This window comes from Ignavibacteriales bacterium (assembly GCA_026390795.1).
GTDB lineage: Bacteria > Bacteroidota > Ignavibacteria > Ignavibacteriales > Melioribacteraceae > Fen-1258.
In genome coordinates this window covers 403,699-461,369 of the sequence record JAPLFG010000001.1, presented here as the reverse complement: position 1 = coordinate 461,369, position 57,671 = coordinate 403,699, and the positions used below count along the sequence as shown (strand labels likewise).

Annotated in this window: 53 protein-coding genes and 3 tRNA genes (2 of these 56 only partly in view); 47 read left to right on the top strand and 9 right to left on the bottom strand. The window is 36.0% G+C overall.

Going from position 1 to position 57,671, the window contains the following annotated elements:
- The 12 genes in view from NTX65_01995 to NTX65_01940 are tightly spaced (at most 27 nt apart) and all read left to right on the top strand, a layout consistent with a single transcriptional unit that may run on beyond the window.
- Nucleotides 1-83, top strand: partial view of a TAT-variant-translocated molybdopterin oxidoreductase gene (locus tag NTX65_01995; protein ID MCX6168082.1) — the end only. It extends 2,983 nt beyond the left edge of the window; 83 of the gene's 3,066 nt are visible here — the last part of the coding sequence; the start codon falls outside the window, past its left edge; it ends in the stop codon at nt 81-83.
- Entirely contained in the window at nt 80-1,450 is a 1,371-nt protein-coding gene (gene nrfD, locus NTX65_01990) for a polysulfide reductase NrfD (GenBank protein MCX6168081.1), read from the top strand. The genes NTX65_01995 and nrfD overlap by 4 nt, the downstream gene beginning before the upstream one ends.
- Nucleotides 1,447-2,589 carry a DUF3341 domain-containing protein gene (locus tag NTX65_01985; protein MCX6168080.1) on the top strand — a complete coding sequence of 381 codons (1,143 nt, stop codon included), beginning with the start codon at nt 1,447-1,449 and terminating at the stop codon, nt 2,587-2,589. The genes nrfD and NTX65_01985 overlap by 4 nt, the downstream gene beginning before the upstream one ends.
- The gene (locus tag NTX65_01980) at nt 2,586-3,764 is read left to right on the top strand and encodes a quinol:cytochrome C oxidoreductase (protein ID MCX6168079.1); all 1,179 of its coding nucleotides are present in this window, start codon (nt 2,586-2,588) and stop codon (nt 3,762-3,764) included. The genes NTX65_01985 and NTX65_01980 overlap by 4 nt, the downstream gene beginning before the upstream one ends.
- A 12-nt stretch (nt 3,765-3,776) precedes the next feature.
- Nucleotides 3,777-4,706: a cytochrome c gene (locus NTX65_01975; GenBank protein ID MCX6168078.1), complete on the top strand. Its 930-nt coding sequence runs from the start codon at nt 3,777-3,779 to the stop codon at nt 4,704-4,706.
- A gap of 8 nt (nt 4,707-4,714) precedes the next feature.
- Nucleotides 4,715-5,512 (top strand): SCO family protein, encoded by a 798-nt coding sequence (locus tag NTX65_01970; protein ID MCX6168077.1) that lies wholly within the window; start codon nt 4,715-4,717, stop codon nt 5,510-5,512.
- Complete coding sequence (locus NTX65_01965) at nt 5,505-7,163, top strand: cbb3-type cytochrome c oxidase subunit I (GenBank protein MCX6168076.1); 1,659 nt, start codon at nt 5,505-5,507, stop codon at nt 7,161-7,163. Before NTX65_01970 ends, NTX65_01965 begins: the two co-directional genes overlap by 8 nt.
- On the top strand, nt 7,156-7,785 hold the full coding sequence (locus tag NTX65_01960) for a cytochrome c oxidase subunit 3 family protein (GenBank protein ID MCX6168075.1): 630 nt from the start codon (nt 7,156-7,158) through the stop codon (nt 7,783-7,785). Before NTX65_01965 ends, NTX65_01960 begins: the two co-directional genes overlap by 8 nt.
- Before the next feature lie 27 nt (nt 7,786-7,812).
- On the top strand, nt 7,813-8,100 hold the full coding sequence (locus NTX65_01955; GenBank protein ID MCX6168074.1) for a cytochrome C oxidase subunit IV family protein: 288 nt from the start codon (nt 7,813-7,815) through the stop codon (nt 8,098-8,100).
- A gap of 9 nt (nt 8,101-8,109) precedes the next feature.
- On the top strand, nt 8,110-8,745 hold the full coding sequence (coxB, locus tag NTX65_01950; GenBank protein MCX6168073.1) for a cytochrome c oxidase subunit II: 636 nt from the start codon (nt 8,110-8,112) through the stop codon (nt 8,743-8,745).
- 20 nt (nt 8,746-8,765) lie between these two features.
- Nucleotides 8,766-9,638, top strand: a complete 873-nt coding sequence (locus NTX65_01945) for a protoheme IX farnesyltransferase (GenBank protein ID MCX6168072.1) — start codon at nt 8,766-8,768, stop codon at nt 9,636-9,638.
- An 11-nt stretch (nt 9,639-9,649) separates the two neighbouring features.
- Nucleotides 9,650-11,005 (top strand): cytochrome c, encoded by a 1,356-nt coding sequence (locus NTX65_01940; protein ID MCX6168071.1) that lies wholly within the window; start codon nt 9,650-9,652, stop codon nt 11,003-11,005.
- A gap of 58 nt (nt 11,006-11,063) precedes the next feature.
- On the opposite strand, the gene NTX65_01935 is transcribed toward NTX65_01940, so the two are convergent.
- Together NTX65_01935 and NTX65_01930 are read right to left on the bottom strand one after the other, a co-directional pair.
- Complete coding sequence (locus NTX65_01935; protein ID MCX6168070.1) at nt 11,064-12,404, bottom strand: hypothetical protein; 1,341 nt, start codon at nt 12,402-12,404, stop codon at nt 11,064-11,066.
- Between the two features lie 17 nt (nt 12,405-12,421).
- The gene (locus tag NTX65_01930; protein ID MCX6168069.1) at nt 12,422-12,880 is read right to left on the bottom strand and encodes a cytochrome c; all 459 of its coding nucleotides are present in this window, start codon (nt 12,878-12,880) and stop codon (nt 12,422-12,424) included.
- 367 nt (nt 12,881-13,247) lie between these two features.
- Between NTX65_01930 and NTX65_01925 the strand changes: the two genes are divergently transcribed.
- The 7 genes from NTX65_01925 (at nt 13,248) to NTX65_01895 (ending at nt 24,590) form a co-directional block, all read left to right on the top strand.
- Nucleotides 13,248-17,210 (top strand): PAS domain S-box protein, encoded by a 3,963-nt coding sequence (locus tag NTX65_01925; GenBank protein ID MCX6168068.1) that lies wholly within the window; start codon nt 13,248-13,250, stop codon nt 17,208-17,210.
- A 98-nt stretch (nt 17,211-17,308) separates the two neighbouring features.
- On the top strand, nt 17,309-18,160 hold the full coding sequence (prmC, locus tag NTX65_01920; protein ID MCX6168067.1) for a peptide chain release factor N(5)-glutamine methyltransferase: 852 nt from the start codon (nt 17,309-17,311) through the stop codon (nt 18,158-18,160).
- Nucleotides 18,157-18,648, top strand: a complete 492-nt coding sequence (gene dtd, locus NTX65_01915; protein ID MCX6168066.1) for a D-aminoacyl-tRNA deacylase — start codon at nt 18,157-18,159, stop codon at nt 18,646-18,648. The genes prmC and dtd overlap by 4 nt, the downstream gene beginning before the upstream one ends.
- Before the next feature lies 1 nt (nt 18,649).
- Complete coding sequence (locus NTX65_01910) at nt 18,650-19,552, top strand: metalloenzyme (protein ID MCX6168065.1); 903 nt, start codon at nt 18,650-18,652, stop codon at nt 19,550-19,552.
- Entirely contained in the window at nt 19,549-21,963 is a 2,415-nt protein-coding gene (locus NTX65_01905; GenBank protein ID MCX6168064.1) for a DNA internalization-related competence protein ComEC/Rec2, read from the top strand. The genes NTX65_01910 and NTX65_01905 overlap by 4 nt, the downstream gene beginning before the upstream one ends.
- 17 nt (nt 21,964-21,980) lie before the next feature.
- A complete protein-coding gene (gene murB / locus NTX65_01900; GenBank protein ID MCX6168063.1) occupies nt 21,981-22,997 on the top strand; it encodes a UDP-N-acetylmuramate dehydrogenase in 1,017 nt (338 codons plus the stop codon).
- Nucleotides 22,998-23,018: 21 nt separating this feature from the next.
- Nucleotides 23,019-24,590: an MFS transporter gene (locus NTX65_01895; protein MCX6168062.1), complete on the top strand. Its 1,572-nt coding sequence runs from the start codon at nt 23,019-23,021 to the stop codon at nt 24,588-24,590.
- A 106-nt stretch (nt 24,591-24,696) separates the two neighbouring features.
- Here NTX65_01895 and NTX65_01890 read toward each other — a convergent pair whose 3' ends face one another.
- Both NTX65_01890 and NTX65_01885 read right to left on the bottom strand, forming a co-directional pair.
- Nucleotides 24,697-26,202: a sigma 54-interacting transcriptional regulator gene (locus NTX65_01890; GenBank protein MCX6168061.1), complete on the bottom strand. Its 1,506-nt coding sequence runs from the start codon at nt 26,200-26,202 to the stop codon at nt 24,697-24,699.
- A gap of 12 nt (nt 26,203-26,214) precedes the next feature.
- Nucleotides 26,215-27,315 carry a VWA domain-containing protein gene (locus NTX65_01885; GenBank protein MCX6168060.1) on the bottom strand — a complete coding sequence of 367 codons (1,101 nt, stop codon included), beginning with the start codon at nt 27,313-27,315 and terminating at the stop codon, nt 26,215-26,217.
- Nucleotides 27,316-27,538: 223 nt separating this feature from the next.
- Here NTX65_01885 and NTX65_01880 point away from each other — a divergent pair, with 223 nt between their 5' ends.
- The 10 genes from NTX65_01880 to ftsE all read left to right on the top strand — a co-directional run bounded on the left by NTX65_01880 (nt 27,539) and on the right by ftsE (nt 36,849).
- Complete coding sequence (locus NTX65_01880) at nt 27,539-28,315, top strand: hypothetical protein (GenBank protein MCX6168059.1); 777 nt, start codon at nt 27,539-27,541, stop codon at nt 28,313-28,315.
- Nucleotides 28,316-29,383: a mannose-1-phosphate guanylyltransferase gene (locus NTX65_01875; protein MCX6168058.1), complete on the top strand. Its 1,068-nt coding sequence runs from the start codon at nt 28,316-28,318 to the stop codon at nt 29,381-29,383. It begins immediately after the preceding gene.
- 23 nt (nt 29,384-29,406) lie between these two features.
- Nucleotides 29,407-30,039: a ribose 5-phosphate isomerase B gene (gene rpiB, locus NTX65_01870; GenBank protein ID MCX6168057.1), complete on the top strand. Its 633-nt coding sequence runs from the start codon at nt 29,407-29,409 to the stop codon at nt 30,037-30,039.
- 54 nt (nt 30,040-30,093) lie between these two features.
- Entirely contained in the window at nt 30,094-30,852 is a 759-nt protein-coding gene (locus NTX65_01865) for a dihydroorotate dehydrogenase electron transfer subunit (protein ID MCX6168056.1), read from the top strand.
- Nucleotides 30,849-31,772, top strand: a complete 924-nt coding sequence (locus tag NTX65_01860; protein ID MCX6168055.1) for a dihydroorotate dehydrogenase — start codon at nt 30,849-30,851, stop codon at nt 31,770-31,772. Before NTX65_01865 ends, NTX65_01860 begins: the two co-directional genes overlap by 4 nt.
- Before the next feature lie 2 nt (nt 31,773-31,774).
- Nucleotides 31,775-33,037, top strand: coding sequence for a bifunctional folylpolyglutamate synthase/dihydrofolate synthase (locus NTX65_01855; protein MCX6168054.1), 1,263 nt, complete (start codon nt 31,775-31,777; stop codon nt 33,035-33,037).
- A gap of 155 nt (nt 33,038-33,192) precedes the next feature.
- Complete coding sequence (rho, locus tag NTX65_01850) at nt 33,193-34,440, top strand: transcription termination factor Rho (GenBank protein ID MCX6168053.1); 1,248 nt, start codon at nt 33,193-33,195, stop codon at nt 34,438-34,440.
- A gap of 21 nt (nt 34,441-34,461) precedes the next feature.
- A complete protein-coding gene (gene pdxA, locus NTX65_01845) occupies nt 34,462-35,445 on the top strand; it encodes a 4-hydroxythreonine-4-phosphate dehydrogenase PdxA (protein MCX6168052.1) in 984 nt (327 codons plus the stop codon).
- Entirely contained in the window at nt 35,393-36,175 is a 783-nt protein-coding gene (locus tag NTX65_01840) for a methyltransferase domain-containing protein (protein ID MCX6168051.1), read from the top strand. Before pdxA ends, NTX65_01840 begins: the two co-directional genes overlap by 53 nt.
- A complete protein-coding gene (ftsE, locus tag NTX65_01835) occupies nt 36,169-36,849 on the top strand; it encodes a cell division ATP-binding protein FtsE (protein ID MCX6168050.1) in 681 nt (226 codons plus the stop codon). Before NTX65_01840 ends, ftsE begins: the two co-directional genes overlap by 7 nt.
- Here ftsE and NTX65_01830 read toward each other — a convergent pair.
- The 4 genes from NTX65_01830 to NTX65_01815 form a co-directional block, all read right to left on the bottom strand.
- A complete protein-coding gene (locus NTX65_01830) occupies nt 36,846-37,493 on the bottom strand; it encodes an adenylate kinase (GenBank protein ID MCX6168049.1) in 648 nt (215 codons plus the stop codon). The two genes, ftsE and NTX65_01830, sit on opposite strands and share 4 nt — an antisense overlap.
- A gap of 85 nt (nt 37,494-37,578) precedes the next feature.
- The gene (locus NTX65_01825; GenBank protein ID MCX6168048.1) at nt 37,579-38,049 is read right to left on the bottom strand and encodes a nucleoside deaminase; all 471 of its coding nucleotides are present in this window, start codon (nt 38,047-38,049) and stop codon (nt 37,579-37,581) included.
- A 152-nt stretch (nt 38,050-38,201) separates the two neighbouring features.
- Nucleotides 38,202-38,275: transfer RNA gene (locus tag NTX65_01820), tRNA-Arg, on the bottom strand.
- A 103-nt stretch (nt 38,276-38,378) separates the two neighbouring features.
- Nucleotides 38,379-38,452 (bottom strand) — tRNA-Arg (locus NTX65_01815).
- 448 nt (nt 38,453-38,900) lie between these two features.
- Here NTX65_01815 and glmS point away from each other — a divergent pair.
- From glmS to argF, 6 genes are all read left to right on the top strand, one after another.
- Nucleotides 38,901-40,733 carry a glutamine--fructose-6-phosphate transaminase (isomerizing) gene (glmS, locus tag NTX65_01810; protein ID MCX6168047.1) on the top strand — a complete coding sequence of 611 codons (1,833 nt, stop codon included), beginning with the start codon at nt 38,901-38,903 and terminating at the stop codon, nt 40,731-40,733.
- Between the two features lie 19 nt (nt 40,734-40,752).
- Nucleotides 40,753-42,072: a cyclic 2,3-diphosphoglycerate synthase gene (locus tag NTX65_01805; GenBank protein MCX6168046.1), complete on the top strand. Its 1,320-nt coding sequence runs from the start codon at nt 40,753-40,755 to the stop codon at nt 42,070-42,072.
- Entirely contained in the window at nt 42,069-43,016 is a 948-nt protein-coding gene (gene arcC / locus NTX65_01800) for a carbamate kinase (GenBank protein ID MCX6168045.1), read from the top strand. Before NTX65_01805 ends, arcC begins: the two co-directional genes overlap by 4 nt.
- Nucleotides 43,017-43,083: 67 nt before the next feature.
- Nucleotides 43,084-44,907, top strand: a complete 1,824-nt coding sequence (locus NTX65_01795; GenBank protein MCX6168044.1) for a carbamoyltransferase — start codon at nt 43,084-43,086, stop codon at nt 44,905-44,907.
- Nucleotides 44,894-45,322: an SxtJ family membrane protein gene (locus tag NTX65_01790; protein MCX6168043.1), complete on the top strand. Its 429-nt coding sequence runs from the start codon at nt 44,894-44,896 to the stop codon at nt 45,320-45,322. Before NTX65_01795 ends, NTX65_01790 begins: the two co-directional genes overlap by 14 nt.
- Nucleotides 45,323-45,347: 25 nt before the next feature.
- The gene (argF, locus tag NTX65_01785; GenBank protein MCX6168042.1) at nt 45,348-46,349 is read left to right on the top strand and encodes an ornithine carbamoyltransferase; all 1,002 of its coding nucleotides are present in this window, start codon (nt 45,348-45,350) and stop codon (nt 46,347-46,349) included.
- Between the two features lie 47 nt (nt 46,350-46,396).
- Here argF and NTX65_01780 read toward each other — a convergent pair whose 3' ends face one another.
- Nucleotides 46,397-48,247, bottom strand: a complete 1,851-nt coding sequence (locus NTX65_01780; protein ID MCX6168041.1) for an APC family permease — start codon at nt 48,245-48,247, stop codon at nt 46,397-46,399.
- Between the two features lie 125 nt (nt 48,248-48,372).
- On the opposite strand from NTX65_01780, the gene NTX65_01775 reads away from it, so the two are divergent.
- The 12 genes from NTX65_01775 to guaB all read left to right on the top strand — a co-directional run.
- Nucleotides 48,373-48,448, top strand: a tRNA-Phe gene (locus NTX65_01775).
- A gap of 15 nt (nt 48,449-48,463) precedes the next feature.
- Complete coding sequence (locus NTX65_01770) at nt 48,464-49,252, top strand: SprT family zinc-dependent metalloprotease (protein MCX6168040.1); 789 nt, start codon at nt 48,464-48,466, stop codon at nt 49,250-49,252.
- A gap of 168 nt (nt 49,253-49,420) precedes the next feature.
- Entirely contained in the window at nt 49,421-50,314 is an 894-nt protein-coding gene (locus NTX65_01765) for a phosphoribosylaminoimidazolesuccinocarboxamide synthase (protein ID MCX6168039.1), read from the top strand.
- Between the two features lie 2 nt (nt 50,315-50,316).
- Nucleotides 50,317-50,607 (top strand): DUF971 domain-containing protein, encoded by a 291-nt coding sequence (locus tag NTX65_01760; GenBank protein MCX6168038.1) that lies wholly within the window; start codon nt 50,317-50,319, stop codon nt 50,605-50,607.
- 21 nt (nt 50,608-50,628) lie between these two features.
- Nucleotides 50,629-51,225, top strand: a complete 597-nt coding sequence (gene pgsA, locus NTX65_01755) for a CDP-diacylglycerol--glycerol-3-phosphate 3-phosphatidyltransferase (protein ID MCX6168037.1) — start codon at nt 50,629-50,631, stop codon at nt 51,223-51,225.
- Nucleotides 51,215-51,679: a phosphatidylglycerophosphatase A gene (locus tag NTX65_01750; GenBank protein MCX6168036.1), complete on the top strand. Its 465-nt coding sequence runs from the start codon at nt 51,215-51,217 to the stop codon at nt 51,677-51,679. The genes pgsA and NTX65_01750 overlap by 11 nt, the downstream gene beginning before the upstream one ends.
- Nucleotides 51,680-51,683: 4 nt before the next feature.
- On the top strand, nt 51,684-52,937 hold the full coding sequence (locus NTX65_01745; protein MCX6168035.1) for a competence/damage-inducible protein A: 1,254 nt from the start codon (nt 51,684-51,686) through the stop codon (nt 52,935-52,937).
- Entirely contained in the window at nt 52,927-53,484 is a 558-nt protein-coding gene (thpR, locus tag NTX65_01740) for an RNA 2',3'-cyclic phosphodiesterase (GenBank protein ID MCX6168034.1), read from the top strand. Before NTX65_01745 ends, thpR begins: the two co-directional genes overlap by 11 nt.
- Before the next feature lie 10 nt (nt 53,485-53,494).
- Nucleotides 53,495-54,553, top strand: a complete 1,059-nt coding sequence (recA, locus tag NTX65_01735) for a recombinase RecA (protein MCX6168033.1) — start codon at nt 53,495-53,497, stop codon at nt 54,551-54,553.
- A gap of 3 nt (nt 54,554-54,556) precedes the next feature.
- On the top strand, nt 54,557-55,183 hold the full coding sequence (locus NTX65_01730) for a regulatory protein RecX (GenBank protein ID MCX6168032.1): 627 nt from the start codon (nt 54,557-54,559) through the stop codon (nt 55,181-55,183).
- Nucleotides 55,184-55,244: 61 nt separating this feature from the next.
- Entirely contained in the window at nt 55,245-56,414 is a 1,170-nt protein-coding gene (locus tag NTX65_01725) for an acyl-CoA dehydrogenase family protein (GenBank protein ID MCX6168031.1), read from the top strand.
- Nucleotides 56,415-56,463: 49 nt separating this feature from the next.
- On the top strand, nt 56,464-57,671 hold the 5' portion of the coding sequence (gene guaB, locus NTX65_01720) for an IMP dehydrogenase (protein MCX6168030.1). Its footprint extends 271 nt past the window's final position; only the first 1,208 of its 1,479 coding nucleotides appear in the window; it begins with the start codon at nt 56,464-56,466; the stop codon falls past the right edge of the window.

The following is a 57,671-nucleotide window of genomic DNA, read 5'->3' as shown; positions in this document are numbered from 1 at the left end:
ATGTTTTAGAAGAGCTAAATGTTAAACCGAACGTAACATATATTGCCAAACTTCGAAATACTCATTCAGAGGAGATACTGTGAGTACTTTAGATTATACTAGAGAAGTATCAGTTATAGAAGGGAAACAATCGTTACGCGAATTAGATGAATTAATTGCAAAACCTCTTGATACTAAACCTGATAGAAAATATTACATCGCTTTATCAATAACATTATCATTAGCATCTTTACTTGTTATCGGTCTTGGTCTAACTTTTTATTATGGTATCGGAATGTGGGGAAACAATATCCCCGTTGGTTGGGCTTTCGATATTACTAACTTTGTTTTTTGGGTCGGTATTGGTCACGCCGGTACATTGATTTCGGCAATTTTATTTTTATTCAGACAAAAATGGAGAACCGGAATTGCGCGAGCTGCAGAAGCAATGACAATATTTGCTGTAATGACTGCAGGATTATTTCCATTGATCCATGTAGGGCGTCCATGGTTAGCCGGATATCTTTTCCCTTATCCAAGTCAACATTCGGTGTGGGTAAATTTCACATCACCATTACTATGGGATGTATTTGCTGTTTCAACCTACTTAACAGTTTCATTAATCTTTTGGTATGTTGGATTGATTCCCGATCTTGCAACTTTACGTGAGAAAACAACTGGTAAAATTAAAAAAGTATTCTATTCAACATTCAGTTTGGGCTGGCGATTTTCGAACCGGCATTGGCAGCATTACGAAATGGTTTATTTAGTACTTGCCGGTTTTGCCACACCACTCGTACTTTCTGTGCATACAATTGTCAGTTTCGATTTTGCAGTTTCAATTCTTCCCGGATGGCATTCAACAATATTTCCTCCTTACTTTGTCGCGGGCGCCGTATTCTCTGGATTTGCCATGGTTCAGAATGTTTTAATAATTGTAAGAAAAATTTTCAATTATGAACATATCATCACGCTCGATACTCTCGATAAGATGAATAAGATTATGCTACTTACTGGATCTATGGTTGGATATGCTTATGCAATGGAATTTTTTATTGCTTGGTACGGCGGCGTAGAAGCTGAAAGATTTACATTTTTGAATAGGGCACTCGGTCCTTACGCATGGGCATATTGGACGATGATAACATGCAATGTAATTACCCCGCAGCTTTTCTGGTTCAAAAAAATTAGAAGAACAATTCCGGTGATGTTTGTAATTGCAATATTCGTCAATGTCGGAATGTGGTTTGAGAGATTTGTAATTATAGTTACATCGCTTTCAAGAGATTTTCTACCCTCAAGCTGGCACCATTATACACCAACTTATGTTGACGGAATGATCCTAGCCGGAAGTTTTGGATTTTTCTTGACGTGTGTTCTTTTATTCATAAAGACTTTACCGGTAATATCAATGGTAGAAGTAAAATCTGTTTCAAATGGCGCTCAACCTTCTCATAAGGAACATCAATGATGAGCGAAAAAATCTTATATAGTTTTGCGGCAATTTTTGATTCACCTGACCAAATTTCACATGCAGCCGAGAAAGTAGTTGAGCAAGGCTACACAAAGTATGATGTCCATACTCCTTATCCGCTGCATGGAATGGATAAAGTAATGAAGCTGCCGCCATCTAAGCTTAGCTATGTTGCTTTAGTATTTGGTTTAGCCGGAATGATAGGGGCATTTTTGAGCTTGTGGTGGGTTTCGGCAATTGATTATCCTATTGTAATAGGCGGTAAGCCACTATTTTCATTTCCCGCTTATATCCCGGTTGTATTTGAAGTAACTGTATTAACGGCTTCTATTGCAACGGTACTAATTATGCTTCTTATCTTTTTCAAACTTCCGAATAATGCTCATCCGCTACACGGTACAGATTACATGAAAAAAGTTTCTGCCGACAAATACGGAATTAGTATTCAGGCAGATGATCCAAAGTTTGATGAGGCCAAAGTTAGAAATTTATTTGAATCGGTTCATGCAAAAGAAATTTATTCTGTTTACTGGGATAACGAAGAACTAACTCATAAGCACAAAATAATTGAGCCGAAATTTTTAACTTTTCTATTTGTTGTTGCTTTAATTTCATCTGGAGCAACTTACTTCACTCTCAATAAACTTATGTTTATGCTTCCATTTAATTGGATGATGGAACAACCAAAGCAAAGTGCGCAGCAGAAAAGTTTAGTTTTTTCTGATGGATTTGGAATGCGTCAGCCGGTTGCCGGAACTGTTGCCCGCGGTTACATGCCTTACGAATTTAAAGGTCAGCCCGATGTTGCCGGAGAAAAATTGGTAAACCCAATTCCTATCTCTAAAGAATCATTAAAACTTGGTCAAATAAAATTTGATATCTATTGCAGTCCTTGTCATGGTTATCATGCCGAAGGCGACAGCAGATTAAGAGGACAATTTCCAAATCCGCCGAGTTTACATTCGGAAAAGGTTAGAAATTGGAGTGATGGAAGAATCTTTGCAGTCTTAACGGAAGGTCAAAATACTATGCCGTCTTATGCAACTCAACTTTCTGTTGAAGAAAGATGGGCGGTAATAAATTATTTGCGTGTATTACAAAGAGCGCTTAACGCTAAGGAGTCGGATCTACAATGAGTTCTTCTACTGTTGAATATCAAAAGAAAGAACTGCCGGGTAAAGTTAAATCGGTCGGTCTGATTTTATTGATCGTAGGAATGATTATAGTAATTCTTGGTTATATCGTCAATCCAACCAGAGCCGCATATAACAATATCATTGGATTTACTTTTCTCGCGAGTATTGGAGTCGGCTCACTCTTTTTTGTTGCTATAGAATATGTCGCTGGCGCTGTGTGGAGCACACCTTTCAGAAGGATAGGCGAATTTCTGTCATCGTTAATAGTAATTCTTCCGATTCTTTTTGTTCCGCTTTTGTTAAACATGAACAATGTTTTCCATTGGACTCATCCCGCACCAACCGATAAAATATTAGTAGATAAGGCGCCATATCTTAATGTTAGTTTTTTCATCATTCGTGTTGTTGTGTTTTGGTTGATTTGGTTGGCATTCTATTATTTCATCACCAAAAATTCTCGAACGCAAGATTTGACAAAAGACCAAAGTTTAACAAAAAAGAATATAAAACTTTCCGCCATCTTTATGCCGGTATTTGCATTAACAATTTCGTTCGCCGCTATTGATTGGCTCATGAGCCTAGCACCTCATTGGTTCTCTACAATATTTGGTGTTTACTATTTCTCCGGAACCGTACTAGCCGCACTTGCGGTTGCAACAATATTTATAATTCCCTTGAGCGAACGAGGTTATTTAGTTAAAGGAATTAATACAGATAGTTACTATAGCCTTGGAGCGCTTCTTTTTGCTTTCACAAATTTCTGGGCATACATTGCATTCAGCCAGTTCTTACTAATTTGGTATGCAAATCTTCCTGAAGAAACAATCTGGTTTTTGGCACGCTGGGAAGGGAACTGGAAATTTGTAACAATTGGAATGTTGGTGTTTCGTTTTTTGATTCCTTATGTAGGTCTTCTCTCTCAGCCAGCTAAGATGAATCCAAAAAGATTAATAATTATTGCAGGCGTTATTTTATTCGCTCACTATTTTGATTTGTACTGGCTGACTGCCCCTAACTTCAGCAATGGAGAGGTAACATTCGGATGGATTGAACTGGGATTTCCAATTATGATAGCAGGTTTGGTAATTCTTGTCTTTATTTATAAATCTAGAAAGGAAAACCTTGTTCCTGTAGGCGATCCAAAACTTAAACGTGGAATTGATTTTAGATTATAATCATATAGAAAAATGAACTCATACAAAAAACCGGAAGATGAAATAAATTTTAAAGAATTATTGAAAAACCCCATCCGTTTATTCGGCTGGATCTTTCCATTATTCTTAGTTCTAATTCTTGTACTTGGAATTTATTTCGTCAAACACTTGAATGAAATTTCATTCAATGTTCAGACTGTTGGTATTACAGATTCAACTTTAATTAAGAAAGATATTGAGTTGAAAAGGGGAGGAGTAACTACTCCAGTTAATTTAGAACTTGTAAAATCTCCTACGCCGGAATTTATTGCGAGGGGGAAAGAATTATTTAATACAAATTGCAAATCATGTCACGGCGAAAACGGGTTGGGCGATGGACCCGCAGGAGCGGCATTAGTTAAAAAGCCAAGAAATTTTCATTCAACGGAAGGCTGGACTAACGGAAGAAACATTGATCAAATGTATAAAACTTTACAAGAGGGAATTGTTAAAAATGGAATGGCAGCTTATGAATATATTCCATCGTCTGATCGATTTGCTATTATTTCATATATAAGAACATTCGCGCAATTTCCGGAAATTACTTATGATCAATTAATTCCACTCGATGCTGCGTATAACTTGTCAGCTGGAACGACAGTCCCAAATAATATTCATGTCAGCTTGGCAGAAAGTAAATTGATTGAAGAAAATTCATTAGCGAATCAAAAATATTTGAGCTTTCAAGCAAAAATAAATTCGACACCGGAGAATGCCCAGGTTCAAACGATCAAAAAATATTCGATTAATCTATCAAAAATTTATACATCATTTATCAGATCTAACGGAGAGCAAAACCTTGACAAATTTGTAAATGATGTTTTGGCGAATCCGATCAATGCTGGTTTTCGCCCGGCAGTTGTTGAATTATCGAAGGATGAATGGAAAAACTTGTATGATTATTTGAAATCGACAACAATGTGAATAGATAAATGAAATTATTTAGAAACAACATATCATGGATTGCGGCAGTAATCATTTCCTTTTTATCATACAATCTATACGCAGAGGGAAAAATCAAAATTGGAATTGATGAACAGCTAGGAAATCATATACCTCTTGATTTGACATTTCAAACTTCGGACGGGAAGACTGTTGCCTTAAGAGATATTATAAACAAACCTACAATTCTTGCTCTGGTGTATTATGAATGTCCCGGTCTATGCAGTCCAATGCAGTCCGAATTAGCATGGACAATTGATAAGATTCAATTAGAACCGGGCAAAGATTTTCAAGTAATTAGTTTGAGTTTTGATCCCCATGAGACTCCCGAAATTGCCGCGAAATGGAAGCGAAGTTACCTTCAGACTATTAAAAGGAATTTCAATCCAAACGATTGGATCTTTTTAACCGGCGACAGTACAAGCATTAAAAAAGTAACCGATGTATGCGGATTTTATTATAAGCCAACAAATAAAGATTTTACTCACGCTACAACATTAATTTCAATTTCACCCGATGGAAAAATATGCCGTTACCTTTTTGGTATTGATTTTAATCCATTTGATATGAAAATGGCTTTACTTGAAGCCGGGAGCGGAAAAGAAAATCCTACTATATCAAAAGTTTTAAGACTTTGTTTCAGCTACGACCCAAGCGGTGAAAAGTATACATTAAATGTTACAAGAATTTCCGGCGCAGTAACAATTGTAGGTGTCGGTATTTTTCTTGCTGTAATGTTGTTAAAGAAGAAAAAAGTTAAGAATGAAGGAGCTAAAATAAATGGCTAACGGAACTATTTCTCCAACGGATCTGCCTGTTCCTAAAGCGGAAAAATCTTTTTACGAACAGAGTACGAATAAATATACTGGTATTCTCTCCTGGTTGCTTACAAAAGATCATAAGAGAATCGGACTTATGTATATGTATGCAATCATCTCATTCTTCCTGGTTGGAGCTATCATTGGCATACTTATGCGCCTGGAGCTACTTTCTCCCGGCGGAAAATTATTTTCTGCGCAGACGTACAACTCGTTGTTCACTCTGCACGGGGTGATAATGATTTTCTTGTTTATCATTCCCGGAATTCCAGCGATATTTGGAAATTTCTTTTTACCAATTCATATCGGAGCGCGGGATGTTGCTTTCCCAAGATTGAATTTACTTTCATGGTATGTATATATGGTTGGGGCAATACTAGCATTAACCTCATTGTTTTTACCCGGCGGTCCCATAGATACCGGCTGGACTTTTTATATTCCTTATAGTGTAAGAAGCGGGTCGAATGTTTCTCTTGCAATATTTGCCGCGTTCATTCTCGGTTTCTCATCAATATTAACCGGGATAAATTTTGTAACAACTACACATCGTTTACGTGCACCGGGAATGTCTTTTTTCAAAATGCCTTTGTTTGTATGGTCAGTATACGCAACTGCCTGGATCCAAATAATTGCAACACCAGTTATAGCAATTACAATTCTCCTCGTAATTATCGAGAGAGCTTTCGGTGTTGGAATTTTCGACCCGGCACTCGGAGGTGATCCGGTCTTGTATCAGCATATGTTCTGGATCTATTCACATCCGGCAGTTTATATAATGATCCTGCCCGCAATGGGTGTTGTTTCCGAAATCATCCCGACTTTTGCACGAAGGACAATTTTCGGATACAAGCAGATTGCGTATTCATCTTTGGCAATAGCTTTTATCGGCTACCTAGTTTGGGGGCATCATATGTTTTCAAGCGGACAAAGCGATACAAGCAATTGGATCTTTTCATTGTTAACTTTTCTTGTTGCGCTTCCCAGCGGTGTAAAAATATTTAACTGGGTTGCAACTATGTATAAAGGTTCTATCGATCCTCAGCCGCCGTTCTTGTGGGTGATGTCATTCATATTTTTATTTTCTATTGGAGGTTTAACCGGTCTGGTGCTCGGATCATTGGCAACAGATATACATCTAACCGACACATATTTTGTGGTTGCACATTTTCATTATGTTATGTTCGGTGGAACCGGGACAATATTTATAGCGGCATTTCATTACTGGTTTCCAAAAATGTTCGGAAGAATGTACAATATGAAGTTCGCAAAAATATCGGCTGTAACTTATTTCATAGGTTTCAATATGCTTTACTTCCCGAAATTTATAATGGGTTATATGGGAATGCCTAGAAGATATTATACTTATCTCCCACAGTTTACACCGTATCAGGAAGTTTCAACGGTTGGCTCTTGGATTTTAGTTAGTACTTTATTTTTCATTGTCGGGTATTTTATTCACGCATACTTAAAAGGACCTAAAGCCACTTCAAATCCTTGGGGCGGGGTAACATTGGAATGGCATATCTCTTCTCCTCCACCGATGGAAAATTTTAAAGAGATACCGGTAATAACTCACGAGCCGTACGATTTCAGTCAATTGAAGGAGATGACGAATGAGTGATCATCACGATGCAGTTGCAGAAGTGAATCTCGCACACCGGGATGATGTAGGTGCCAGAATGGGAATGTGGCTTTTCCTTCTAACCGAAGTCTTATTGTTCGGCGGTTTATTTTTGATCTATTCTGTTTACCGTTATCAATATCATGATCAATTTAGAACTGCAGCTATGGAATTAAATACCGGCATCGGAACACTGAACACAATAATTCTTTTAACGAGCAGTTTAACGGTTGCTATTTCCATTGCCGCCCTTCAAAAAGGGAATAAATTATTATCGGTCACCATGCTTTCACTAACATTGATTATGGCGTTTATGTTTTTGGTGAATAAATATTTTGAATGGGAAACTAAATTTTCTCACGGAATTATTCCCGGCTCTAAAGAGTTGACTTCAAAACCAAACGGGCAAATTCTTTTCTATGGTTTGTATTTTGTTATGACGGGTCTTCACGCGCTGCACGTAATAATCGGGATGATAATCTTATCATTTATGCTAGTCTTCATTATAAGAAAAAAAGTTACTCCTGATAACTATGTTAAGCTGGAAAACTCCGGACTATACTGGCACCTTGTTGACTTGATTTGGATTTTCTTATTTCCACTATTCTATTTAATTCAATAGTAGTCGGTACATTAAGAAGGAAGATTCATGGAAGCAAATAATAAACAGCATCATATCAGTTACGGAACATACATTTTAGTATGGATGGCTCTTCTGGCATTTACTTCAATAACTGTTACTGTTGCGGGAGTTAATTTAGGCAGATATACACTTTTCATTGCTCTTTGTATTGCCGCTATCAAATCGGCTTTGGTCATAAATATTTTTATGCACATAAAATTTGATGAACCAATATTTAAGGTTTTCATTGCACTGAGCGGATTTACATTGTTCATTGCATTCCTATTAACATTTTTTGATATTCTTTATCGTTGAGGATTTGAAATGTCTCCAGCTCCAACAGCTCATGTTGAATCAGTAGATTTTGTAATGCTCTATATTGTAGCAGTTTCGGTTGTTCTTCTAATCGGAATTACTGCAACAATGATTTACTTTGTATTCAAATACAACCGGAAGAAAGGTCATCAGCCCGTTGATATACATGGTAATTTATTGCTTGAGATCGTCTGGATTGTAATTCCGACTCTTCTTGTACTTTCGATGTTTTATTTCGGTTATACCAGTTATAGAGAATTTAGAGAAAGACCCGAAAATCCTTTTGTGGTTAACGTTACCGCACGCATGTGGCAGTTTACATTTCAATATCCCAATGGTATTAAAACGGATACACTTTATGTTCCTCAGCATACTGCAATTGATTTGGAAATGAAATCTTTAGATGTTAATCACTGTCTTTATATTCCAGCATTTCGAATAAAAGAAGATATTATATTCGGTCAGACCCACCATCTTTACTTTACACCGCGAGAAATTGGTAATTACGATATCGCCTGTGCTGAGTATTGTGGATTAGATCATGCGAAAATGTATACTAAGGTGAAAGTAATCAACGACAATGATTTTACAAAGTGGTACGGCGGTCCCTGGCAGCCTGTAAAAACTGAAACACCAACCGAGTAGAGATTATTTTGATCGAATTAATGAAAAAACATATTGCAATAATTTTGGAACTTGGGAAGGTGCGAATTACTTTCTTTGTCGCATTCTCAACTTCGGTTGGATATTTATTTCATTCCGGAAAATTTGAACCGGCATTGATTCTGTGTGTCTTGGGTGTCTTCCTGCTTGCTTGCGGTTCTTCTTCAATTAATCATTACCAGGAAAGATTTACAGACGCGATGATGGAAAGAACAAAGGGAAGGCCCATTCCATCTGGGAGAATTTCTGAACGTTATGCAATAATTGTATCAATTACATTAGTAGTTGCTGGATTGGGAATAATTTATTTCTCCTCAAATATTACTGCATTATTACTCGGAGTAGTTGCGTTAATTTGGTATAATGTTATTTACACTCCGATGAAGAAAAAATACGCAATGGCAGTAGTACCGGGATCGGTAATCGGTGCGCTTCCTCCAATGATTGGATGGGTTGCATCCGGCGGTTATGTATTTGATAAAGAGATTTTAGCTTTGGCATTTTTCTTTTTTATCTGGCAAATTCCTCATTTTTGGCTTTTGTTATTGATTCACAGTAAAGATTATGAGAGAGCAGGATTCCCAACTCTAACAAAAACGTTTACAGATTTTCAGCTTGGCAGAATTACATTTGTTTGGATTGCCGCTCTAGCAACAAGCTGTTTGTTAATTCCATTCTTATCTTTTTCTTCAAGTATTTATGCTGCGGCTATGATGTTTATTCTTGGAGCCTGGCTTTTGTGGCAAACGAAATCAATCCTTTCTAATTATCTCGAAAGAATAATATTCAGGAAAGCATTTCTGAAAATTAATTTTTATGTATTGGCAGTTGTAATAATTATATCATTAGATAAACTATTATTTAAAAGTTTTTAATTGGTTAAATTATGGATGTATTAAATAATTCGGTTCTACCTCAATCAGAGCACCATCTGGTATTGCTTAAATATCTTTTGTCGCTGACTTTTAGTCTTTTCTTCCTGTACATTAGTATTGTTTTCGGTTCGCTCGTCTATTCATTATTCTTTAGAAGAAAAGCAGAAAAATATGACGATCAAAGAGCTAATCGGTTTTCGAAAGAACTGATCGACATTATCACCTTTAATAAAGTTGTTACAATTGCATTCGGTGTTGTACCTATTTTAAGTGCCGTATTTGGTTATGCACAGCTATTGCATAACAGCGGTTTGAACGTCTCGGAATTCTTATTGCTTGCTCTTTTATTTTTAATGGTGGCCCTATTTTTAGTTTACACTTATAAATATACTTTCCATCTAAAAGAAATATTCCAATTTGCCGAAGATAAGAATCTTAATGATGCCGGTGGAGTAGAATTAAAGGGAGAAATTTCCTCTTATTCTGCTAAGACACGAAAATTACATCGTCAAAGCGGTTTCTATGCAGTTATATTTTTAGCATTCACTATTTACCTAGTCTTGAGCGCAGTGCAACTTGCATCCGATACTTCTAATTGGGCAAGTGGCAATAATCTGCTTAGCTTAATTTTCTCATTTTCTGCTTTGATTGATTTTTCACAATTCCTCGCCGGTGCCTTTGCAATTACATCAGCACTTGTTTTATATCTATCGTTTAGACATAAAAAAGAAATTGAACTTGATGATAATTACACATCATTTGTTAAAAAATTTAGTCTACAGTCAGGTTTAGTTGCAACACTTATTCTGCCTTGTATAATTGTACTAAATGTTATGACAAGGCAGATTAATTCACTCTCATTCGATTTTTTCGGAATTGTAGTTGTAATACTGATTCTACTTCTACTTACTGCTATTATTTTTTATCAGATGATAAAAGATTCCTCAATTAATTATAGTACACCCGCGATTATTTTTCTGGTACTTGTGTTTTTATTTCTTGTGATCAAAGACCAGTTAGCATTTGATACTGCAACTAAAATGCAAACTGCAAATCTTGTAAAAGAATATGATTCTTACGAAAAGAAGACTCAAGAAGAAATGGGTGTAAGTGCACCTATAAGCGGTGCCGATATATATAACGGAAGATGCATCGCGTGTCATAGTTTCGATCATAAAGTTGTGGGACCCCCATACAATACTACAATGCCTAAGTATGAGGGGAAGAGAGATCTTCTAGTAAAGTTTATTTTGAATCCGGTAAAAGTGAATCCGGATTATCCGGCAATGCCAAACCAAGGACTTAAACCAAAAGAAGCTGAAGCTATTGCTGATTACCTCTTAAAGACTTATAAAAAAGGGCAATAGTATAGCTTATTTTTTTTGATGATATGAAAAAGCCCAATAATGGGGCTTTAATTTATTATTAAAAAGCTACCCAGCACGATAAGTACAAATTATTGTTATCCGATGCAGCACGGCCTTGCCCATCATAATTATCACTACTTCCGTTAAACTTAGTATAAGCTAAATATTGAACTGCTAATTTGGTATTGTACCAGGGTAGGTAATCAAATTCAAATATTAAACCGTTACTGTTGGGAATTCCATTTATACTGCCATTAACACTCTCCGGTGCATATAAGAGTGCGTCACCATCACCTGTTATTGAAAAGTAACCTAAAGAGAATCCTATTTGACTATGCAAATAGTAGTTGCCTACTAATCTAAAAGAATCTAAAGTTCCCGATAGATTTGTTGTATTGCCTGCTGTAAAATCTGCATTGGAAGTTCGTGATTCATGAATCAATGACCCATGAACTGTGAACATATTATTATCAATAACTTTTTCAATATTCAAGTCAAAACCAACATCTGTATATTGATCTGTTAATCCTGAAACGCCAATGGGATAAAGGTTAGCAGATAAGCCGTATGTTCCAAGTTCTAAATAAAAAGTATCCCATTGTTTTTGCAGAGCTAGACGCCAATAAGGAGCAACTGATTTTAGTACGCTTGTTGAACTTGAATCAGGCGGGTTTTGTGCTCCTTGCTGAGCGGATCTGTATAAGGAAATTTCAGTATAAATTAAATTATTCCATAAACTATAAACACCGAGACCGGCTACACTCTGGGCTAACCCGCCTTCAATCAGTGTTGAAGCCATTGGACTAGGAGAGACGGATGATGAAGTAAAAGGAAATCTCCAGCTTGGTGTGCTGTTCCAAAGATCCTGCATAGATGGGTTATTGTTCAACGTAACACCATAGGTAAAACTTTCATTTGCAAATTCTGTTTGATCTGCAAATCTTATCTCAGAATTATCCAAACCAATAGCGCCGTCTTGATCACTGTAAGTTACCTGTATAAAGCTTCCAATTTTTGGAGTAATAGCTCCACCATAAAATAAGCTAAACTGTTGAGGAAGAGAAAAATTACTGTTCTGTGTAGACGGTTGTTCTTTACTCTTGTAAGTATATGATGCAATCATCATTGCAGAAATTGGCGGGATTTTAGTTATTCTTAATGCAACGGTTTCACTATCAGACATAGCTTGAACTGTTTCGGAAGCAACTAAAGTGTATCCGTTTAGTTTGAATAATCTACCAAAAGCATTGAGCTCTGGAAAGATTGTATGGCAAGTGTTGCATGATAAGTTTGTCTGCCTTGCAAAACTCGGGATAGCGGATGTATTATTATACTCCACTAAGATAAAGAGTAAGAAAAATATTGCGCTGTGTGAAAACCATCCATATAAATATCTCATACTATTCTCCCGGTTGATTATTTTTTCCTGAGTTGACGGATATAATTAACTAGTCCCCAGCGTTGTTTTTCGGTTAGAGCATCTTTCCACGAAACCATTGGAGGATTGCCAGTTGTTATTTTCCAGAAGATGGCGCCGTCTGACTGTAGCTGTACTTTTTCTGATGATAGGTTTTTGGGTTTTGGATTCAAGGCGGCAGCGGCCGGACCGTTACCTTCTCCTTTATCACCATGACAGCTTGCACAATTAGTTGTATAAGTAATTTTGCCATCCTTTGTTACTTTAAGATCTGCTTCTAAAGGATTCTTCATTTTATCTGCAAATGGGGGAGCCTTCCATTCGACTTTACTGTTTTGATTAATTACAGTGATCGGATTACTTGAATTTGTCTTAAAAGATGAAGCAAGAATAAATCTAGTGAAGATAAAAGTAAGTATAAATAAAACAGTGACGAGTAATGGCAATTTGTATTTCATTTTTAATCTCTCCTTAAACATTTAGTCTGAAATAATTGATTATTTCATCTGTTTAACACTATATAATCCTAAATAATTCCATATAGAATAAAAATCAATTTCCCTTATTTACAAATCACATTATTACTAATTTGTAATAGCTATATTGAGTTGTTAAGGAAGAGGAAAGACCATTCTGTGTGTCACTGATAACTGTGGATTTTAGAAGAAATTGAGTCGATTTATTCAGTTCGAAATCCACTAAACAATTTTAATCCGTTTGCGATAATTACTCAACGAGTTTTACTTGAAATCACATCACATGACACTAAATTAAATTAATTTCACTACGACAATATAATGGCGTTTCTATACTTTGGCAGGATTAGTGAAAAATAAAAAAACAATACTTTTGGTTGAGGATGAAGAGCTTTTAGCGATGACTGAGACTCGCTGGCTCAAAAAAGCTGGTTACGATGTAATTAATGTTTTTAACGGCGAACAAGCCATTGCGATTGTCTATAAATATAAAGATCCAATCGACTTAATTCTCATGGATATAAATCTGGGGAGCGGAATTGACGGAATCCAAGCTGCAAAAGAGATCTTACATAAACACGATATACCAATAATATTTCTTTCTTCTCATACTGAAATTGAAATTATAGAAAAGACGGAGCAAATTGCCTCCTATGGATATATTATAAAAGATTCAAAGGAATTTGCACTTCTTGCATTAATTAAAATGGCATTGAAACTACATAATGTTAACAAGGAATTGAAGTCAAAAGAAAATTCTTATGCTTCACCCAGAGCAAGTTCAAATGCAACAAAATTGGAAGATAATCTTAGCAATTCCGAATTGCATCAATCTTTTAGCCTGGAACAATTAAAAGATCGCCTTCAAAAATTTCAGATGGGTATAAATCATTCCGAAGACGCAATATTTATTACAGATAAAAATGGTAGAATTGAATTTATCAATAAAGCATTCGAAAAAATTTATGGCTACAACAGAGAAGAAATAATTGGTAAAACACCCCGTATAATGAAATCAAATTTATTATCCCAGTTTACCTATGAACAATTTTGGTCCACATTATTATCTAAAAATTCAGTTAGAGGAGAGATCCAAAATAAAACAAAAGATGGGCGTTTAATTACAATTGATGGTTCGAATAATCCAATCTTGGATGATTCTGGTGAGATTATCGGTTTTTTGGGAATTCATAGAGATGTCACTGAACGGAAATATGCTGACAATTCTTTACAAGAAAGAGAAGAACTCTTCCGTTTAATGGTTGAAACCAGCCCTGATATGACAATGGTTCAGGATAAGGATGGATTTATTACGTTTCTCAGTCGCCAAGCAATATCAGTAATTGGTCATGACCCGGAAAAAATTAAGGGTCAAACATTTCCGAGTTATATACATCCGGAAGACAGCGAAATAGTATTTAAAAAAATGCTGGATGCATTGACAGGTAAAGAAATAAATGATTTTGAATACAGATTTATTGGACAGGATGGTGAAGTGAATTGGCTTTCTCATACCGCTAGACCTCTGATCATTGATGGAGAACTAATAAGTGTTTTTAGTACAGTAAGAAATATTACTGAACGCAAGAATACAGAGATTAAACTTCGAGAAAGTGAAGAGAAGATGCGTATTCTTGTTGAGGGTACTCCTTATTTTTTCTTTTATACTCAAGATACTTCAGGTAATGTCACATATATTTCTCCTTCTATAAAGAATATTACAGGTTATAGTGTTGAAGATTGGATCGGTCAAAAACATTGGTTTGCAATTGATTCAGAACTTAACAATTTAGCCAAAGCTAAAACCCAAATACATCTTTCGGGTAAGGATGAATATGGTGCCACATTTGTAGAAATCCGGCACGCCAATGGCGGAGAAATTTTGCTTGAGGTATATGAACATCCAGTAGTTAAAAATAATAAAGTGATCGGACTTCAAGGAGTTGCACATGATATCACGATGCGGAAGCGGGCAGAGGAAGAATTAAAACAAAGTGAAGAACGATTTCGTGCTATTTTCGAAAACAATTCTGCTGCTATTGCTATTATAAATCCAGATACTACAATTTCAATGGTGAATGATGCTTACTGTCAACTAAGCGGTTATACTAAAGAGGAAGTATGCGGCATAAACTGGACTCAACAAATACCGCCTGATGATCTGGAACGCTTAAAAGAATATAACAGAAGAAGACTTCTTAATCCAAACGATGCTCCCAATAGATATGAATTCAAGTTTTATAATAAGAATGGTGAAATAAAACATGGCCTAATGTCTATCTCACTTACAACCGGAAGTCAAAAAATAATTGCATCTTTTACAGACATAACAGAACATAAAAACGCGGAAGAATCCTTACAAGAATCAGAGTTACAATATAAAACCCTTTTTGAAAATGCCAATGACGCAATCATAATATTCGAGCCGGAAAATGAAATTATCTTGGAAGCTAATCATCGGGCATTAGCGACTTATGGATTCTCAAGATCAGAATTCATCGGAATGAGTCTTAAATCCATTTCGAAAGATGTTGAAGTTGGAGAAAAACAATTGCAGCAGTTACTTAAGCAAGGAACATATGACGAATTTGAAACCGAGCAATTCAGAAAAGATGGAACTGTAATTCATCTGCTTATAAATTCTTCTATTATTGATTACAAAGGAAAGACAGCAGTCCTTTCAATAAACCGGGATATTAGCGAGCGTAAACGAATTTATGAAGATAGTATTTACAATCACTCGCTCTTAGATACTACAATTGAATCGACGGCAGATGGAATTCTTGTAATTGGCAGAGATGGTAAAATTTCAAAAGCTAATCAAAAGTTTGCAGATCTCATGAATATTCCGGCTTCACTTATTGACTCCGGTGAAGATAGTCAGATGTTAAATTTCGTTCTAGAGCAACTTAAAGATCCAGAAGCATTTATAAAAAAAGTAAAAGAATTATATGCAAACCCGGAATTGCAGAGTTATGACGTCTTAGAATTCAAAGATGGACGCTTTTATGAACGGCTTTCAATACCTCAGAGAATGGGAGACGAAATTATAGGTAGAGTGTGGAATTTCCGCGACATTACCACACGTAAAAAAGTTGAATTGGTACAAAAAGCACTTTATGAAATTTCCGAAGCAACATTTATTGCAACTGACATGGACGCTCTTTACAAAAGAATTCATGAGGTTATTTCGACGCTAATTACTGCAAAGAACTTTTACATTGCAATTTATGACGAAAAATCAGACTTGATTTCTTTTCCTTATTTTGTTGATGAATTTGATCCGCCGCAGCCGACTAAAAAAACCGGGAAAGGACTAACCGAATATGTTTTAAGAAACGGAAGGGGAATGCTGGTTGATTCAAATTTGGATTTGCAGCTCAGAAAAATGGGAGAAGTGGAACTGATTGGAGAACCTCAAGCAATCTGGCTTGGAGTTCCGCTCAAAGTAAATGGAAAAACTATTGGTGTAATTGTTTGCCAAGATTACGAAAATGAAAATGCTTATGACGAAACTGCAATGCAGCTTTTAACTTATATAGCAGAACAAGTTGCACAAGTTATTGAACGAAAAAGAAGTTCCGACGAAATTCAAAAAATCTCAGATGAACTTCTCCAGCTTAACCAAACCAAAGATAAATTCTTTAGTATAATTTCACATGATCTCAAAAATCCGTTTCAATCTATCAACAGCGCTCTTAAACTATTGCTTAGTGAAGAGGAAACTCTCACTGATGATGAAAGAAATAATTTTCTACACGGAATTCTAAATACATCAACAAAAGCTTATTCATTGTTAGAAAATTTGCTGGTCTGGTCAAGACATCAAATGGGAAAAATTGATTATAAATCCGAAAAAATTGAACTATATGAAGTAATAGTTGGCAGTTTTGTACTGTTGAGAAATAGTGCTTTTTTAAAAAATATTACTCTTATAAATAAAATTGAGCGTGGTATTTACGTAATTGCCGATAGAAATATGCTGGATACCGTAATAAGAAATATTATTACTAATGCAATCAAATTTACGCGGGAAGACGGTACCATTGTAATAGAATCAAAAATTGAAAATGACTTAATCGAAATAATGGTGATTGATAACGGTATTGGGATTCCTGCTGAAAATTTAAAGAAACTTTTTAGAATTGATCAATCAATTTCCACGCAGGGGACAAAAAACGAAACCGGAACAGGATTAGGTTTAATTTTATGTAAGGAATTTGTCGAAAAAAATAACGGTACAATTCATGTCGAAAGTGAACCCGGAATCGGAACAAAAATAAGCTTTACATTACCAATCGTTTTATCTTAACTTCTTATCGAATTATAGAAAGAAACCTGTAAACAACTGAATAGTTTTTTATCTTTCCGCTGTTACTTATCTCATTTTAAAATAAATACCGGAGTTTAATGCTCACTGTTCTGGAGTCCTTGAAATTATCTTCCGAATATCTTGATAAGAAAGGAATTGAATCGGCACGATTGAATGCCGATCTTTTACTTGCTGAAATACTAAAATGCAAGCGTTTAGATTTATACTTAAAGTTCGATCAACCGTTGAAAGAAAATGAGATTGATAAATACCGCGAATGGATTGGCAGAAGAGGAAAATATGAACCGCTCCAGTATATTATCGGCAAAGTTGAATTTTATGGTCTGGAATTTAAAGTAACTCGGGACGTTCTAATCCCGCGCGCCGAAACTGAGATCCTTGTTGAAGAAATTATAAAGTTTTGTAAAGATAAAACCGGTTTGCATATTTTAGATATTGGTACGGGAAGCGGAAACATTCCGGTTGCACTGGCAAGAAATTTAGAGGATGTAGAGATTACTGCGGTTGACGTTTCTGCTAAAGCACTCGAAGTTGCAAAAGAAAATGCTATTCTGAACAATGCCGAATCTCGGATTAAATTTATTCATTCAGACGTTGCTCACTTACCAAGAGAGGCTGGTTTATTCGATCTTGTCATATCGAATCCACCGTACATAAGTGCGGAAGAATATCCTACGCTGCAAAAGGAGATCAAAGATTATGAACCAACTATCGCATTGACTGATTCTAATGACGGTCTCGATTTTTATAGAATGATTACCGAGAAATCTAAATCATTTCTGAAAATTGGGGGTAAAATATTTTTTGAAATTGGAAAAGATCAGTTTGAAGATGTTGAGAAAATCCTTTCTGGAAATGATTTCTGTAATATTGAGATCATAAAAGATTATCAGCAAATTGAACGGGTAATATCGGGAGAGTTGAAATGATTGCGTTGGTCCAACGAGTTTCTGAAGCTTTCGTAACGATTAATAATCCGGAATATTTCTCTGAAATAAAAAAAGGAATGGTAATTCTTCTCGGCGTCAAAGAAGGGGATACTTATGAGGATCTTTCATTCGTGGCTGATAAATGTTCTAATCTTAGAATATTTTCCCGAAGGGATCCCTTTAATTCGGGAGAAGATGAAAATGAGAAAATGAATCTCTCTTTGAAAGATGTTGATGGAGAAGTTCTTGTGATATCTCAATTTACATTATATGGCGATGCTAGAAAAGGAAACCGTCCTTCTTTTATAGAAGCCGCTCGTCCGGAAATTGCTGAAGAAATGTATAATAAATTTATTCAGCGGATGAAAAGTAATCTTGGCGATGAAAAAGTTAAACACGGAATATTCGGTGCGATGATGCTTGTGAAAATATTTAATGACGGTCCGGTCACTATCATTGTTGAATCAAAAAGTGAAAAGAGGGAGTAGGTTGCATTCAACGATAATGGTATTCATAGACGGAGTCGGAATCGGGAAAGAAGATTATCAGAATAATCCTTTTTTCAAATACGGATTCAAAACATTCTCCGAAATATTTGGTACAATACCACATCTGGGCAATCAGAAGTTAAAAGGCGAAAATGCTTTTTTCTTTCCGGTAGATCCTCTTATGGGTATTCCCGAAATACCATTAAGCGGAACAGGTCAAACAGCGATATTTTGTGGAGTGAATGCATCGAAAATTATAGGGAAGCACTTTGGTCCATATCCGTATTCTACATTGGTGCCGATTATAAAAGAAAAAAATATTTTTCTGGAATTCATGAAAAGAAAAAAGAAAGTTGCATTTGCCAATGCATATCCCAAAGTATTTTTCGATTATGTTAATTCCGGCAGAAGACGATTAAGCGTAACAACATTAAGTTGTATATTGAACGGTATGAAGTTGAATAAAATATCCGATCTTCATAAAGGTAATGCACTCAGTGCAGAAATAGATAACCGGCGATTGGTTGAAAGGATGAATTATAAGTTACCGATCATCAAGGCGGAAACTGCAGCAAACAGACTTTTACGAATCGGTTCAAAAAATCATTTTACTCTTTTTGAAATCTTTCATACCGATCACTTAGGACACGGCAGAAATATTGAGTGGTTGGAATACACAACCGGTGTACTGGACCGTTTTCTTTATCACTTGATTACTAATCTGACAAAAGAGATGACTTTAGTTGTCTGTTCTGACCACGGAAATTTTGAGGATCTCTCAATAAAAATGCATACACTTAATCCAGCAATCGGAATTTCAGCTGGGAAAAATGCAGAATTCCTTTCCAAAAAGATTAAGAAATTGTATGATATAAAACCGGCAATTATGGAGATGTATGATTGAATAATTATCCGCTCATAAGGTTTGTAATAATCTTTATAGTTGGAATTATAGCTCAATCAATTTTGCACTTACCCATTTCTATAATAATAATTCTTTTTACTCTTCTGCTCGGCTTCACAATTAGTCTGCTCATTATCAAGAAAGAAAAACTGGAATTCGTCAAGAGCATTTTGCTTTATTCTTCAATTCTGTTATTCGGCACGGTCTATCTCGGCTTATTCAATCAAACTGAAGTTCGTTATCCATTCCCGGAGCCAAAATATTCAAATGCAAAAATTGATGGAACCATTAATCGATTGGAATTAAAACGAGATGGTAGGATTAATCTATATCTAATCAGTAGCTCTGTTAAAATAAAAGAAAAGATTTATGTTGAAAAATATAATCTCCTCTGCTCCATTTATGATGACAACAAAAAAACAGAAAAATTATTTAATGGGTTCTCCGTTGGGAACAAGATAAGTATTAAAGGAACTGTGCAGCAGCCGAGGAGCGAGAGAAATCCAGGTGAGTTTGACTATGAAAAATATCTCAACAGCAAAGGAATTGTCGCAATTGTAAATGTTTATAATACCGATAGTGTAAAGTCCATTTCTAAAGAAATGTCTGTTGTGAAGAATTTAATTTTTCAAATTAGGAAAACGGTAGATGAACAAATCAGCATTCTTCATAACAAAACTACCAGCGCTCTATTGCGAGGATTAATTCTTGCCGACAGAAGTTTAATTGATTATCAGGTTAATGATTATTTTATAAATGCAGGTGTTGTACATGTTCTTTCGGTCTCCGGTTTGCATGTCGGATATATAGTTCTGATCTTTTTGGTACTCTTCAATCGCTTCAATATTTACACGCGCTATTTGCTAACATTTGTTGGATTACTGTTCTATCTAATTATAACCGGTGCAGATGCGCCTGTGTTCAGATCAACATTAATGGCGTTAGTATTGCTTGCGGCTCCGTTAACCGGAAGAGATTACAACAGCTTAAATTCACTCTCATTTTCCGCTCTGATTATTTTGCTGATAAGTCCTAATGAATTATTTAATCCAAGTTTTCAGTTATCATTTTCGGCAATCTTATCGCTCATTATTATTTATCCGCCGCTTAAAAAGTTTATTGATAATCTTCATATCAAACCAAAAGCACTTAATTGGATTGTTATATTTTGTATGACATCAATTGCGGCACAGCTTGGAACTCTTCCGTTCACTCTTACATATTTTCATAGGCTTTCGGTTTCGGCGCTTTTAGCAAATTTCGTTGTCATTCCGGTTTCGGGTGCAATTGTTGCTCTTGGTATATTATCCATTGTAATTGGTTCAGTATCGCATTGGATCGGTTCAGTATTTGCTTCTGCAAACGAACTGATGACATATTTTACTTATTGGTTTGTCCAATTATTAGGAAAGAAAGAATATTCATATATAACCATAAATCAATTTTCGGTTTATGATGCTGTAATCTTTTACTTAATCCTAACCCAAATCTTTTACATACTCAAAAAATTTGTCACTTCATCCGCAAAAATAATTGCGGTTTTTGCTTCAATAACACTCATGGTATTGCTAATGCGTTTTGATAATTATGATTTGATGCCGAAGAATACTCTATCGGTTATGGCAATAGATGTTGGGCAAGGAGATGCATTTCTAATAAAATTCCCTAATATGAAAACAGCGTTGATCGATGCCGGCGACAGAACCGAATATTTTGACAACGGAAGCCGGGTAATTCTTCCGCTTCTTGATAAACTTGAAATTGATACACTTGATTATGCGTTTATCTCGCACGTTGATTCTGACCATTATAGGGGAATGGAAGCAATTGTAAAGGAACACCGAATAAAAATGATCTACAAACCTAAAATTGATTCTTCATCAGCAAGTGATTTAGAGTTCGAAAAATTATTGCGCACTCAGAACTATAAGCCGTATTATTATTCCAAAAAGATTATTTCGATTGGGAATTCGCGTATTTATGTTTTGAATGACACAATAAACAATTATTTTGAATCTCAAAATTCTAATGATAGAAGCGGAATGTTCAAATTAGTTGCCGGTCGTACTTCATTTCTTCTCACAGGCGATGCAAGCGTAACAGCTGAAGCTAATTATCTTAATACTTATAAATCTTTTCTGCGGTCGAATGTTTTGAAGATTGGTCACCATGGAAGCAAATCAAGTTCAAGTGATGAATTTATAAAAAATGTGAAGCCGGAAATTGCGATTATAAGTGCGGGAATAGCTAACAAATTCCGGCACCCAAGTAAAGTAGTATTGGAAAAGTTGACTGCAAATGATATCCGGATTTATCGCACAGATAAAAACGGTGCATTATTATTCCAATCCGATGGCAGATCGATTACCCCAATTAATTGGAAGCAGATGAAAGCCGGTTTTAATTATTAATCCATGACAGAGAAAGAATGCTAATAGAAGAAAACGTTTCGCTTAAAAGATATAATTCATTCGGTGTGGATGCTAACGCCCGGTATTTTGTAGAAATCAAAACTGAAGATGATCTGCAAGAATTACTAACAAATCATGAATTCAAAAATGAGAGAAAATTATTTCTCGGTGGGGGAAGCAACATTCTCTTCACAAATGATTACGACGGACTTATTGCAAAAATTTCTACAAAAGGGAATAGAGTAGTTGAGGAAAACGATAAAGAGGTTCTAGTAGAATCGGCAGCCGGTGAAAAGTGGAATGATTTTGTAACATACTGTGTAGAAAAGGGTTTTTACGGAGTTGAGAACTTATCATTAATACCGGGAACAGTTGGAGCTGCGCCAATCCAAAATATAGGCGCATACGGTGCTGAATTGAAGGATGTTTTTGTATCATTAGACGGGATAATGATTGATTCCGGAGAAAAAAAATCTTTCAGTAAACAAGAATGCCAATTTGATTACCGCGATAGTATCTTCAAAAAAAAATATAAGAACAGCTTTCTGATTACAAAAGTTGTCTTACGGTTGAAGAAAGAACAGAATTTCAATCTAAACTACCGGGCGTTTCAATCGTATCTTAAACCGGGTGAGCAAAATAAATTAACTCTAAGAGAAATGAGTGAGCTGGTTAAAAGGATAAGACGAGATAAACTACCTAACCCACAGAAATACGGTAACGCCGGAAGCTTCTTCAAAAATCCCGAAGTTGATCTGAAGAAAATCCATGAACTTCAAGAAAAATTTATTGACCTTGTCCATTTTAAAGTGGAAGAAGATAAATACAAAATATCAGCCGGTTGGTTAATTGAGAAATGCGGATTTAGAGGCAAAAATATTGGTAAGGTCGGCACATACAAAAAACAAGCATTGGTGATAATAAATTTCGGCGGAGCTACAGGGGAAGAGATCAAAAAATTTTCGGAAAGTATTCAGAAAGCGGTACAAAATAAATTCGGTATAAATCTAAATCCAGAAGTAAATATTTATTAATCAAAACTCTCAAGGTGAATTATGGATCTACTTGTTTCAGTAATCGGTCTTGCTTTGATTACTTACTTTGTTATTCTGCTCGGTGCTACACGATTAGCAATTAAAAAGGGATTTAATGCTATAGCAATGTTTTTATTAGCAGCCATTGTTCCACCTATTGCTGTAATAATTGTTCTTTTTATTTATGGAAGAGCGGAAGTTGAACGAGATGAAAAAAATACTTTTACTAATATCATTTGGGAAGTAACTCAACCCTTTATAGACCTTACGCATACTTCCCGTGCATTACTCGGTTTAAATATTTCATACATACTGGAAGGTTTAACTTACTTTGGTGTTGTTGGACTTCTTGCAATTTACTTCAACGATTATATCAAACTAGACGACATCCGCGCCGGAAATATGGTAGGTATTCTAACTGGTGGAATTACATTAAGTATGCTATTTCTCGGAGCCACAGTTGATATTGTCGGAGTACGCAAAGCTCTATTGTATGCACTCTCATTCATGTTTTTGGGAAGAATTCTATTATCTACCGCGCCTCATCTAGGCTCTACAGGTTTATTTGGCTCTGCTCACATCTACTCTATGTTAGGCATGCTTGGTGTTGTTATCGGTTACGGAATGTACCAGCCGGCTGCTTACGCAGCAGTTAAAAAATTTACAAATGAAAATACCGCGGCAATGGGTTATGCAATGCTCTATGCATTGATGAACCTTGGCGGATTTTTGCCTGGACTAATTTCTCCTCCGATCAGAAGAGCTTCAAGTATTCTTGGTGTCTTTTGGGTATATGTAGGGCTTACAGTTGCCGGAATTGCTGTCGTTTATTTTATTATGACGAAAAAAGCAATTGCCAAAGCTACAGAAATAGCAGCTAAAGAAAAGAATATTGATCAGAAAGAAGATGAAGATGAACTTGCTAAAATGACAGCAAAAGAGAAATTAAAATTCTATCTAAAAAATTTTCCGTTAAAAGATAAACGGTTTCTGTTCTTCATCTTTGCTTTGATACCTGTACAAACTTTATTCGCTCACAATTGGCTTACGATACCGCAATATACAAGTAGGGCATTCGCGGGATTTGTGAAAGACAATTTTGAATTCTTTGTAAATCTTAATCCGATTTTGATTTTTATTCTAACTCCAATGATCGCGGCACTTACATCGAAAAAGAATGCTTACACAATGATGATCATTGGGACTTTTGTAATGGCTTCTCCAACTTTTATTCTTGCGTTAGGACCGAACTTAAATACGTTAATCGCTTACATAATTATTATGACCATCGGTGAAGCGATGTGGCAGCCTAGATTTTTACAATGGGTTGCTGAAATTGCACCGAGGAACATGACGGGTATTTATATGGGCATCGGACAATTTCCATGGTTCCTCACAAAAGTTGTTACAAGTCTTTATTCCGGTTGGTTCTTAATGCATTATTGTCCTTCTCCAGAGCAAACACCTTCTGTACCAATGAATACGGAATTTATGTGGCTCATCTACGGTTTTATTGCAATTTTGTCGCCGGTATTCTTGATCATTGGGCGTAAATGGATGATGAAAGGATTTAAAACTAAACACGCTGAATAAAAATAATTATTTGTAACTGAAGATGGATTTCAATTCGCTTTTCTTTTAAGAATTTGAAGTCCATCTTTTTATTTTGGACCCGAATCACTTTGACTAAAAACTTATCTCACACATAATCTTCTTCCTCAGTCTCATCTTCATTTCCTTTTATTATGAACATACTGCTTAACATATCTTTGAATTGAAGTCCGTTCTCAATATTATGTTTGCTTAACATTGAGAATTCTGAAAGTCCATGAAGAGCAAACTCCATTAGCAATAATTTATTTTTTTCATCTAAATCCAGATCAAGATTATCAACTAACTTTGCAAGACCGGGTACAGAAAATAGAATTCTGCGATATTCATCATTGGGGAATTTGTTCAATAAAGAAACAGAATTTCCCCGGGCAAACCAGGCGGTTATTTCATTAAATGGACTCATTTCGTTTTTCTTTTTAATTTTATCCGGACTTGGAAAATAATTCACGAATTGATTCTTTATAGCTTTGCCGATTAATATATGCGCTACTTTTACCGGACCTTCTTGTTCACCTTCATAAACGAGTTCTATTTTTCCAGTAATTGACGGAATAATTCCGACTAAATCAGAAATTCGGATAACTGTCTTCAGATCTTTGTTCAGAAGAAGACGGCGTTCCGCATAACTAATAATGTTTTCCATTGCTGATATTGTCAAACGGGCTGATACACCGCTTTTAGAATCTACGAATTCACTCTCTCTCGCTTCAAAGGCAATCTGCTCAATTAGATCTTTCATAAGCTCGGGTACATCAATATTTTCTTTTTGTCCTGATGTTATTCTGGCTTCCTGAGCAGTGATTTTTCTTGATATCGGAATTGTTTTTGGATAATGCGTAAGTATCTGAGAATCAATCCTATCTTTTAGTGGCGTAACTATCGATCCTCTATTTGTATAGTCCTCGGGATTTGCAGTGAACACGAATTGGACATCAAGCGGAAGACGCACTTTGAAACCGCGAATCTGAACATCTTTCTCCTGAAGAATATTGAATAGAGCAACCTGTATTCTCGCCTGTAAATCGGGAAGTTCATTAATGACAAAAATACCTCTGTTAGAGCGGGGAATTAATCCAAAATGAATTACACGGTCATCCGAGTAATGAAGTTTTAATGATGCAGCTTTAATAGGGTCCACATCACCAATCAGATCTGCGATTGTCACATCCGGCGTTGCTAATTTTTCGGTATAACGATCATTTCTGTGAATCCATTCTATAGGTGTGTCATCACCGAGCTCGGCAATCTTATCTTTTCCAAACCTTGATAGCGGATTGAACGGATCGTCATTTAATTCCGATCCTTCAATGCCCGGAATGAATTCATCAAGTAAATTTATCATCATTCTAGCAATCTTTGTTTTAGCCTGTCCTCGTAATCCTAAAAGAATAATATTATGCCGCGAGAGAATCGCAGTTTGAATATCCGGGATGACAGTTTCTTCATACCCGATGATATTGTCGAAAGGATTTAAATTGTTCTTCAATGAATCAATTAGATTCCTTCTCATTTCTTCTTTTACTTGAAGAGCTAAATAACCACTCTTCTTTAGTGCACCGAGGGTTTTTATTTTCTCAAAATTATTTATCATTTAATCCCTTTTCTATTTAACATTTTTTCTTCTGTTCCGAACAAAATCTTCGAATACAAATTCTCCGAGGCCGGATAAACTGCTATAATATGCTTTCCCTTGATTAACTTTTGTAAACTCACGAACGAACTGCTGCAGATATGGGTCGCGTGCGATCATAAATGTTGTAATTGTTATTCCGATTTTTCTGCAATGTGCCGCCTGATCTAAAGTTTTGTTCAAAATTTTTCTGTCGAGACCGAAACTGTTCTTGTAATATTTAGCTCCGATTTTCAAGCAAGTAGGTTTACCATCTGTAATCATGAAAATTTGTTTGTTCTTATTCTTTTTCCTTCGAAGTATGTCCATTGCAAGTTGAAGTCCTGCTACGGTGTTAGTATGGTAAGGTCCTACTTTTAGATAAGGTAGATCTTTAATTTCAATTGGCCAGGCATCGTTACCAAATACAATTATATCAAGTGTATCTTTAGGAAATTGAGTTGTAATCAGTTCAGACATTGCCATGGCAACTTTTTTAGCAGGTGTGATTCTATCTTCTCCATACAAAATCATGGAATGAGAAATATCGATCATGAGAACAGTCGAGGCAGAAGATTTGAATTCCCGTTCCTCAACTTCCAGATCATCTTCGTTCAATTTGAATTCATTAATACCATGTTTTATCTGTGCATTTTTAATTGATGCTGTAACATCAATTTGATCCAATTGATCACCGAACTGATAATCCCGGCGGTCTGATGTTTTTTCATCTCCCTCTCCGGTAAATGGGGTTTGATGCTTTCCTTTGCCGGATTTCTTGAGTTTGTTAAAAATTTCTTCGAGCGATCTTCTGCGGATTTCCTGTTCGGATTTTGGTGTAATGATAAATTCGCCATCCCGGTTTTCTTCCTCTTTGATATATCCTTTCTCTTTCAAATCTTCTATAAAATCACCAATGCCATATTCTTCGTTTGTAATATTAAATTTCCGGTCCAAATCATTAAGTATGCTCAAAGATTCTGCTACATCGCCGGAAGTGATATTTAATAGTTGAAGAAAAATATTCAACAATTGTTCGAAAGGATCTCCTCCTTCCGGGTGTGGAATAAACTCGGTAAACTTAAATCCGATCATCTTTTTTATCTTTTAAACCGTTAATCATTCCGGAAAGTTCAGTGGTTTAGTAAGATTGGTAATGCAATAAGTCGCTAAAATTCATTAAATTTCATTTGTAAAATATTCTCTTGGTAGAGTGGATCTCGCAAAGCAATATATAATTCAATGCATTATCGCCGCAGCCAATAATCTCAGATTAAGTTCAGAGAAAATTGAAACTGTTGCTCTTATACGCGAACGGATGAACTCGACCGAGAATCTATCCGAAGAGATCAAAAAATTTAAGAAGATAACCGAACTCTCTAAACTTGGAATCAAGCTCAGCGAAATTCTTAGCTTTATTGATGCTGGCAAAATTGATTTCATGAAATTCTCGGACAAATTTAAAGAGCATTATTATGGACTTGTGAGCGAAATGAATGGAGTTCTTGATGTATTGACACCACAAGCGGCTAGAACTGTTTTTTTGAAAATGGATGAAAATTTTCTCAATGTAGATTTATCAAAACGCGATTTAAAAGCAAATGTTGATAATCCAGCTCCGACAATTAATGTTACTCCTCAAATTGAATTACCGAGACGTTCGCGCGCAGATGAATTACGCGAAGCAATTATATTTGAAGAACTTAATAAGGGGAGCGACCTTAATTTTGAGAATTATGAAGAAAAAGTATTGCGCCCGGTAAAAGAACTCGATTCATTTCTTAATCGTGTTATGAAATATGAGTTTACGGAAAATGAAATCAATAATCATATTAGAATAATGAACGAGAATGCAGAGTATTCTAAAAAGATCGGATTCGAAATTCTTTCGAATATGCATTCTATATTTGCACGTGGTTTAGAACTGATCAATAAAAAGAAAATTGCAGCAAGCCCAAACGTAGTGGAATCTTTGAGAGCTTGTTTAATAGTAATTGTTGCTGTTGTTCGGGGTAAAGAAGTAGATATAACCGGATATCTGAATAGAGCGGAAAGTTTTGGCAGAACTATTATCTCAAATCAAAAGGAAAGATAAATGGAGTTATATGCAGTTATAATGGCCGGCGGAGTTGGTTCAAGGTTCTGGCCAAGAAGCAAAGAAAAAAAACCGAAACAGCTGATCAGAATTTTCGGCGAGAATACGATGATTCAGGATACAGTTAAACGGTTGGAAGGATTAATTGCAAACGATCATATCTATATCGTTACAAATAAAATTCAGAAAATGAGAGTTAAGGAACAACTTCCACAAATTCCTGAACAAAATATTCTTGACGAACCGTTCGGTAAGAATACAGCAGCTTGTATCGGGTTAGCTTCCGTAGTTATTAAAAGCAAGAATGAAAATGCAGTGATGATTACTCTTCCGGCAGATCATTTAATTAAAGACGATGATGAGTTTAGAAAATGTTTATTAACCGCTTCGGAATTTGCGGATAAATCTAAAGGATTAGTCACAATCGGTATAAAACCAAACCGTCCCGAAACCGGTTATGGCTATATTCAATTTGATGAAACTGAAGTTGATCAAAATATTCATAAAGTTCTAACGTTCGCGGAGAAACCGAATATTGAGACGGCACAACGCTTTCTTCAAGCGGGAGATTTTTTATGGAATTCCGGTATATTCATTTGGCGCGTAGATACTATTCTTGGAGAGATGCAAAAATATTTACCAGATCTGTTTGATGGACTGGAAAAAATAGAAGAATCTGTCGGTACTTCCGATTATGAAAGGGAAGTAGTTCGTATTTACGGGCAGTTAAAAAGTATTTCAATTGATTATGGAGTAATGGAAAAATCAGATAAAGTTTTTCTTACTAAAGCCGATTTTTATTGGAATGATGTTGGAAATTGGGAAGCAGTTTATGAAATTTCGGATAAGAATGAAGACGGAAATGCAATAGCCGGCGATGTATATACCGAGAAGACTTACAACTCGTATCTATTCTCCCCAAGAAAATTTGCGGCAATAATTGGTGTGGAAGATTTGATCGTAATCAACACTAACGAATCATTGCTTGTTTGTCATAGAAATAATGCGCAAGATGTTCGTTCTGTAGTAGAACACCTTAAAATGAATAAACGAAATGAACTTGTCTAAATTATGCTAAAGAGTTTTTGTTCATGGTCAAAAAATTAATTACAGAAGATGATGTTAAAAAAGTTCTTAAGAACGGCGATAAAGAAATTGTAGTTGAGCCGGGAGCAGTTTTAACTCCGTTGGCTAAAGATAGAATTTATCATTCCGGTTTGAAAATTGTTCAGAGCGCTTCGTGTCTTCCATGTTCTGTTTCAAATTCGCAGATAAAAATAGCAATCGGATCAGATCATACCGGTGTTAAGATGAAAAAAATCTTGTATGATTATTTAAAGAAAAAAGATTTTGAACTGTTCGATGTCGGCACTTTTACCGAAGATTCTGTTGATTATCCGGATATTGCATTCAATGTGGCTAACCGGGTAGCAATCGGCGAAGTTAAATTCGGAATTATATTAGATGCCACCGGAATTCCATCTGCGATTACTGCTAATAAAATTCCAGGAATTAGAGCGGCAACATGCTACAATGAATTTTCGGCAAAAAGCTCCCGCGAGCACAATGATGCCAATATATTAGTTGTTGGCGCACGTGCGTTGGGTGAAGAAACAATTAAATCGATTGCTGATGTTTGGCTCTCTTCAAAATTTCTCGGTGACCGTCATCAGAAACGCCTGGATAAAATTAAAGCAATTGAAGTGAAGTATTCGAAAAAGTAGTGAAGTATTTTTATAACTGATCATTTATTTCATCCCACAATTTGAGTATTACCATTGTATATTGAAAAAGCATTCGTAGAATCTGTAGAAAGATTAAGTGAAGAAACATACCTGATGAAAGTATTCTCACCGGCAATTGCATACATTGCAAAACCAGGTCAGTTCTGTAATATCAAAGTTTCTGAAAGTGATTTCCCGCTTCTAAGGCGACCGTTCAGTATTTGTAATGTTGAGGCTGATTATGTTTTCTTCTTATTCGATCTTCACGGAGAGGGAACAAAAATATTATCATTGAAGAAAAACGGAGATACAATTGAGTTACTCGGTCCGCTTGGTAAAGGTTTTGTCTTTGATGACGATTATGAAACAGCAGTAATTGTAGCCGGCGGACTTGGAGCAGCACCTTTCCCATTCTTGATCAGAAATATTTCCGATGAGAAAAATATTATTTGCCTCGTAGGAGGAAGATCCAAAAAACAAATTGTTACTCATGGTTTGAAAAATATTGCAATCGCTACCGATGATGGCTCTGAAGGATTCAAAGGCACCGTAATTGATTTATTGAAAGAAGAAGTTGAAAATATACACGAGAAAAAATTTAGAATATTTGCCTGCGGTCCAAACGCTATGTTAAAAGCGCTTCAGAAATATACGATTGAAAATAATTATGATTGCCAAATGTCGGTTGAGTGCGCAATGGCTTGCGGTTTTGGAATCTGCCAGGGATGCCCGGTTGATTCCGCAAACTCTGAATCATATCTGCTTGTGTGCAAAGACGGTCCTGTATTTAATGCTAAAGATGTTAAGTTATGAATATGGAAAAAGTTGATCTCTCAATAAATATTGGCGGTTTGAAACTAAAGAATCCTGTTCTACTTGCATCAGGTACTGTCGGTTACGGAAATGAAATTGCAGAATTTACAGACTTGAACAAATTAGGCGGAATAGTTACCAAATCCTTATCGTTAAAACCGCGCAAAGGAAACCCGCCTCAAAGAATTGTAGAAACTCCTTCAGGAATGTTAAATGCAATTGGTTTAGCCAATGTCGGCGTTGAAGCGTTTATTAAAGACAAAATACCATTTCTGAAAAATTTAGACACAACTTTGATTTGCAATATTGCGGCAAGTTCGATTGAAGAATATGTTGAATGTGTTCATATTCTTAACGATGAAATAACAATTAAAGCATTTGAAATAAATGTTTCTTGCCCGAATGTTAAAGAAGGCGGTCTTGAATTCGGCAATGATCTAAATGCCGTCGGCAGAATTACAGATAAAGTTCGGAATATTTCCAAGAAACCGATAATCATTAAACTCTCGCCAAATGTTTCGCGAATTTCCGATTTTGCAAAAGTGGTCAAGGAAAATGGCGGTAATGCCGTATCTGCAATTAATACTCTTGTTGGAACTTCATTTGATATTTACTCCCGTAAACCAAGAATTAAAAATGTAACCGGTGGTTTGTCCGGTCCTGCTATCAAACCGGTGGCACTTGCAAAAGTTCTGGAGATAAAAAGAAATTCTGATATACCGATTATTGGTATTGGTGGTATTATGAATTGGAAAGATGCAGTAGAAATGATGATTGTCGGTGCGTCGGCATTTCAAATTGGTACCGTTAATTTTATTAATCCGAATGCCGGAGTTGAAATTCTTAACGGATTAATTTCCTTTTGCTTACAAAACAAAATAAAAAACATTTCTGATTTAACAGGTTCATATCAGATCTAAGTATGGATATTCAATCTGCAATTAATAAACTCTTTTCACTCCACCAATTCGGAATCAAACTCGGTCTTGATAACATTCTCAACTTACTTGAACAAATTGGTAATCCACATAATAATATTAAAACAATTCACATCGCCGGTTCAAACGGAAAGGGAAGTACTGCTTCGTTCATCACCAGCATTTTAATGGAAGCTGGGTACAAAGTTGGTATCTATACTTCTCCTCATTTTGTAAAATACAATGAACGAATACGAATAAATGGAATTATGATAGATGACGAGTATGTTGCAAAATTTGTAACCGGTTTGGAAGATTATATAGAAAAACAAAACCCAACTTTTTTTGAAATTACGACAGCTCTAGCGTTCAAATATTTTGATGATCAGAAAGTTGATTACGCAGTGATAGAAACCGGACTTGGAGGAAGATTGGATGCAACAAATGTGATTAATCCCATTGCATCTGTTATTACTTCTATCAGTTTAGAACACACTGAGCATCTTGGCAATACATTGGAAAAAATTGCATTCGAAAAAGCTGGAATTATCAAAAACGATTCTTCAGTCTTCACTGGTAGAATGCCTCAAGTTGCAGAAAAAATTATTAGAGAAAAAGCAGTACAATGTTGTAGTACCTTTATACCCATAAAAGATTACACCCGACATGAGTCCGATCGTCTTATTGTAAAGTTGAAAGAAAATTCATTTTCTTTGTATACAACACCGTTAATAGGCGAACATCAGTTTTATAATGCCGCTTTAGCAATTAAAACTTCAAACGAATGTTGTGGAATCAAAGATGGTCAAACATTTTCAAGGGGAATAAAATATGTTGAGGCAAACACCGGAATTCAAGGCAGGTATGAGATTGTTAACGAACAACCCAAAATAATTTTCGATTCAGCCCACAATCCGGAGGGCATAAATTCATTTATAAATGAATTTTCTAAAGAATTTCAGACGTACGATGAACGTATCTTAATTTTTGGGGCAATGAGAGATAAGTCGATAAAAGAGATGCTTCTTGCTCTAAATCCGTACTTCACTAGGATTTATGTTACAAAGGTGGATGTTGAGCGGTCTGCCACGATCGAAGAGCTGCAAACGATTGCCAATGCAGCCGAAATCAAAGTGAGTCCTTTAGTCAATTCAGGCTCGTTTATGGAACAATTTCAGAAAGAAGTGGGAAAACCTTGCCTGGTTGTACTTGGGAGTATGTATTTGCTGGGCGAAATAAAATCTAAAAAGATTAATAAAAATGCTTGACAAAGTGCTAAAGGGAGACTAATTTTCAGCCGTGCCTCAACAGTCTTCAATAATAATAATTCACTTTTAATAATTATCATAAAAATCCGCAAGATTGTTTACCATAATTCAATATCACGAAAATTTCTCACAAGTAATAGGGTTTACTCATGCCAATGGATATTTCAGAACTGCAATCGAAGAAGATTGTAGATCTCTACAAGATTGCTAAAGATTTTTCTATAGCCGGTTATAGCGATCTCCGCAAACAAGAACTCATCTTTAAAATTCTAGAAGCACAATCACAAAAGGACGGTTTAACATTCTCTAAAGGTGTACTAGAAGTTTTAGCCGATGGTTACGGTTTCCTGCGTTCTGCAGATTATAATTATTTACCATCACCAGATGATATTTACGTTTCTCCATCGCAGATCAAGAGATTCAGTTTACGAACCGGAGATTTTGTAAGCGGACAGGTTAGACCGCCAAAAGAAGGCGAGCGTTTTTTTGCGTTGCTTCGAGTTGAAGCCGTGAACGGGAAAGATCCGGAAGCGATCCGAGAGCGAACATTGTTCGATAATTTGACTCCGTTATATCCAACTAAAAGACTAAAATTAGAATCTGCACCCGGTGAATATTCGATGCGTATTATTGATATGCTTTCACCGATTGGTAAAGGGCAGAGAGGATTAATTGTATCGCCTCCTAAAGCCGGTAAGACAATTATATTACAAAAGATGGCTAATTCGATTTCACGTAATCATCCGGAAGTTAAAATAATAATGTTATTGATTGATGAGCGTCCGGAAGAAGTAACGGATATGCAGCGTTCTGTCCAAGCTGAAGTGATCAGCTCGACTTTTGATGAACCCGCAGACCGTCACGTTCAGGTTGCAAATATGGTTATTGAAAAAGCAAAACGAATGGTTGAAGCAGGTGATGATGTTGTCATTTTATTGGATTCAATTACACGCCTTGCACGTGCACATAATACAGTAATACCGCATAGCGGAAGAATTCTTTCCGGCGGTGTTGATGCGAACGCACTTCACAAACCAAAAAGATTTTTCGGCGCTGCAAGAAATACAGAAGACGGCGGAAGTTTAACAATTATTGCAACAGCTCTTGTTGATACCGGCAGCAGAATGGATGAAGTTATTTTTGAAGAGTTCAAAGGTACAGGCAACATGGAATTGGTTCTGGATAGAAGTTTATCCGATAAGAGAATATTCCCAGCAATTGATGTTAATAAATCATCTACAAGAAAAGAAGAACTTCTATTTAAAGAAGATGAATTAAATAAAGTCTGGATCTTAAGAAAAATAATTGCAGATTTTGATTCCGCAGAAGCGATGGAATTTTTACTCGATAAAATGAAGGGGACAAAGAATAACAAGGAATTTATGATGAGTATGAACAGTTAACGTTATGAATCTCCTGCTCAAATGAAAACTCTTGCGTTCACTTGTGGCGATATAAACGGTATTGGTCCGGAAATATGTATCAAAGCAATTAATCATTTTCATAATCCTACTGAACGAAAAATTATTTTATTTTGCCCGGCAAACGTCTTTGAAAATGCATTATCTATCTCGCCCGTCTCATTTAATTACCAAATTGTGAAAGACTACAGTCAACGTAAAAATGAATCGGAATTAGTAACAATAGTTGATATTGGTAGATTCAAACAGAATATTGGCGGACCCACAAAGAATTCCGGTGATGCAGCTCTTATTGCATTGAAAAGTGCTTTTGATTTAGTCAACTCGAAAAGTGCGGATGCAATTATAACTGCGCCGGTATCAAAAACTTCATTCAAATTAGCCAAGATTAAATATCCAGGCCAAACAGAACTATTTGCAGATTTATCACATTCGAAAAAATATTTAATGACGTTCCTCTCCGATCAATTTATTTGCGGACTAGCGACAATTCACGAACCGATAAGAAAAGTAAGCAAACTGTTAAGTGCCCAACTTGTAAAATCCACATTAAAAACGCTGCTCCAAACGATGATATATGATCTTGGAATTCAGAATCCAAAAATTGCTGTTCTTGGTTTAAATCCTCACTCCGGTGAAAATGGAAAGATAGGAAGAGAAGAAATTGATATAATTAAACCGGCTATAAAATCTTTCAAAAATAATTTAATAGAAGGACCATTTGTGCCGGATGCATTCTTCGCAAATCAATTATACAAAGTTTACGATGCTGTTCTGGGAATGTATCACGATCAGGTCTTGATTCCTTTCAAAATGATGAACTTTAATAATGGAGTGAACTTCACAGCCGGTCTTCCAATTATCCGCACGTCCCCAGATCACGGTACAGCATACGATATTGCAGGCAAGGGTATTGCTGATCCAAGCAGTATGATTGAAGCAGGCAAATGGTCTGAAAGGATTATTTCTAACCGGAGAAAATTATAAAGTGCCCGTAAAGACTTATTCCGCCATATCTGAAATCTACCCGCATATGATGAGATCAATTGATTATAAGCAATGGGCAGACTATGTATACCAGATAAGTAAAGAAATAAAAAAGAAAAATATTAATGCATTGGAACTTGCGGGCGGAACCTGTGCAATTGCGAAATTGCTACAAAAAAAAATGAATATCGTTTCTTCAGATATATCATTAAACATGCTTAAGAAAGATGGGGATAATACTTGTACAAAAGTATGTTGTGATATGACATCTCTTCCTTTTAAAAATAAATTTGATTTTATATTTTCAACATTTGACAGCGTTAACTATCTAAATACGAAAGATAAATTTTTGCACTATCTGGAAAATGCGAGTGTTTGTCTTGCAGATGATGGTACTCTTGCTTTCGATGTTAGTCTCGAAAACAATAGTAAAAAATTCGAAAAATATTTAAACCGAAGAGGGAAAGTAGACGGAATTACTTTCCGGCAAAGAAGTTTATATAATCCGGCAACTAGAATTCATTATAACCATTTTGAATTGACACTTGCCAATGGTCAAAAGGTTGAAGAAATTCACAAACAGAAAATCTACCGTTTCGAAGAATATTTCGATTTTATTGACAGATCAGATTTTTATGTTCATAAATGTTTAAAAGCATTTACTTTTAAAAACGCAGACGCAGAAACAGAACGGGCGCAATTTATATTAAAGAAGAAGAATTTATGCTGACTTTCCATAACGTTGATTTCAATTACAAAAATCAGCCGGTATTTACAGATCTTAATCTGCAAGTTGACCAAGGCGATTTTGTATTCATGATCGGTAAAAGCGGGGTTGGAAAAACAACTTTACTCCGAATGATTTTTATGGACATCTTTCCCGAATCCGGATACGTTGAGGTCGGAGAATATTCATCTGAAACAATTAAAGAAAATGATTTACCTTATCTTCGCCGAAAAGTTGGAATGATCTTTCAAGATTTTCAACTTTTATCAGATCGAAATGTTTATGATAATTTAGCTTTTGTTCTTCAAGTAACCGGTAACCCGCGAAAAGTAATTAAGAAAAAAGTAATGAATGCGTTAACTGAAGTCGGATTGGCTCATAAACAAAAAAATATGCCGCACCAGTTATCGGGAGGAGAAAAACAGCGCATCGCAATAGCAAGAGCAATGATTAATGATCCATTCTTAATTCTTGCTGATGAACCTACTGGAAATCTTGATCCGCAGACATCGGAAGAAATATTGGCAATTCTAAAAAAAATTAATGCAAGGGGAACATCGGTGATCTTTGCGACTCACAATTATGAATTGGTCAGAAAATTTGAATCAAAAATTATAAAATTAGAAGGCGGAAAAGCCGTCAAAGTATTAATTAAAAAGAAGGGAGAAAGCGACTAACTCTTTCTGATCTGTGATAAAATTCCCTCTGTTACAATTTCAATTCTCTGTGTTCCGTCTATCTCTATTACTCTTGCTTTATTTGTGTAATGGCTGAATACTTGCGATGTAGTTTCATGGTAAACTTTTAATCTTCTTTTAATAACTTCTTCATCATCATCTTTTCTTTTAAAATAACTGTTGGCTGATTTGCAGACAGGGCAAACGAAATCGTTTTTGTATTCATTTTTCTGAATTATATTGCCGCATTTAGAACATACTAATCTATTCGATAAGCGAGCGATAATAACATCATCATCCGCGTCTAACTTAATAAGATATGGTTCTTCAAATTTAAGATCTTGAAAAATGCTCTCTAAAAGTTTTGCTTGATCAATTGTCCTTGGAAAACCATCTAAGATAAAACCATTCTTGCAACTGGCATCTTTCAATGCATCTTTAATAATTCCCGCCATAATTTCATCTGGAACGAGTTCCCCTTTTTCCACAATTTCTCTAGCCTTTTTACCAAGCTCAGTCTCTTTTTTAATTGCTTCGCGAAGTATATCACCTGTAGAAATGTGGGGGATACTCAATTTTGAAGCTAAAATTTTTGCTTGTGTTCCTTTACCAACGCCTGGTGAACCAAAAATAATGATTTGCATAGTATTTGAATTTTATGAGGGAATGATTGTGAATTATTTTCAAAAGAAAATTAAAGAGAATTGACAAAAGATGCTAATGAAGTTTTCAATTAGGTGAAATTCTTTTTTGCTTAAAAAATTTCTCAAGCAGATATTTTGATTCATCGGAATAGACACCAGAAAAAACATTCGGTTTGTGATTGTATTTTCCACTCTCAATAATATTGAAAAGCGAGCCGCATGCCCCGAATTTCGGCTCTAAAGTTCCAAAGTATAGATTATTTATTCTTGTGAGAAGGAGAGCGCCGCTGCACATTACACACGGTTCAACAGTTACGTATAAGTCGCATTCATCCAGCAGTTTTGAACCGAGATAGTTTGATGCGGCTGTTAATGCAATCATCTCAGCGTGGGCTGTAGCATCGTTTAACATTTCGGTCTGATTGAAACCGCGTCCAATAATTTTATTTTGATGAACTACTACTGCGCCGATTGGAACTTCGTTGAGTTCAAATGCTTTTTCAGCTTCCTGAAGTGCGGCGAACATATTTTTGTAGACATACTCGGGAAAAATCATAAGTATTAATTGAGAATTGCTAATTGAAAATTGATAATTTTATGAGGTTGCTTTTTATAACCAAAATTGAAAATTGATGAATAAATATATATTGATTCCAATCTAAGCCGGTTTAATTGTAAATTCTCAATTCTACATTTGCAATTAATTTGTACGCCCGGAAGGATTCGAACCCTCAACCCTCAGATCCGAAGTCTGATGCTCTATCCAGTTGAGCTACGGGCGCATTTTTTATGTCGAATTGAAAATTTAGAATTGCGAAATAACTAAAAATGTAGAATTCAAATTGTCTATAAACAACTCTAAATTCTACATTCGCAATTCAGTTGTACACCTGTAGGGATTCGAACCCCAAACCTTCTGATCCGTAGTCAGATGCTCTATCCAATTGAGCTACAGGTGCATGTATTTATAAAAAATAAGAACTATCGCATTCTGATCTCCCGCAGTGGCGGGATAAACTCCCTCAGATGCTCTATCTAACTTGTCCGCCGAAGGAGGTTTGAGCTACGGGTGTATCTAATTCAATAAATAAAACGATTATTCAAACAAAACTCTGTATTTCAACAATCGCGCTGCAAATATACTACTCACTCTTGTAACTTTCAATTTTAACCTCACTAACTTTAGGTCGAAATGCTGCCTTGAAAATGCCTTTTATTTTTCTCAAATTGCTGAAGCAAAATTTCATAAAGAAGTGAATTCGCAAATATGAAAATAAATTATCTAACCTCTTACGAAAATTTCTGCTATCGAAAGCTTAATGGGCTTTTATTGCGTCCTTGTCCAGATCACTAATCTTCCTTATTTTTTTTTTCCTAAAATTAGTTAGTAATTAACCGGAGTAATCTATGTGTGGTATCGTCGGATATATTGGGGATAAAAATTGTGTTCCTATCTTAATCGAAGGATTAAAAAGATTGGAATACCGCGGCTACGACTCTGCCGGTATAGGAATTATTAACGGTAAAGAGTGCAAAGTGTTAAAAACAAAAGGGAAAGTTTCTGAATTAGAGAAACTCGTCTATAAAGAACATCTTGAGTCAAATTTAGGTATAGGACATACGCGCTGGGCAACGCACGGCGAGCCGAGTACTTTAAATGCACATCCGCATCTCAACAAAGAAAAAACACTCTTCCTAATTCATAACGGCATCATCGAAAATTACCTCTCTTTGAAAAAAGGATTGGCAAAAGAAGGTTATGAATTTATAAGTGAAACTGACACTGAGGTGTTGGCACATTTGATAGACCACTATTTAAAACTTAAGCACTCGCTTTTTCAAGCTGTACGATATGCTCTTAATGAAGTAGAAGGCACGTACGGCATTTGCGTCATTTATAAAGGCGAAAAAGATAAAATTATTGCCGCACGTAAAGGTTCTCCTCTTGTTCTTGGAATAGGTAATAATGAGAATTTTGTGGCTTCAGATGTTAATGCTCTAATTGCTCATACGAAACAAGTCGTTTATTTAGAAGACGGAGAGATCGCAGAAGTTTATAAAGATCATTTTAACACGAAAACAATTTCCGATGAAACCATCATTAAAGAAATCTTTCAAGTCGAGATGGGAATTGATGAAATTACCAAAGCCGGATATCCTCACTTTATGTTGAAAGAAATTATGGATCAGCCCGACTCAATCTATAATTCTTTAAGAGGAAGGTTAGTTTACGACGAGGGAATCTCTAAACTTGGCGGTCTTCAAGGTTTCGAAGAACGAATGATAAATTCAAAAAGAATAATTATTACTGCATGCGGAACCTCTTGGCATGCCGGGTTAGTTGGCGAGTATATGTTGGAACAGTATGCTGGAATACCCGTGGAGGTTGAGTATGCTTCCGAGTTCCGTTACCGCCATCCGATCATTACAAGAGACGACACTGTAATTTTTATTTCTCAAAGCGGCGAGACAGCAGATACATTAGCGGCAATGAAAGAAGCCAAAAAGAAAGGCGCACTTTGCATCGGTATATGTAATGTCGTTGGAAGTTCAATAGCTCGTGAAAGCCACGCCGGAGTTTATATTCATGCCGGTCCCGAGATTGGAGTTGCATCCACAAAAGCATTTACTTCTCAAATTTCTGTACTAGCATTAATTACATTGCTACTTGCCCGGAGAAGAAATCTAAGTCTTCCTGAGGGACAAGATATTATAACACACATGAAAAAGTTAACAGAAAAGATTGAAATAATTCTTAAACAGAATGAGTATATAAAAGAAATAGCAGAGAATTATGCGAATTGCAAAAACTTCTTATATCTGGGAAGAGGTTATAACTTTCCGGTGGCGCTTGAAGGTGCCTTGAAGCTGAAAGAAATTTCTTATATACATGCCGAAGGTTACCCGGCAGCTGAAATGAAACACGGTCCTATTGCATTGATTGATGATGATATGCCCGTTGTTTTCATTGCAACAAAAGATTCTGTTTACGATAAAGTTGTAAGTAATATTCAAGAAGTAAGAGCTAGGAAGGGAAGAATCCTTGCAATTGTAAATGAAGGGGATGATCAAATAGAAAGTATGGTTGATCATGTTATAAAAGTTCCTAAGACACATAACATGCTAACACCAATTTTAACAGTAATTCCGTTACAATTGATCGCTTATCATATAGCAGTTAAGAAAGGATTAAATGTAGATCAGCCGCGTAATTTGGCAAAAAGTGTCACAGTTGAATAAACCATAAAAGAGGTATAATATGTCACGTAGAAACGTCCTTATCATGGGTGCAGCAGGACGGGATTTTCATAACTTCAACGTATTCTTTAGAGATAATGAGAATTACAATGTTGTTGCCTTTACTGCTACTCAAATTCCAAACATCTTCGGTAGAAGTTATCCCGCAGAACTTGCCGGGAAATTATATCCGGAGGGAATTAAGATTTATGAAGAATCAGAACTTGTAAATCTAATCCATAAATTAAAAGTGGATGAAGTTGTATTTGCATACTCAGATATAACTTTCAATTATGTTATGTCGAAAGCATCGGTAGTTAATGCAGCCGGTGCTTCATTCCGTTTAATGGGTGCATCTGAAACTATGATTAAAAGCACCAAACCAGTCGTTGCAGTTCTTGCTGTAAGAACCGGTTGTGGAAAATCTCAAACATCAAGAAGAATTGTTAAACTTCTTCAAGATGCTGGTAAAAAAGTTGTAGCAATTCGACATCCTATGCCATACGGTGATTTAGTCAAACAAAAAGTCCAGCGCTTTGCTACAATTGAAGATTTAAAGAAACATGAATGCACTATTGAAGAGATTGAAGAATATGAACCCCATATAGCTCGCGGCGGAGTTATTTATGCTGGTGTGGATTACGAAGCAATCCTACGTGAAGCCGAAAAGGAAGCGGATGTTATTTTATGGGATGGCGGTAATAATGATATGTCCTTCTATAACGCAGATGTGACTTTCACTGTTGTTGATCCGCATCGACCCGGACATGAAATGAATTACTATCCCGGTAATACTTCGTTGCGAATGGCAGACGCGGTCATTATAAATAAAATGGATTCCGCTACTAAAGAAGGGATTGAGACCGTAAGAAAAAATATTCAAGCAGTCAATCCAAAAGCAATTGTAATTGATGCTGATTCACCACTTACAGTTGATCATCCTGAACTAATTACAGGTAAACGTGTATTAGTTGTGGAAGATGGTCCAACTTTAACACATGGCGAAATGAAATACGGCGCAGGTACCGTTGCTGCAGAAAGGCTAAAAGCTAAAGAGATTGTTGATCCAAGACCATTCACCGTAAATTCGATTTCCGACACATTTAAAAAATATCCCAACATTGGTGTTCTTCTTCCGGCAATGGGTTACGGTGATGATCAAATTAAAGATCTCGAAGAAACAATTAACAGAACAAACTGTGATTCAGTTGTTATCGGAACTCCAATTGATCTTGGAAGAATTTTGAAAATCAACAAACCATCAACACGTGTTATGTATGAATTGCAAGAGACCGGTAAGAATACATGTGAATCTGTTCTCAAAGCAAAAGGACTTCTATGAAAAAGATTGCAGTTGTTGCATTTGGTGGCAACGCACTCTTACGCGCAAATGAAGTTGGTACAATTGAGGAGCAGGAAAAAAATACACTCGATACTTGCAATAAGTTGATCAGTTTGTTACGAAATGATTTTAATCTTGTTATAACACACGGTAACGGACCACAAGTTGGTAATATCCTGCTTCGTAACGAAGCCGGATATGCCCAATATAAAATTCCAAAAATGCCGTTAGATATTTGTGTAGCCGATTCCCAGGGTGGAATCGGTTACATGATTGACCGGCAAATGCGCAATGCAATCAGTAAGACAAACTTGCGCAGAAATGTAGTTGCAATTATAACCGAGACTTTAGTGGATATTAACGATCCGGCTTTTCAAAATCCTACAAAACCAATCGGACCTTACTACTTAAAAGAAGAAGCAGATCTCCTTGCCAGAGCGAACAATTGGGTATTCAAAGAAGATCCTCGCAAGAGAGGATGGAGAAAAGTTGTAGCTTCTCCTAAACCTCTTGACATTATGAATAAGAAAGTAATAAAAGATTTGGTTAAACATGGGCATATTGTTATTGCAGTTGGCGGCGGCGGTATTCCTGTCTATTGGCATGAGGATACAAAGTACCTTGAAGCTATTGAGGCTGTTGTGGATAAAGATTTAGCTTCCGCAGTTTTGGCTAGGGAGATAAAGGCAGACCGGTTCTACATTATCACAGACGTTTCAAAAGTTTTCATAAATTTCAATAAACCGAATCAGAAAGCGCTCGATCATTTAACAGCAGCGGAAGCTCGAAAATATTTGGATGCCGGAGAATTTCCTGCAGGAAGCATGGGACCCAAAATTTTGGCAGCTGTTGAATTTGTTGAAAATGGCGGAAATGAAGCAATCATAACATCAGAAGAAGATATTGAAAAAGAAAATTGCGGAACGAGAATTACATTTGATTGAATAATTTAAAACTGAGAGAACAGAAGGACTAATTCTAATAGTGCTTCATTTTTCTCAGAGAATTAAAATGAATAATTACATCCTCGGGATATCTGCTTATTATCATGATTCAGCTGCTGTGCTTCTGCGCAATGGAGAAATTATAGCTGCAGCCCAAGAAGAACGTTTTACACGAATTAAACATGATCACAACTTTCCTAAAAATGCTGTTAATTTTTGTCTGAAATACGCTGGCATAACCGTAGAGCAATTAAATGCGACAGCATTCTATGATAAACCAATTGTTAAATTTAACAGAATTCTTGAAACATATCTTAGTTATCCAGGTGAGGGATTAAAATCTTTTTTAATGGCAATGCCATTATGGCTAAAAGATAAACTTTGGATGCAAGATTTAATTTCAAGCGAACTTAAGTACAAGGGAAAAATATTATTCCCTGAGCACCACGAGTCTCACGCTGCCTCTGCGTTTTTCCCGTCTCCTTTCAACAAAGCCGCATTTTTAACAATTGACGGAGTTGGAGAATGGGCTACATCATCCTTTGGAACCGGGAATGCGAACCATCTTGAAATCATATCTGAGTTGCACTATCCGCATTCGATCGGATTACTTTATTCAGCTTTCACATATTTCACTGGGTTCAAAGTTAATTCTGGTGAATATAAAGTTATGGGGCTCGCGCCTTACGGTGAACCGAAGTATGTTCAAAAAATCTATGATCATCTGATTGATCTTCGTGAAGACGGTTCATTTAAAATGAATATGGAATATTTCAATTACAATACCGGCCTCTCGATGACAAACGAAAAATTCGCGAAATTATTTGATGGACCGCCACGTCAAGCTGAATCAAAATTGACGCAACGCGAGATGGATCTGGCTCGTTCAGTTCAAGTAGTAACGGAAGAGATCATGATTCGTATGGCGCGGCATATAAAAAAAGTGACTGATGAAAAGTATCTTTGTTTAGCCGGCGGAGTTGCCTTGAATTGTGTGGCCAATGGGAAATTGTTACGTGAAAATATTTTTGAAGATATCTGGATTCAGCCTGCGGCCGGCGATGCAGGCGGAGCGCTCGGAGCTGCATACATTGCATATTACCATCACTTTAAAAATAAAATTGTAGAAAAGAGTGGAAGGGATTTACAGAAAGGTTCATATTTTGGTCCTTACTACTGTGATGAAGAGATTGAGAAATACTTAGCTAAATACAAATTGCCGGCTCATAAACTTTCAACGGAAGAAATTATTGAAAAAATTAGTGATTTGATAGCGGAAGAAAAAGTTATTGGATGGTTTCAAGGAAGAATGGAATTTGGACCGCGTGCTCTTGGTGCCCGTACAATTATTGGAGATGCAAGATCACCTGAAATGCAAAAAAAGATGAATTTGAAAATTAAATTCAGAGAAAGTTTTCGTCCTTTTGCACCAACTGTTCTTGCCGAAAAAGTTTCTGATTGGTTCGAATTAGATAGGGAAAGTCCTTATATGTTGCTAGTCGCTGATGTAAAAAAAGAGAAGCAGTTCAAGATGACTGAAAATGAAATAAATCTTTGGGGTATTGATAAACTAAATATTGTTCGGTCAGAAATCCCAGCAGTGACACACGTTGACTATTCTGCAAGAATTCAAACGGTTCATAAAGAGGATAATCCGCTTTATCACAGATTAATAGAAAGATTTTATGAGAAGACTGGTTGCGCAGTAATAGTTAATACTTCATTTAATGTGAGGGGTGAACCAATTGTTGAATCACCACTCGATGCATATAAATGTTTTATGCGGACTGAAATGGATGTTCTAGCAATTGGAAATTTTATTCTTTATAAGAAAGAGCAACCTCATTTTAATGATGACTTAGATTGGAAGCAGAAATATGAACTGGATTAAAGATGTAACTTTAGAGATCAAATCGCTTGATCTCTCCGTTAAAGCATTGAGAAAATTCGGTATTACAGTCGGAGGTATTTTTCTAGTATTCGGAATATTGCTTTTTCTAAAATCGATATGGTCTAATGCTAGAGTAATTTTCATTTTGATCGGTTTTATATTATTCGTCGGTGGAATATTTTATCCAAAACGATTAAGTAATTTTTACAAAGTATGGATGGGTCTTGCGTTTGCTATTGGGTGGGGAATCTCTAGGTTCATTTTAGTTATATTATTTATCTTTGTCTTAACGCCAATTGGAGTACTTGCGAAAATATTCGGGAAACAATTTCTTGATCTGAAATTTCAGGATGGGAAAAAATCATATTGGCTTACAAAAGAGAAAAGAAAAATTGATTACGAAAAAATGTATTAATAAATATAATTAGGAGAAATAAAAAGTGGCATTTAATCTTAGGAACAGAAATTTTTTAAAACTTCTTGATTTCACTCCAAAAGAGATCAAATATTTATTGGACCTTTCAAAAGAATTGAAAACTGCTAAATATGCAGGAACAGAAACTCAGAGACTGAAAGGCAAAAATGTTGTTCTTCTTTTTGCAAAGGATTCGACACGTACAAGATGTGCTTTTGAGGTCGCTGCTCTTGATCAAGGCGCTGGAGTTACGTTCATTGGTCCATCCGGCTCTCAGATGGGTAAAAAGGAATCTATGAAAGACACAGCCCGTGTGCTTGGCAGAATGTACGATGGAATCGAGTATCGAGGATATGGTCAAGCGATAGTGGAAGAACTTGGCGCTTATGCAGGCGTACCGGTTTGGAATGGTCTTACAAATGAATTTCATCCTACTCAGGTTCTTGCAGATTTCCTCACGATCATGGAACACACAGACAAACCATTAAATGAAGTATCATTAGTTTATCTGGGCGATGCTAGGAATAATATGGGCAATTCTTTAATGGTTGGTTCTGCTAAAATGGGAATGAAGTTTAAGGCAGTTGCACCTAAAAATTTATGGCCAAATGAAGATCTTGTAAAAAAATGTAAAGAGATTGCAAAAGAAACCGGTGCTATAATTGAGTTTACAGATGATTCTGTGAAAGGTGTAAAAGGGGCCGACTTCTTATACACAGATGTTTGGGTTTCGATGGGTGAACCTGAAGCTGTATGGGATCAAAGGATTAGCGTTATGAAGCCTTATCAAGTTAATATGGAAATGATAAAGAATACGGGAAATCCGGATGTTAAATTTTTACATTGTTTACCTGCGTTTCATAATAGAGAAACGACAGTAGGTGAACAAATTTTTCAAAAGTTTGGTCTTGAATCAATGGAAGTTACAGATGAAGTCTTTGAATCAAAACATTCTATAGTATTTGATGAGGCAGAGAATAGGCTGCATACCATAAAAGCAATAATGGTTGCAACATTAGGAGATTAAAATTTATTTTCTCAAAGAGATGGAAAAATTTGTCTAAAAAAGAGCGCTTACTGGTGCTCTTCTTTTTTAATCTCATGATCCATATGAAAATGATAATTCGGGAAGATTCTCGGAAGCTTTATAATGTTGTGTATCATTATTCCGGTTGATAAACGATCAAACCAAGAAGAAAGCGGCCAGCCAAAATGTAAATGGATTTCCTTTTCCGATGAAGGAATTTCATATTCAATGGTTTTTAGGACTGCAGTGATCATATCGAACAAGTTTAACTTTCTTTCAATCGCAATCCAAAAGTGATTTTCGCGGAAAGGTGTTGGAGTATCAAGCCGCGGGGCATAAAAACTTATAAAGATAGAATTACTCGCTGCGGTCGCAGTTTCTTCTTCCAATGGTCTTCTGAAGAAAATGTTGATCTCTTTATTATCAATTTCCGCAATTTTGAAAATGAGATCCATAACATTTCTTGTCTTACGCCGTACAGGAATATCCGGTGCGCGGTACCGGGAGATTCTGATTCCGAGGAATAATACAACCATTGTAATAATAAACCAAAGTGTAGTTCCGTATGGACGTGCAATCATTATATAAATTAATGTGCTGACTAAAATGAAAAATAAAATAAGTGTACCAACTTTGGATGTGTGATATGTAATCTCTTTGGTTCCTTTAGAATAACGGTATTTTAAAAGAGAACCGGTGTTGATTGCAAAACTAGCTACAAGTCCAACGGCGTACATTTCTGCAAGCACAGCTTGACTGCCGCTCGTGATAATCAAAATAATGCTGTAAAAAACTGCATTAATAATATGAATTCTGTATAAAGCTTGATTTTTATTTGAATGAATGAGCCAGTTGAAGTGATATTTTTCGGCTACCTTTTCAATCAGTTCTGCTGAAGCTACCATTGCAGTGTTTACAGCCATAATTAATGTTACGCTTGCAAGGACTCCAACTATAATTCCGAAAAAATTGCCGTTTACTTTTGATGCAAATGTCGGAATCAAATCTGTTTCGTGTTGGCTAAGATTAATTCCGGATGACAGAGCGAATAGAGCAATAAGCGGTGTAACAATTCCAACAGTAACAGCTAAAAATAAATATGCTTTACGAATCTGTTTCCAATCCTTTACAAGTGAAGCAGTTTGCAAAACAGATTCTATCCCGGAATACGCAAGAATACAACTTCCGATACCGATAATTAAATTTTCATAGGCGATAAATGGATTTTGACCTTTGAAATCTCCGACGAATGAATGAAAACTGTCTCCGATTATTGCAACGGAAGTTGAATCTAAATGTGAAACACCGCCGACAAGTAGATTAACAAGAACAAATGCTGCGAATACAAATATGATAAAAGTAAATTTTGCATTTTCTTTTATACCAATAATATTCAATCCGGTGATTAAACCAATTACTCCAAATTTTAGAAAAAATCTTATCTCCGGTCCCATTCCTAAAAAATAAGTTCCATTCTCAACAGCACTAACTGTAGATATGGTAGCGGTCAATATATAATCAACGAGTATTGACGAAATAGCTACAAAAGAAAAAGTTGGACCAAGAACTAAGTATGAGAACGAGTAAACACCACCGCCTCTCACATTATTTTTCTCAAGGATTTCTCCAATCTCAACCATTCGGGTAGAAAGAAATCGAATCAAAACAGAGGTAAGTGCGATATAAAAGATTGCTTTAATGCCAATAAACCGGAATGCTTCAAAAGGTGCATAATAAATTGAGGTAAGTTCATCCATCAAAGTAATAATGCCAACGGCAAGCCAGGTGAGCATCCATTTGCCGTTATATAGGAATGAAAGAAATTCCTTTTTACGTGTAAGGTACACAAACGCGATTACCAACGCTAGGTTGGCGGCAATAAATAAGAGTGTTTCCATCATTAATCAAAATTTAACGGGCTTAACTTAATAAATTCTTACTTGAACTCAATAATAATTTAGAAAGATCAATTTAGTTTTTGGTTTTAAGTCGAAAATATTTATTTTTACGCCGCGTTTTTGATGGGCAGATAGCTCAGTCGGTAGAGCAAAGGACTGAAAATCCTTGTGTCGGCGGTTCGATTCCGTCTCTGCCCACCAGAACTTGAAAGGGATGTGAAAACATCCCTTTCTCATTTTAAAGATTTATATACATTTGTAATGGAAATTCCAACAAAACGAATATTAATGACAACTAAAACTATTGTAATCGAAGAGATAGAGATCCGTATAAAGAAGAGTTCACGGGCACGTTATATGAATATATCGGTAAAACCGTTTGGTGGAGTTACAATATCGATCCCAGAAATGCTTTCATTTTATGACGGAGAGAAATTAGCGCATCAAAAAATAAAATGGATTAAAGAACATGTTTCTAAAATTAGAGGATACGAAAAAACATTTTCCATTTATGATGAGAATTCTAATTTCCGGACACGTAATCACCAGCTGGAAATAAAATCATCAGAGAAAAATAAATTATCTATTAAAGTTAGAAACGGATTAATAAAGGTTCATTACCCGGAAAAGATGGATGCCAAATCATCTTTAGTGCAGAAGGCTGTCAGAAAAGGAATTGAAACTGCATACAGGGAAGAAGCCAAAGAGTATTTGCCGAAACGGTTAAATGATCTATCGGACAAATGCAATCTTCCGTTCAATGAAATATTTATAAAAAATATTAAAAGCCGATGGGGAAGCTGTTCCGGAAAAAATAATATTAATCTTAGCATTCATCTTATGCGTTTGCCCGATCATTTAATTGATTATGTTTTGCTTCATGAATTGGCTCATACAAAGATCAAAAATCATAGTAAAAAATATTGGCAATTTCTAGATACCTTAACCGGCAACGCCAAACAAATAGATAAAGAATTAAGAAAGTTTAGAATTAGTCTTTACTAAAACATCAACTGAATCAAAATCTGAATGATAATAACATGCAAAGTATGCTAACTCAATAAGGTTTTTTAATTCGATAGCTGAACCCCAATTGCTAAAAGCTAATAGCTATTTAGTTGAATCCTGCACCGCCACTCTTTATATTTCTGCAGTAAAAAATGAAAGGAAAATATGTCATTTAACACAATCACAACAACTGATTTTACCGATCTAAAACTATTTAAGCGCGGTAAAGTTCGTGACGTTTATGATGTTGGAGAATATTATTTAATTGTTTCGACCGATCGGCTTTCAGCGTTCGACGTAATAATGAACGAAGGAATACCTTCAAAAGGCGAGATACTTAACCGTATATCCAAGTTTTGGTTTGACTACACAAAAGAGATAATTCCGAATCATCTTATCTCTATGAATGCTGATGAATATCCGGCTGTATGTCAACCCTATAAAAACGTGTTGCGCAATCGTTCAATGCTGGTCAAGAAAGCAGAATTAATTCCTATTGAATGTATTGTAAGAGGATATATTACTGGTTCCGGTTTAATCGATTATCAAAAGACCGGAAAAATATGTGGAATTGATTTGCCGAAAGGATTGGTCGAATCAGAAAAACTTTCGGAACCAATCTTCACACCATCGACTAAAGCTGAAATCGGTCTTCATGATGAAAACATTTCTGCCGAAGAAGCAACTAAAATAATTGGCAAAGATGCGTTTGAATTTATCAAAGACACAACAATAAAAATATATTCCGAAGCATCTGAGTATGCGCTGAAAAAAGGAATTATAGTTGCCGACACAAAAATGGAGTTTGGTTATTACGACGGGAAAATTATTCTGATTGATGAATTACTGACACCGGATTCGTCAAGATTTTGGCCACTGAGTGAATATCAAAAAGGAAAGACCCAAAACAGTTTTGATAAACAATATGTGCGCGATTATCTGCTCTCAGTTAATTTTAATAAAAAACCACCCGCACCTACTTTGCCTCAAGAAGTAATAATAAATACAAGCAAAAAATACCAAGAAGCATTGCTCAAAATTACCGGGGAAGTTATTTAAGGATGATTCCACTCGAAGTAAAGGTTAAAGAAAAATATTTGCAAATAAAATGGGATGATAGCTCAGAGACGACAATATCACTTACTAATTTAAGAAGATTTTGTCCGTGTGCTATTTGTACATCGCAAGATGAATCTCATCATCATGATTATATAAAAGTTTATTCCGATGAACAAATTACTCTAAAAAGTATTAACATTGTGGGCAATTATGCTGTTGGAGTTAGGTGGGCAGATAATCATAACACAGGCATTTACGATTTCAATTACTTGAAAAAAATATCCGACTTATAAAGGAAATTATAAACTCACATTATGGTTCTCCCAAATCAATTGACAATATTGAGAATAATTCTAACGCCGGTATTCCTTGTCCTTTTTCTAATTGGCGATCCGCTGACAATACAAATATCCTACGTGGTTTTTCTTATTGCTGCAATTACAGATTGGTACGACGGTTGGCTTGCGCGTAAATTCAATTATATAACAGAGTGGGGAAAGTTTATGGACCCGCTTGCCGATAAAATTTTAACATCAACAGCTTTTTTAGCTTTCGTAATTGTCGGCGTACTTCCACTTTGGATGGTTCTGCTTATAATAATCCGGGATTTTCTTATTACACTGATCCGAATCTACGCCGATTACAGAAAAGTCTCTTTTACAACAACCCGCACTGCGCAGCTCAAAACATTTTTGCAGATGTTTTTCCTCTATTTTTTACTTTTAATCTACACACTTAAGACTTTTGAAACGCTACAATCTTCTTATAAGGATCTATTTGATTTCCTGCTAAATCCAGTTGGGATTTATATTACAATGTTATTAATAACATTATTTACAGTTATAACTGGCATTACTTATATATTCAGTAATCGTTTTTTAATTAAAAAGCTGATTAAAGGTGAAAATTAATTTTTTAGAAAAACTTCTCGGTTCAGGATTCTATACCGGTTATATCCGGTTTGCATCCGGCACTTGGGGGAGTCTTGCTGCTCTGATGATTTATCTAATTCCGGGATTTGAAAATCCTTCGTTGATGATTTTTATGATCTCGCTATTCATTCTTATAGGAGTTCCGATTGCCGATAAATTTGAAGTGTTATATGGCAAAGATCCGAAAGAATGCACTATAGATGAAGTCGTTGGAATGTGGATTACTCTCCTTTTCCTCCCTAAAAAAATTTGGTGGATTCTTCTTGCATTTTTAATCTGGCGGGCGATGGATATTGTAAAACCATTCCCGGCCCGTAGATTGGAAAACATAAAAGGGGGATGGGGAATTATACTCGATGACATTATGGCAGCAATTTATTCTTTTATCTCTGTTCAATTAATAATTTACTTTTTCAACATTTTGGTTAAATAAAAAAATGAAAGCACACATTATCACTATTGGTGATGAAATATTGATAGGGCAAACACTTAATACCAATGCGGCATTCATTGGCGAAAAATTAACTAATTCACAAATTAATGTGAGTGCATCAAGCGTCGTTCCAGATGACGAAGAGATAATTATAAATGAATTCAAAAGGACTCTGGGACCAAATGATGTTGTAATAGTCACCGGCGGATTGGGACCAACACATGATGACGTTACAAGAAAATGTGTTGTAAATTTCTTCGGAACAGAACTGATTGAGAATGAAGACGTACTTTCCGACATAAAAAAGTTTTTTGAAGCAAGAGCAAGAAAATTAACGGATACAAATCGCGGGCAGGCGCTTGTACCTAAAATTGCTATACCGATACGTAACAGAAGGGGAACTGCACCGGGATATTGGATTGAGCAAAAAGGAAAAATATTTGTTTGCATGCCGGGTGTACCGTACGAAATGAAAAATATGATGGAAACTTTTGTGCTTCCAAAACTTAGTTCAATGTTGGAAAGAAAAAGTTATACAGCTACAACCAATTTACTTTCTACCGGAATTCCGGAATCCAATCTTTTTGATCGGCTTGGGGATCTAAATGAACTTCTAGCAGGCTCGAAGATGGCTTTTCTACCGAGTCAATACGGTGTTAAGATGCGCATTACCGCAGAATCTTCAAGCGAAGAAGACGCAAATAATAAATTGGATGAGATTGAACAGAAGATTCGCGCTAAGGTTGGAAGATATATTTATGGTAAGAATGATGACACGCTTGAGAGTGTGATCGCAAAATTATTGATTGACCGGGGACTTAAATTAGCAGTCGCTGAATCTTGCACCGGAGGTTTGATCAATAATCGCCTCACTAATATCAGCGGAAGCAGCCAATTTCTTGAGCGTGGAATTGTTGCATACAGTAATGCAGCTAAAGTTGAATTGCTTCACGTAGATGAAGACACACTTCAAAAATATGGCGCTGTAAGTATGGAAGTTGCCCGTCAACTTGCGGAAGGTGTAAAAGCAATTAGCGGTTCGGATATCGGTCTCTCCGTGACTGGTATTATGGGACCTACGGGAGGAACAGAGACCAAACCAGTTGGATTGGTTTATATTGGTATTTGCGATACCAGTATTTGCACCGCCTACGAATATCATTTTGGTGATGACAGGTTATTGAATAAAGACCGGACTTCCCAAGCAGCCCTTGAAATGCTGAGAAAAAATCTTCTCGGAATTTCATATGAAGATTAGATCATTCATTGCTCTTGAGATTCCGGATGATCCGCTTTTGGAAATTCTTAAAATAAGAAATGAGAAACTCGGCAAAATTGAAAACATCAGATGGGAAGAAAAAGAAAAATTACATCTCACATTAAAGTTTCTTGGCGATATTGATTCAGAAATGGTTGGTCAATATTCCAAATGCATGCAAAAGATCATTGATGCTTACGAAAGCTTGAATTTGAGTTTTAGTGAGTTTGGAGTTTTCAAAAGAAGAGATGAGTATAAAATTCTCTGGGCTGGATTGACTGAAAATAAGCGGCTTTTGGAATTAGTTGATGAGATAGACACTTCATTTGCTGATTTTGGAATTGAAAAGGAAAGAAAGAATTTTAAGTCTCATATAACATTATTAAGATTTCGCGGATACGAAGATTCCGAAAAAATAGTATCTTTGACACACGTAAAACTTCCTGTAATTGAATTTAAGGCAAACAAAATAACCCTTTTCGAAAGTAAATTATTACCGAGCGGATCGGTTTATAGATCACTAAAAAAATTTTATTTGAAAAACTAACGGAGGAAACATGGCTACAGATAAAGATGCCAGACTAAAGATTTTAGAAGATACCATTGCATCAATAGATAAAACTTACGGCAAAGGTACAATCATGAAATTGGGAGACGGCGTAATAAATGCTGTTGAATCAATTTCCACCGGATCGCTAACATTGGATTATGCATTAGGCATTGGCGGAGTTCCGCGCGGAAGAATAGTTGAGATATATGGGCCTGAATCATCCGGTAAAACTACGTTGTGTCTTCACATCATTGCCGAAGCTCAGAAAGCTGGCGGGCTTGCCGCTTTCATTGATGCCGAGCATGCAATGGATCTTAATTACGCTAAACGATTGAACGTTGATACGAAAAATCTTCTTTTGTCACAACCGGATTTTGGCGAACAAGCTCTTGAAATTGTTGATACACTTGTTCGAAGCAATGCCCTGGATATAATTGTTATTGATTCTGTTGCAGCCCTTGTACCCCGCTCCGAGATTGAAGGCGATATGGGTGATCCACAAATGGCATTGCAGGCAAGGTTGATGTCTCAAGCTCTTCGTAAATTGACCGGCGCAATTAGTAAATCCAAAACTTGCGTTATCTTTACAAATCAATTGAGAAGCAAAATTGGCGTTATGTTCGGAAACCCGGAAACAACCACCGGAGGAAACGCACTGAAATTTTATGCATCTGTGCGATTAGATATTAGAAGAGTCGGTGCTTTGAAAGACGGACAAAATGTTTTTGGTAATAGAACAAAAGTTAAGATTGTAAAAAGTAAAGTTGCCCCGCCGTTCAAAGAAGTTGAATTTGATATTCTATACAATGAAGGAATCAGCAAGGCAGGAGAAATTATTGATCTGGCAAGTGAGAAGAATCTTCTTAACAAAAGCGGTTCATGGTTTACATATAAAGAAAATCGATATCAAGGACGCGATCAATTAAAAGCTAAGATGCTGGAAGATCCCGAGCTATTTAGCTCATTAGAGAAAGATGTAAAAACTGCTCTTGGAATGATCAAGGAAGAACATTCCAAACCGGTAAAAGAGAAAGAAGAAACGGAAACTAAATCAAAGAAAAAGTAATAGATGATAATAACTGCCCTTCAGAGGAAGGGAAATAATGTCGTAATTATTTTTGATGATAGTGAGCCGGTAACAATCGATTACCGGACTGTGCTTGATAATGGACTCCGGAAAAATGATACGATAGACGAAAAGTTTTTTGAGCAGTTAATTTCCGAAAGCAGCTTTTTGAAAATAAAAGACACAGCATTTCGACTTCTTGGAAGAAGACATCATTCTACTTTGGAATTAAGAAATAAACTCGTTAAAAAAAAATATCAGAAAGCTATTATTGAAAAAGTATTAACAGATCTGACTGAAAAAAAATTACTGGATGATGAACAATTTGCTGTTGCCTATTTAGAGGAACGGTCGGTTAAAAAGAAAATCGGCATTAATAAATTAAAAGCCGAACTCTTCAAGAAGGGAATTGACCGAAAGATAATTGATAAAATCCTGCTGAATGTTGATTCTGATTTGAGTTACGAACAAGCATTTGAATTAGCCAAAAGGAAATGCCTGTTTCTTCAAAGGAAAGATTTAGACAAAGCAAAATTGAAATCAAAAATCTTTTTGTTTCTCAATTCACGTGGCTTTGAATCTGAACTAATCATGAAAGTCTTGAATGACTTAAATCTTGAGAACGAATAGTTGCCTATATTGTTTTCTGTTCAGCATTTACTATTTTTGAATACAAATTTAAAAGAAATTAATGAATAAGTTTACCGGAGTTGATTATTTCGATGTAGAAACACTTCTAGAAGAAGATGAAATAATGGTACGCAACTCCGTACGTGATTTTGTTGATGACCGGGTCATTCCAATAATCGAAAAACATTACAGCGAAGCAAAATTTCCATTTCATCTAGTTAAGGAACTTGGCAAACTTGGACTTTTCGGTATTACTCTTCCGCAAAAGTATGGTTGTGCTGAGATGAATAATGTTTCTTACGGCTTGGTTATGCAGGAATTAGAAAGAGGCGATAGCGGCATTCGGAGTTTTGTTTCAGTTCAAACATCATTAGTGATGTATCCTATCTTTACATTCGGAAGTGAAGAACAAAAAGATTTCTGGCTGCCGCAGCTTGCAAGCGGAGAAAAGATCGGCTGTTTTGGATTAACAGAGCCGGATTTTGGATCGAATCCCGGTGGAATGATTACACGTGCTGAGAAAGTTGACGGCGGTTACAAAATTAACGGCGCTAAAATGTGGATTACAAACGGAACTATTGCAGATGTTGCTGTTGTTTGGGGAAAGTTAGATGGAGAAGTGAGGGGATTTCTGATAGAGAAGGGAACGATAGGTTTTACTGCACCTGAAATGAAAGGAAAGCATTCTCTAAAAGCTTCTATAACTTCAGAACTAATATTTCAAGATGTTTTTATTCCGGAGAAAAATATTTTACCTGGCAGTAAAGGATTGAAATCACCATTGATGTGTTTAAATCAAGCCCGGTATGGAATTGCATGGGGAGTCGTCGGTTCAATGATGGCATGTTACGACTCGGCGTTAAATTACGCAAAGTCGCGCATTCAATTCAGCAAACCAATTGCAGCGTATCAGATGACGCAAGAAAAATTAGTCTATATGCTTACGGAAATAACAAAAGCGCAACTTCTAAATTTGCGATTAGGTCAATTGAAAGATAAAGGTCAAGTTAAGCATACACAAGTATCCATGGCCAAACGAAATAATTGCGAGAAAGCTTTAGAGATCGCTCGTATTGCGCGTGAGATTCACGGCGCTAACGGAATTTTAGATGAATATCCGATCATGAGGCATTCACAAAATTTAGAATCCGTTAAAACATATGAGGGAACTCATGAAATGCATACGTTGATAATCGGTGAAGATATAACGGGGTTTGCAGCGTTTGATTAAAAGTGAGACCACTTTTTGTGGTCTTTTTTGTATATAAAGAGAGGTTAAAATGGCTCAAAATAAAATTTATTTAGAAGGATTAACTTTTGATGATATTCTTCTTGTTCCGGCACGTTCATCTGTTCTTCCACGTCAGACAGATATAACTTCATTTTTAACTAGAGATATTAAATTGAACATTCCGTTTATCTCTGCGGCTATGGATACGGTTACAGAATCGCAAATGGCGATTGCTATGGCGGCTCAAGGCGGAATTGGAATTATTCATAAAAATATGTCAATAGATAAACAAGCCGATGAAGTGGATAAAGTAAAACGCTCCGAAAGCGGAATGATTGTTAACCCAATTACTCTTACTCCAGATAGAACAATAAAAGATGCGGAAGAACTGATGTCAAAGTATCATATATCGGGAATTCCAGTAATTGATGAAAAAGGTAAATTAGTTGGGATTCTTACAAACCGAGATCTAAGATTTGAAAGAACCGGAAGTAAACTTGTAAGTCAATTGATGACAAAAGAAAATTTAATTACCGCACCTCTTGGAACAACACTTCATGAAGCCGAAAAAATTCTACATCAATATAGAATTGAAAAACTGCCCGTCGTAGATAAAAAAGGAATTATTAAAGGATTGATTACTTATAAAGATATTATGAAGAAAAAAACTTTCCCCCATGCTTGTAAAGATGGACTTGGAAGATTAAGAGTTGGCGCCGGTGTCGGTGTTACTTCCGATACATTGAAAAGAGTCGAAGCATTGGTAGCTGCAAATGTAGATGTTATTGTTCTGGATACTGCGCATGGTCATTCAGAAGGTGTACTGAAAATGATTAAAGAGATTAGAAGAAAATTCAAACATACACAGTTAATAGCAGGTAATATAGTAACTAAAGAAGCGGCTCTTGAACTTGTTGCTTGCGGTGTCAATGCAGTTAAAGTTGGAATCGGCGCCGGTTCCATTTGTACTACTCGTATCATTGCAGGCGTAGGTGTTCCACAAATCAGTGCAGTTATCGAAGTAGCTAACGCATTAAAGGGGAAAAATATTCCAGTGATTTCCGACGGCGGAGTAAAACAAACCGGAGATGTAGCAAAGGCAATTGCTGCCGGAGCCGATACAGTTATGATGGGCGGTATGCTTGCAGGTGTTGATGAAACTCCTGGTGAAAAAGTTTTATTTGAAGGAAGAAGTTTTAAAGTTTACAGGGGAATGGGTTCACTTGGCGCAATGAAACAAGGAAGCAGTGACCGATA

Coding starts and splice junctions, on each gene's coding strand:
- NTX65_01875 (MCX6168058.1), top strand. CDS start 28,316: ATGGAGTTATATGCAGTTATAATGGCCGGCGGAGTTGGTTCAAGGTTC.
- NTX65_01885 (MCX6168060.1), bottom strand. CDS start 27,315: ATGATCGGATTTAAGTTTACCGAGTTTATTCCACACCCGGAAGGAGGA.
- NTX65_01830 (MCX6168049.1), bottom strand. CDS start 37,493: ATGCAAATCATTATTTTTGGTTCACCAGGCGTTGGTAAAGGAACACAA.
- dtd (MCX6168066.1), top strand. CDS start 18,157: ATGATTGCGTTGGTCCAACGAGTTTCTGAAGCTTTCGTAACGATTAAT.
- NTX65_01980 (MCX6168079.1), top strand. CDS start 2,586: ATGAGTTCTTCTACTGTTGAATATCAAAAGAAAGAACTGCCGGGTAAA.
- murB (MCX6168063.1), top strand. CDS start 21,981: ATGCTAATAGAAGAAAACGTTTCGCTTAAAAGATATAATTCATTCGGT.
- NTX65_01760 (MCX6168038.1), top strand. CDS start 50,317: ATGATTCCACTCGAAGTAAAGGTTAAAGAAAAATATTTGCAAATAAAA.
- NTX65_01940 (MCX6168071.1), top strand. CDS start 9,650: ATGGATGTATTAAATAATTCGGTTCTACCTCAATCAGAGCACCATCTG.
- NTX65_01955 (MCX6168074.1), top strand. CDS start 7,813: ATGGAAGCAAATAATAAACAGCATCATATCAGTTACGGAACATACATT.
- NTX65_01780 (MCX6168041.1), bottom strand. CDS start 48,247: ATGGAAACACTCTTATTTATTGCCGCCAACCTAGCGTTGGTAATCGCG.
- prmC (MCX6168067.1), top strand. CDS start 17,309: ATGCTCACTGTTCTGGAGTCCTTGAAATTATCTTCCGAATATCTTGAT.
- NTX65_01860 (MCX6168055.1), top strand. CDS start 30,849: ATGAATATGGAAAAAGTTGATCTCTCAATAAATATTGGCGGTTTGAAA.
- thpR (MCX6168034.1), top strand. CDS start 52,927: ATGAAGATTAGATCATTCATTGCTCTTGAGATTCCGGATGATCCGCTT.
- NTX65_01935 (MCX6168070.1), bottom strand. CDS start 12,404: ATGAGATATTTATATGGATGGTTTTCACACAGCGCAATATTTTTCTTA.
- NTX65_01730 (MCX6168032.1), top strand. CDS start 54,557: ATGATAATAACTGCCCTTCAGAGGAAGGGAAATAATGTCGTAATTATT.
- rpiB (MCX6168057.1), top strand. CDS start 29,407: ATGGTCAAAAAATTAATTACAGAAGATGATGTTAAAAAAGTTCTTAAG.
- coxB (MCX6168073.1), top strand. CDS start 8,110: ATGTCTCCAGCTCCAACAGCTCATGTTGAATCAGTAGATTTTGTAATG.
- NTX65_01880 (MCX6168059.1), top strand. CDS start 27,539: ATGAACTCGACCGAGAATCTATCCGAAGAGATCAAAAAATTTAAGAAG.
- NTX65_01745 (MCX6168035.1), top strand. CDS start 51,684: ATGAAAGCACACATTATCACTATTGGTGATGAAATATTGATAGGGCAA.
- rho (MCX6168053.1), top strand. CDS start 33,193: ATGGATATTTCAGAACTGCAATCGAAGAAGATTGTAGATCTCTACAAG.
- NTX65_01855 (MCX6168054.1), top strand. CDS start 31,775: ATGGATATTCAATCTGCAATTAATAAACTCTTTTCACTCCACCAATTC.
- NTX65_01790 (MCX6168043.1), top strand. CDS start 44,894: ATGAACTGGATTAAAGATGTAACTTTAGAGATCAAATCGCTTGATCTC.
- NTX65_01965 (MCX6168076.1), top strand. CDS start 5,505: ATGGCTAACGGAACTATTTCTCCAACGGATCTGCCTGTTCCTAAAGCG.
- NTX65_01970 (MCX6168077.1), top strand. CDS start 4,715: ATGAAATTATTTAGAAACAACATATCATGGATTGCGGCAGTAATCATT.
- pgsA (MCX6168037.1), top strand. CDS start 50,629: ATGGTTCTCCCAAATCAATTGACAATATTGAGAATAATTCTAACGCCG.
- NTX65_01890 (MCX6168061.1), bottom strand. CDS start 26,202: ATGATAAATAATTTTGAGAAAATAAAAACCCTCGGTGCACTAAAGAAG.
- NTX65_01945 (MCX6168072.1), top strand. CDS start 8,766: ATGAAAAAACATATTGCAATAATTTTGGAACTTGGGAAGGTGCGAATT.
- NTX65_01985 (MCX6168080.1), top strand. CDS start 1,447: ATGATGAGCGAAAAAATCTTATATAGTTTTGCGGCAATTTTTGATTCA.
- recA (MCX6168033.1), top strand. CDS start 53,495: ATGGCTACAGATAAAGATGCCAGACTAAAGATTTTAGAAGATACCATT.
- NTX65_01765 (MCX6168039.1), top strand. CDS start 49,421: ATGTCATTTAACACAATCACAACAACTGATTTTACCGATCTAAAACTA.
- NTX65_01725 (MCX6168031.1), top strand. CDS start 55,245: ATGAATAAGTTTACCGGAGTTGATTATTTCGATGTAGAAACACTTCTA.
- ftsE (MCX6168050.1), top strand. CDS start 36,169: ATGCTGACTTTCCATAACGTTGATTTCAATTACAAAAATCAGCCGGTA.
- NTX65_01805 (MCX6168046.1), top strand. CDS start 40,753: ATGTCACGTAGAAACGTCCTTATCATGGGTGCAGCAGGACGGGATTTT.
- NTX65_01795 (MCX6168044.1), top strand. CDS start 43,084: ATGAATAATTACATCCTCGGGATATCTGCTTATTATCATGATTCAGCT.
- NTX65_01960 (MCX6168075.1), top strand. CDS start 7,156: ATGAGTGATCATCACGATGCAGTTGCAGAAGTGAATCTCGCACACCGG.
- arcC (MCX6168045.1), top strand. CDS start 42,069: ATGAAAAAGATTGCAGTTGTTGCATTTGGTGGCAACGCACTCTTACGC.
- glmS (MCX6168047.1), top strand. CDS start 38,901: ATGTGTGGTATCGTCGGATATATTGGGGATAAAAATTGTGTTCCTATC.
- NTX65_01975 (MCX6168078.1), top strand. CDS start 3,777: ATGAACTCATACAAAAAACCGGAAGATGAAATAAATTTTAAAGAATTA.
- pdxA (MCX6168052.1), top strand. CDS start 34,462: ATGAAAACTCTTGCGTTCACTTGTGGCGATATAAACGGTATTGGTCCG.
- NTX65_01930 (MCX6168069.1), bottom strand. CDS start 12,880: ATGAAATACAAATTGCCATTACTCGTCACTGTTTTATTTATACTTACT.
- NTX65_01895 (MCX6168062.1), top strand. CDS start 23,019: ATGGATCTACTTGTTTCAGTAATCGGTCTTGCTTTGATTACTTACTTT.
- NTX65_01825 (MCX6168048.1), bottom strand. CDS start 38,049: ATGATTTTTCCCGAGTATGTCTACAAAAATATGTTCGCCGCACTTCAG.